This window comes from Enterobacter cloacae complex sp. I3 (genome assembly GCF_014896175.1).
GTDB lineage: Bacteria > Pseudomonadota > Gammaproteobacteria > Enterobacterales > Enterobacteriaceae > Enterobacter > Enterobacter bugandensis.
In genome coordinates this window covers 1-57,148 of record NZ_JADBQZ010000021.1, presented here as the reverse complement: position 1 = coordinate 57,148, position 57,148 = coordinate 1, and the positions used below count along the sequence as shown (strand labels likewise).

Sequence of the window (57,148 nt, the reverse complement as noted above, 5' to 3'; positions counted from 1 at the left end):
CCATGAATACCTGTATCAGCACGACGTCGGCCTCTCGCGCCTGCGCCGCATGATGCAAAAGGCCGCCAAAGAGCAACTGGCGATGCGCGAAGAACAGCAGGGAGCCGCCTGATGAACGGGCTGCTGAGCGGCAAACGCATCGTCATAACCGGCGCCGCGCGCGGGCTGGGCCTTCACTTTGCCAAAGCCTGCGCGGAGCAGGGCGCGGCGGTGGTGATGTGCGACATCCTCAAGGGCGAGCTGGCCGAAAGCGCCCACGCCCTGAGCGAGCGGGGCTATGCGATCGAATCGCACGTTATCGATCTGGCCGATCCGCAGTCCATTGAGCAGGTGTTCAGCGCGATTGGCGAGCAGGGTCAGATCGATGGCCTGGTGAACAACGCGGCGATGGCGACGGGCGTCGGCGGCAAAAATATGCTCGATTACGATCCGGATCTCTGGGATCGGGTGATGAGCGTCAACGTCAAAGGCACCTGGCTGGTGACGCGCGCCGCGGTGCCGCTGCTGTGCGAGGGGGCGGGCATCGTGAACGTCGCGTCCGACACCGCGCTGTGGGGCGCGCCGCGCCTGATGGCCTACGTCGCCAGTAAGGGCGCCGTGATTGCCATGACCCGCTCAATGGCACGCGAACTGGGTGAAAAGCGTATACGCATTAATGCCATCGCGCCGGGGTTAACCCGCGTCGAGGCGACCGAATATGTTCCGGCCGAGCGCCATCAGCTCTACGAGAATGGCCGCGCGTTAACCGGCGCGCAGCAGCCGGAAGACGTCACCGGCAGCGTGGTCTGGCTGTTAAGCGATCTGTCGCGGTTTATCACCGGGCAGCTGATCCCGGTCAACGGCGGTTTTGTCTTTAACTAAGGTGTAGCGATTATGGCAAACGATCAGGAAGTGAAGTATCTGGTGCCGGGGCTGGAGCGCGGTTTACAGCTGCTGTTGGCCTTTGGCGAGCAGCATCGCGATCTGACCTTTGCCGAGCTGCACCGGCTGGTGGATATGCCGAAGGCGACCGCCTATCGCGTGGTGCAGACGCTGGAGTACATGGGCTTTCTGGAGCGCAACGCGCGTACCAATACCTTTTCGCTGGGCATGAACGTGCTGCGTCTCGGCTTTGAGTACATCGCCTCGCTGGACGTGGCGCAGGTCGGCCAGCCGGTGATTGAGCAGCTGCGCGACGTCAGCCAGTGCAGCAGCCATCTGGCGATCCGCGACGGGCGCGACATTATCTACATCGCCCGCGTCAGCGCCGCCGGGTCGCGCATCAATCAGGTCAGCATTGGCACCCGCCTGCCGGTGCACTGCACCTCGCTGGGCCGCATGTTGCTGACCGATATTTCCCGCGCCGATTTCGAACAGTTGTTCCCGCACGAGCGCCTGCCGGGCAACACGCCGGGGCAGCTTCACGACCGCGAGGCCCTGTGGCAGATGGTGCAACAGGACAAAGCCCGCGGGTTTGTCATCGGCGAATCCTTCTTCCGCCACGGCATCTCCTCCATCGTCTACCCGGTGTATGACCGAAGCGGACGCGTGGCAGCGGTGGTCAGCATTCTGGTGCCGTCGGAGGAGATCCCGCAGACCGACCGCGAGCGGCTGCAAAACGAGGTTCGCCTCGCGGCGGATAAAATTTCTGGCTTCTTAGGGTATTTGTCACAGGCTAGCTAAATCAGTGAGTTAACGTCAGGCGCTTGACTGCGTCGGGCATGTTTTACGCCCAATTTGGGCCAGATGAGGCAACGAAAGATGAGTGTAACCGGAATTGAAAAGCTGGAATTTGGCGTGGAAGACCTGACGCACTGCGCCAAATTTATGCGTGATTTTGGCCTGACGGGCGATGCCAGCGGCCAGCGTTTTACCACCCTGAGCGGCGCGCGCGTGGAGCTGAACCCCATCGACAGCCCCGACCTGCCGCCGGCGTTTGAAGCGGGCAACACCCTGCGCCGCATGACCTGGGCGGTTGCCGCACAGTCCGATCTCGACGCGCTGCGCCCCAAGCTGGCGCAGCAGCCCGGCTTTCGCGAAGTGGGCGACGCGCTGGAATGTCTCGATCCGAACGGCATGACCCTGCGTGTGCAGGTCAGCCAGCAGACCGACGTTGAGCTGAACGTTGAGCCGATCAACCAGTGGGGCGACGCCCGCCGTATCGACACACCCAGCCCGGTTTACGATCGCGCGCAGCCGATCAACGTCGGGCACGTGGTGTTCTTTGTAGAAGAGCTGGCGGCGGTGGAAAAATTCTACCGCGAGGTGCTCGGCTTCCAGGTTTCGGACCGCTACATCAACCACGCCGTGTTCCTGCGCTGCGGGGCGCGCGGCGGACATCACAACCTGTTCCTGCTGCAACTGCCGAACCGCAAGCGCGGCCTCAACCACGTGGCCTTCACCGTGCGCGACATCCACGAGGTGATCGGCGGCGGTATCGCGATGAATAAAAATGAATGGAGCACCTTTATCGGGCCGGGCCGCCATCCGGTGTCGTCGGCGTACTTCTGGTACGTCAATAGCCCGACCGGCGGCGCGTTTGAGTATTACACCAACGACGACTATCTGACGGAAAACTGGCAGCCGCGCGAGCTGGAGCACTCCCTGGTCTCCTTTACCGAATGGGCGGTAGAAGGCGGGATTGACCACGACACGCGCCGCCAGCAGAAAAAGCCGGAGGCGGTATGACGTCGCGCATTGTCATTATCGGCGGCGGTCAGGCGGGCGGCTGGGCGGCGAAAACCCTGCGCGACGAGGGCTTCGACGGCGAGATCTGCGTAGTGGCGGAAGAGGAGTGGGATTTCTACGAACGTCCGCCGCTGTCGAAAGCGTCTCTGCTGGAGCCGGACGCGGCGCTCCCGCGGCTGTTTAGCGAAGAAGCACAGCAGGCGCTGAACCTGACCTGGTACCGCCCGCTGCGTGCTGAATCAGTCGATCGCGAAGCGAAAACCCTGCGTTTGAGCAACGGCGAACATCTTAGTTACAACATTCTTTTAATGGCCACCGGCGGGCGGGCGCGCCTGCCTTCGCAGGCGTGGGCGGCGCATCCGCAGGTCTACACTCTGCGCCACTGGCAGGACGCGCAGCGCCTGAAGGCGCGTCTGGCGGAAAGTAAAAAACTGGCGATTGTCGGCGGCGGCTGGATCGGCCTTGAGATTGCCGCTTCCGCGCGCAAAAGCGGCGTGATGGTCACGCTGTTCGAGCAGCAGCCCGCGCTGTGCATGCGCTCGGTGAGCGGCGAGGTGTCGCAGCGCTTAGAGGCTATCCATCGCGAGCAGGGGGTGGATATCCGTACCGGCTGCGGCGCGCTGGAGCTGGAGGACGATAACGGCCTGCCGGTCATCCACTGCGATGGCCAGCGTGAAACCTTTGACGCGGTGGTGGTGGGGATCGGCGTCGATCTCAATCTTGAGCTGGCGCGCGATGCGGGACTTCGCACCGAGCGGGGGATCGTGGTGGACGCCCAGGGGCGCACGTCCGATCCGTTCATCTTTGCCGCCGGCGACGTGGCGCAACACCATCACTACGGCCTGTGCATTCAGTCCTGGGCCTTCGCCCAGAATCAGGCGGTGGCGACGGCGAAAGCCATGCTTAACCCCGATGCGCCAGGCTACGACGACGCGCCGTGGCTGTGGTCGGATCAATATCAGCACAACATCCAGATCCTCGGCATTCCGCAGCCGGGCAGCCGAACGATAGTGCGTGAAGAGGCGCTGTACTTCTCGCTGGACGACAACGGTCGGCTAACGCAGCTGGTGGCGTTCAACGATGCGCGCACCGTCAAGCTGGCGAAACGCTGGATGGCGGCGGGGCGGGACCTGTCGGACGTACCGCTCGCCGACCCGACTTTTTCACTGATGTCATTGCGATAGCTAACCCGCACCCGTAGGGGGAGACATGACTACATTAGAGACCAACACCGCGCCCGTCGAGGCGAGCGGTGAGGGAACCCGCACGCCTGAAAAAGCGGTGCGCTGGGCCATCCCGCTGTCGCTGCTGGCCTGCGTGCTGCTGGCCTTTTTCGACAAAATCAGCATCGCGGCGCTCTTTTCCGACACCCATTTCCAGCAGGCGATGGGCATCGATTTTGACACCACGCGCCTCGGCATTCTGATGAGCGCCTTCCTGCTGAGCTACGGCTTTTCGTCGGTATTTTTGAGCGGTTTAGGCGACAAAATCGCGCCGCTGCGCCTGCTCACCGGGATGATGGTGGTGTGGTGCGCGCTGATGGTGGCGATGGGCTTTACCCATAACTACACGCTGATGATCGTCCTGCGCATCCTGCTGGGCGTGGCGGAAGGACCGCTGTTCCCGCTGGCTTTCGCCATCGTGCGCCACAACTTCCCGCAGCATTTACAGGCGCGCGCCACCATGCTGTGGCTGCTGGGCACGCCGGTCGGGGCGGCGATTGGCTTCCCGCTCTCCCTCTGGCTCCTGAACACCTTCGGCTGGCAGAGCACCTTCTTTGTGATGGCAATGCTGACCGTGCCGGTGCTTATCTTTGTGCGCATCGGCCTGCGCGGGATCCGTCTGGAAGCAAAACCCGGCACCTCGCAGGCGTCTCAGGACGAGCGGCGCGCGGCGCGGCGCGAGCTGTTTGTTAGCCCGCACTTCTGGATCATCTGCATCTTTAACATCGCCTTTCTGACCTACCTGTGGGGCATCAACGGCTGGCTGCCGGGCTATCTCATTAAGGGCAAAGGCATTCATCTGGAGCACGCGGGCTGGCTGTCGTCGATGCCGTTCATCGCCATGCTGGCGGGCGAGGTGATTGGCGCGTGGCTCTCTGACCGGGTCGATAAGCGCGCGGCGGCCTGCTTTATCTCGATGGCGGGGGCGGCGGTAGGCCTGGCGGCGGTGATGCACCTCGACACCCCGCTTGCCATCATCGCGGCGATGAGCTTCAGCACCTTTATGTGGGGCACCGGCGCCCCCAACATTTTCGCCCTGCTGGCGAAAGCCACCCATCCCCGGGTGAGCGCCACGGCGGGCGGCATCTTCAACGGGCTGGGAAACTTTGCGGGCGCGCTGTCGCCGGCGGTGATGGGCGCGCTGATCGCTTTCACCCACAGCATGGATTCCGGGCTGATTTTTCTGGCGGTGATGGCGGCGGTGGGCTGCGTCCTGTTACTGCCGCTGCTGAGACGTTACTGAGGAGAGTGTCATGACTGATTCAACCGTAACCAACAAAACAGGCATCAAACCCGACCACCTGACAATGGAAGAGTGGGTCGAGTCGCGCATCGCGCGCTTCGAAGGCCGTAAATACGACTGGAACGCGCTGAAGTTCCAGGCCGATTTTGACCCGAAATACCGCCGGGCGCAGATGCGCTACATCGGCACCGGGGCAACCGGCGTGGCGAACGACACCAATACCGTGCAGGCGGACCATTTTACCTTCTCTACCATGGTGCTGCCGTCGAAGTGCGAAGGGCCGCTGCACCTGCACGACGACGTGGAGGAGGTGTTCTTCATGCTCAAAGGGCAGATCACGCTGATGATCCAGGACGGCGACAACTACACCGAAACCGTGCTGCGCGAGCGTGACCTGATCTCCGTCCCGCCGGGCATCTATCGCGGCCTGTTTAACCACGGGGAAGAAGAGGCGCTGATGTGCGTCATGCTGGGAACCAACAAGCCGGAAATCCCGACCTATCCCTCCGATCATCCGCTCTCAAAAGTGAAGCGGAACTAAGGGGGCGACATGACGGCTTTTCGTGAACAGGGAAGCGGCATCCCGCTGATGCTGCTGCACGGGATCAGCTCTGGCGCTGCGTCCTGGCATAAGCAGATGGCGCTGGAGGGCTTTCGCGTGCTGGCGTGGGACATGCCCGGTTACGGCGAAAGCCCGATGCTGGCGGTTGAGCGGGCGAACGCGGGAGATTACGCCGACGCGCTGGCGGCGATGCTTGAACGCGCAGGCGTCTGGCAGGCGGTACTGGTGGGCCATTCCCTGGGGGCGCTGGTGGCCAGCGCGTTTGCGGCGAAGTTCCCTGAACGCGTCATTCATCTGGTGCTGGCGGACGCCGCGCAGGGCTACGGTAATGCCGCGCCGGAGCAGCGAGAGCAGGTCTGGCGTAATCGCGAGCAGCAGATGGCGCTCGGTGGCGACATTCTCGCGCAGACCCGCGCCGCGAAGCTGCTGCGCCCCGGCGCGCGCGCAGAAGATATCGCCACCGTCGCGGCGGGCATGCGCAGGCTGCGCCCGGAAGGCTACCTCGCTGCCGCGTGGATGCTGGCGCATGACGACATTCACGGCTGGCTTAAGCGTTACGCTGGTCAATTTGAAGTCTGGTGCGGCGAGCAGGACGCGATCACGCAGCCCGAGCTGGTACAGGGGCTGGCGCTGCGCTACGGCATGCCGTTTACCGCGATTCCGCAGGCCGGACACGCGAGCTATCTCGATAACGACGCGTTTTTTAATCAACAGCTTTTACGCATTAACGAAGAGGTGCGCGATGAATGCACACATTGACGGCCGCGTAGCGGTCGTTACCGGCGGTTCGTCCGGCATTGGCTTTGAAACGCTGCGCCTGCTGCTGGGCGAAGGGGCGAAAGTCGCCTTCTGCGGTCGCGACCCGGACCGGCTCGCCAGCGCCCATGCGACGCTGCAAAACGACTATCCCGACGGGGAGATTTTCTCTTACCGCTGCGACGTGCTGAATGCCGACGAGGTGCAGGCCTTCGCGGATGCGGTGCAGGCGCGCTTTGGCGCGGCGGATATGCTGATCAACAACGCCGGTCAGGGCTACGTGGCGCACTTCAGCGACACCCCGCGCGAGGCGTGGCTGCACGAAGCCGAACTTAAACTGTTTGGCGTCATTAATCCGGTACAGGCGTTTCAGCCGCTGCTGGAACGGTCCGACATCGCCTCCATCACCTGCGTGAACTCCCTGCTGGCGCTTCAGCCGGAAGAGCACATGATCGCCACGTCGGCAGCCCGCGCCGCGCTGTTGAACATGACGCTGACGCTCTCGAAAGAGCTGGTAGGCAAAGGCATTCGCGTCAATTCCATACTGCTCGGTATGGTCGAGTCCGGCCAGTGGCAGCGCCGCTTTGAAAGCCGGGCGGATAAAAGCCAGAGCTGGCCGGAGTGGACGGCGGAAATCGCGCGTAAGCGCGGCATTCCGATGGCGCGCCTCGGTAAGCCGCAGGAGCCCGCGCAGGCGCTGCTGTTCCTCGCCTCACCGCTGGCCTCGTTTACCACCGGCGCGGCGCTGGACGTTTCCGGCGGCTTTTGCCGCCATCTGTAAGGACGCATCATGAAAAAGGTAATGTTAATTGGTTATGGCGCCATGGCGCAGGCGGTGATTGAGCGTCTGCCCGCCGGCGTGGCTATCGGCTGGATCGTGGCGCGCGCGTCTCACCATGCCGCCATTCGCGACCAGTTTGGCGATGCGGTCGAGGCGCTGACCTCGCCGATGGCGTGCGCACAAACGCCCGATCTGGTGCTGGAGTGCGCCAGCCAGCAGGCGGTTGCGCAGTACGGCGAAGCGATTCTGCGCCGCGGCTGGCATCTGGCGGTCATTTCCACCGGCGCGCTGGCGGACAGCGCGCTGGAGCAGCGCCTGCTCGCGGCGGGCGGGAAACTGACCCTGCTTTCCGGGGCGGTGGCCGGCATCGACGGGCTGGCGGCGGCGAAGGAGGGCGGGCTTGAGCGCGTCACCTATCAGTCGCGTAAAAGTCCGGCCAGCTGGCGCGGCAGCTATGCCGAGCAGCTTATCGATCTTAACGCGGTCTCAGAGGCGCAGGTCTTTTTTGAAGGGAGCGCCCGCGAGGCGGCGCGCCTGTTCCCGGCGAACGCCAACGTGGCGGCGACCGTGGCGCTCGGCGGCGTCGGGATGGATGAAACCCGCGTGCAGCTGATGGTTGACCCGGCAACGAAACGTAACACCCACACGCTGCACGTAGAAGGGCTGTTTGGCGAATTCCATCTGGAGCTGAGCGGGCTGCCGCTGGCGTCTAACCCTAAAACCTCCACCCTGGCGGCACTCAGCGCGGTGCGCGCCTGCCGCGAGCTGGCCCTGAGCTGAGGAGTGACGATGGACGATCTGAAGATTTTTATCGGCGGCCAGTGGCGACGCGGCGGTGGCAACCCGATGCAGAGCCACTTCCCGGCTGACGGGTCGCTCAATGCGACGCTGAACGCGGCAAACCTTGACGATCTGCACGACGCGATCGAGGCCGGCGAGCGCGCGTGGCGCGATCCCGTCTGGCGCAACAGCCTGCCGCACGTGCGGGCGAAGATCCTGCACAAGGTGGCGGATCTGATTGAGTCCCGCGTTGACGAGCTGGCGCAGATGCAGAGCCGGGATAACGGCAAGCCGCTGGCGGAGGCGCGCGGGCTGGTGATGAGCGCGGCGGGAACGGCCCGCTACTTCGCCGCCGCCTGCGAGCTGCTGGAAGGGGAACTGCCCACGCCGCGCCAGCCGGATCTGCTGACGCTAAGCCGCTATGAGCCGCTCGGCGTGGTGGCGGCCATCACGCCGTGGAACTCTCCCATTGCCAGCGAGATGCAGAAGGTCGCCCCGGCCATCGCCGCCGGGAACGCGGTGATCCTCAAGCCTGCCGAAGCCACGCCGCTGATGGCGCTTGAGCTGGCGCGCATTTTTGAACAGGCCGGGCTGCCCGCCGGGCTGCTGAGCGTGCTGCCGGGCAAAGGCTCGGTGATTGGCGACGCGCTGGCGCGCCATCCCCGCGTGCGAAAAATTTCCTTTACCGGCGGCACCAATACGGGCCGCCATCTGGCGCACGTGGCCGCGGAAAAGCTGATCCCGGCGTCGCTGGAGTTGGGCGGTAAATCCCCGACCATCGTGCTGGAGGATGCCGACGTTGAGCAGGCCGCGCGCGGGATCTGCTACGGCATTTTCAGCTCAGCAGGGCAGGCGTGCATCGCCGGGTCCCGGCTGTTTATCCACGAAAGCCTGTACGCGCCGCTGATGGCGCGGCTGCTGGAATTAACTCGCGGGCTGCGCGTAGGGCACCCCTTCACCGACGGCGTTCACGTTGGGCCGCTGATCAATGAGAAACATCGCCAGAGCGTGCAGGAATACGTCGAGCTGGCGAAGCGCGAGGGGGGCCGGGTGCTGTGCGGCGGGGAGATCCCGGCGGATCCTGACCTCGCAAACGGCAGCTTCTTCCAGCCGACCATTATCGAAGGGCTGACGAACGGCGCCCGCGCCTGCCAGGAGGAGATCTTCGGCCCGGTGCTGGTGGCGATGCCGTTTCGCGATGAAGCGGCGTTGATCCGCGAGGCGAACGACTCGGTTTACGGCCTGGCGGCAGGGATCTGGACCCGCGACACCGGGCGGGCGCTGCGCCTGAGCGAGCAGCTGGAGGCCGGTACGGTGTGGATCAACACCTACAAAGTTTTTGCGATTTCGACCCCGTTCGGGGGCTTTAAAGAGAGCGGTCTGGGCCGCGAAAAGGGCATTCAGGGGCTGAAAGCCTGGATGCAGCAAAAGAGCATTTATCTGGCGACGGGTAACAGCGTCAACCACTGGTGCGACTGAGAAAGGGTGAGCAATGAGCGAAATGATAACCGTCGGCGACGCCATCGCCAGAACGCTGGAGCAGTATCAGGTTGAGGCCATCTACGGCGTCATCTCCATTCACAACCTGCCGATCGCGGACGCGATAGGGCAGCGGGGCAAAATCCGCTTCGTGCCCGCGCGCGGCGAGGCGGGTTCCGTCACCATGGCCGACGCCCACGGGCGGTTTTCCGGCCTCGGCGTGGCGCTGACCAGCACCGGCGCGGGGGCGGGGAACGCGGTAGGCGCGCTGGTGGAGGCGATGAACGCCTGCACGCCGCTGCTGCATTTAACCGGACAGGTTGAGAAGGCCTGGCTGGACGCCGACACCGGGTTTATCCACGAGACCCGCGACCAGCTGACCTTCCTGAAGGCCAGTTCAAAACGGGCGTACCGCATCAGCAATGCCAGCCAGGCGATAGCTATCCTGCATAAAGCCATTCAGGACGCGCAGACCCCACCGTGCGGGCCGGTCTCCGTGGAGATCCCGATTGATATTCAGGGGGCTAAAATTCCGCTGTCTCTGGTGACCGCACCGGTGAAACCGGCTTCGGTTGCAGCCGTGGATCCCGCGATGGTGGATGCTTTATGGGCGCAGCTCAGGCAGGCTAAACAGCCGCTGCTGTGGCTGGGCGGCGGGGCGCTGGGAAGCGCTGACGCGGTGAAAAAACTGGCGGATGCGGGCATGACGGTGATCTCCAGCACCCACGCGCGCGGCGTGCTGCCGGACGGCCATCGTGCCAGCCTGCGGGCGTTCCACAACTCGCCGTCGGTTGAGGCGCTGATTGCGCAGTGTGATTTTACGCTGGTCGCCGGTTCTCGCCTGCGCAGCAACGAAACCCGCTCCTGGACGCTGGAGTTGCCGTCTCCACGGGTGCAGATTGATATCGACCCGGCGGCGGCGAGCCGTAACTACCTGATGGATAACACGCTGATAGCCGACTGTTCAGCGCTGCTTGGCGCGCTGGCTGATAAAGCGCAGGGCCGCGAGTGGGGCAACGCCCAGTGGGACGCGCAGGTGCAGCAGGTGGTCTCGCAGGCTGAACAGGGCCTGCGCGAGCAGTGCGGCGCCTATGCGAAGCTCAACGACGCCATTGAAAAAGCCCTGCCGCAGGACGGCCTGCTGGTGCGCGATATCACCGTTTCCGGCAGCCTGTGGGGCAGTCGTCTGTTCCGCGCTAACGGTCCGCTGATGAACATTCACTCTCTTGCCGGGGCGATTGGCATGGGGCTGCCAATGGCGATTGGTACCGCGATTGCCAACCCACAGCGTAAGGTGGTGGGGCTGGTGGGCGACGGTGGCCTGAGCCTGAATTTAGGCGAGCTGGCGACGCTGGCGCAGGAGAAAGCTAACGTGACGCTGCTGATCATGAACGACGGGGGCTACGGCGTGATGCGCGGCATTCAGGATAAGTACTTCGGCGGGCGTCAGTATTATAACGAACTGCATACGCCGGACTTTACCCTGCTGGCACAGGCAATTGGCCTGCAGGCGTGGAGCGTTGAGCGGGCAGAGGATTTTGAAGCCGTGATGACGGAAGCGCTGGCGATGCCGGGACCGTCGGTAGTGGAAGTGCGGATGGGTCAGATTGGCGCGCTGAAGTTTGCAGGGCCGCCGCAGAAAACGCTTTACTAGCTGTTTCCCCTCTCCCACGGGGAGAGGGAGAAAACAGTAGTCCGGGTAAGGCGAAGCCGCCACCCGGCTTGTTTTATCAGAACACGTTAAACGGGTATTCCACGTAGGCGCGGATCTCGTCCCCGCCCACGTTATAGTCGCTGGCGTTGCTGGAGACGCGCAGCACGGAGTAGCGCAGTTTCAGCTTCAGATCTTTTGCCGGGCCATTCTGCACCTGGTACTGGATCTGGTTAAACCACTCGTGCTCTTTGCCGTTGCTGGTTTCAGACGTCTTAATGTTGTCGCCGCGTACGTAGGCGGTGGTCCAGCTCAGGCCCGGCAGGCCGAGACCCGCGAAGTCCAGACCGTAGGATGCCTGCCAGGAACGTTCATCTTCGCCGTTAAAGTCAGACCAGTAGGAGTTCGCGAGCCAGATGGTGTTACCGCCGTCGCCCACGCCACCCTTGTCGCGATAGCCGCCGTAGTTATAGCCGGTGCTGCCGCTGCTCTGCTGGTACGCCACTTTGAACGTGTGAACATCCCAGATGTAGCTCGCCGCCAGGCTCCAGATGGTGTTGCTGCGGCCCGTGTCGAGGCTGTCAGCGTAGCCCTGATCCAGACGCGAGTTATAGCCGTTAAAGTCGAGCACCAGCTGCTGCCCGGTGCTGAACGGCTGTTTGTAATTCAGCCCCAGGTACTGTTTGTTCATCACCTCTTCGTTATGAGAGGCGTATAGCGCGCCGCTGAACTGGTCGTTGAACTGGTAGCTTGCGCCACCGAAAGTCAGGCTTTTCAGGCCGCTGTCGTGGCGGTCGTCGCTTTTACGCTGCTCGTCGGTGAAATAACCGGCGTTCACTTCCAGGCCGTCGAGCTCTTTCGAGGTCAGCATGGCACCGGTGTAGCTTTCAAACAGCAGGCGGGAGCTGTCGGCGTTAACGATAGGCAGTTCAGGACGCTGGTTACCGTAGCTCAGCACGGTATTCGAGATCCGCATTTTGGCGGTAGCGCCAAATTTCGCTAAATCGGATTTGGCCCGGCCATCATCTTCCTGTTTAAAGAAGTCGATACCTCCCGCACCGCTCTTGCCGCGACCGCCGTCCAGGCGCACGCCGTACTGCGCGATGCCGTCCACGCCAAAGCCCACCAGCCCTTCGGTATAGCCGGATTCAAAGGTGGCGATGATGCCCTGACCCCATTCGGCTTTATCCTGCTGGCCCTGATGGTAGTCACGGCTGATATACGCATTGCGTAATAACAGGTCTAAATGGCTGTCGTCGATAAAACCCTTGCTGTCAGATTGCTGGCTTGCAGCGGCGGGTAATGCGGCGAATAAACTTAAAGCAATTAACGATAATTCTTTTTTCACGGAGGGAACGTCTCTGTCTTAATATATTAAATTGAATTACTGCGCGTTTGATAATTACCGGAAAGATTAACGATTGCAATGAATATATGACCAGACGTTTCAGCCGGAAAGGGTAGATTTGACGGGGCTTTCAGAGGTGTTACCGATACGTGCGATTTAGTTAGCAATTCATGCGAAATAAAAAGGAGGCAAAATTGCCTCCTTCCAAAATTATTTAATTCCGTCAGCGGCCATTCGGTCGCGAATATGCTGCGCGCGCGCTTCTGAGGCCGGGTGATCGTCAAACATGGAGCTCTGGCGACCCGCTTCCAGTTTTGCCAGCTTTTCGAAGCTGGTGGCTAAACCGGATGGATTAATACCGCGTTTGCGCAACAGATCGTAGGAGTAGTCGTCCGCTTCGGACTCCTGACGCTGCGAGAACTGGGAGTTAACCAGTTTTTCACCTACGTCACCAAGCTGCGACTGGGACAGGCTGCCAACGATGCCGCCCGCAGAGGCCGCCGCCACGCGAATGGCGTTGGTGCCTAAGGCAACCTGCATCCCTTTCTTCACGTGGCCGAGCGCAACGTGACCCATTTCATGGCCGATAACCGCTTCCACTTCGTTGTCGGTCATCATATCCATCAGCCCGCTGTAGACGCGGATACAGCCGTTGGCCATCGCGAAGGCGTTGACGTCTTTCGCCATGTAAACCTTGTAGTTCACCGGCTGGCCGTTGATGTTATCGCCGAGCGCGGAAGCAATCTTATTCAGACGCTGTGTGTAGGTACTGTCAGCCGGCGCAAGCGTGGCTTTTCCGTCCATATCTTTACAGGCCTGATCGCTCAGCGCTTTAACCTGCGCGTCGCTCAGGGAGTAGGCCTGAAAGGCTTCTGCACCTGAGGTCATCAGGCCGTTAGAGTCCATATTCTGACAGCCGCTCAGCACGAGCGTTGTACCCAGGGCCAGCACTATTGCATGCATTTTCATGAGGTTGCTTCCGTACTCGTTAAACTGAATAAAATCCGAAAAGTGCCCCCGCAACGAAGCCGGGGCGGGATAAGTATAAGGAATATCTACAGGCGCGGGCGAGCAGATTGCGCAACATGCGAGCATGATCCAGAGATTTCTTAAGCTGCAAAAGAATGGTCCATGTACATGCCCTGCGGCTTGGGTTACATTGTTGGCACTTTTTTCCGGCGTAGCCCAAAACGCGCTGTCGTCAAGGGCATGGCCTTTAACAGTCCGATCTGGAGTTAAAATGTCCTCACGTAAAGAGCTTGCTAATGCTATTCGTGCGCTGAGCATGGACGCAGTACAGAAAGCCAAATCCGGCCACCCGGGTGCCCCTATGGGTATGGCTGATATCGCCGAAGTCCTGTGGCGTGATTTCCTTAACCACAACCCGCAGAACCCGGCATGGGCTGACCGCGACCGTTTCGTGCTGTCTAACGGCCACGGCTCTATGCTGATCTACAGCCTGCTGCACCTCACCGGCTACGATCTGCCAATCGAAGAGCTGAAAAACTTCCGTCAGCTGCACTCCAAAACTCCAGGTCACCCGGAAGTGGGCTACACCGCTGGCGTAGAAACCACCACCGGCCCGCTGGGTCAGGGCATTGCTAACGCTGTGGGTATGGCGATTGCCGAGAAGACCCTGGCGGCGCAGTTCAACCGTCCTGGCCATGACATCGTTGACCACTTCACCTACGCTTTCCTGGGCGACGGCTGCATGATGGAAGGCATTTCTCACGAAGTGTGCTCCCTGGCTGGTACCTTGAAGCTGGGCAAACTGGTGGCGTTCTACGACGACAACGGTATCTCCATCGACGGTCACGTTGAAGGCTGGTTCACTGACGACACCGCCGCACGTTTCGAAGCCTACGGCTGGCACGTTGTGCGTGGTGTTGACGGCCACGATGCTGACTCGATTAAACGTGCAGTAGAAGAAGCTCGCGCAGTCACCGACAAACCGTCCCTGCTGATGTGCAAAACCATCATCGGCTTCGGTTCTCCGAACAAAGCGGGCACCCATGACTCCCACGGCGCACCGCTGGGCGACGCGGAAATCGCACTGACCCGTGAAGCACTGGGCTGGAAACACCCTGCCTTCGAAATCCCGTCTGAGATCTATGCTCAGTGGGATGCTAAAGAAGTGGGCCAGGCGAAAGAAGCGGCCTGGAACGAGAAATTCGCTGCCTATGCGAAGGCGTTCCCACAGGAAGCGGCTGAATTCACCCGTCGTATGAAAGGCGATATGCCGTCTGACTTCGACGCGAAAGCCAACGAATTCATCGCGAAGCTGCAGGCGAACCCGTCTAAAATCGCCAGCCGTAAAGCATCTCAGAATGCGATTGAAGCGTTCGGTCCGCTGCTTCCAGAATTCCTGGGCGGCTCCGCTGACCTGGCGCCTTCTAACCTGACCCTGTGGTCTGGTTCTAAGCCAATCAATGAAGACACTGCCGGTAACTACATCCATTACGGTGTACGTGAATTCGGTATGACCGCTATCGCGAACGGTATCGCTCTGCACGGTGGTTTCCTGCCATACACCTCTACCTTCCTGATGTTCGTGGAATATGCACGTAACGCCGTGCGTATGGCTGCGCTGATGAAACAGCGTCAGGTGATGGTCTACACCCATGACTCCATCGGTCTGGGCGAAGATGGTCCAACTCACCAGCCGGTAGAGCAGGTAGCTTCCCTGCGCGTAACCCCGAACATGAGCACATGGCGTCCATGTGACCAGGTTGAATCTGCGGTGGCGTGGAAATACGGCGTTGAGCGTCAGGACGGCCCGACCGCGCTGATCCTCTCCCGTCAGAACCTGGCGCAGCAGGAGCGTACCCCTGAGCAGCTGGCAAACATCGCCCGCGGTGGCTACGTGCTGAAAGATTGCGCGGGCCAGCCTGAGCTGATCTTCATCGCGACCGGTTCTGAAGTTGAACTGGCTGTAGCTGCATGGGAAAAACTGACTGCCGAAGGCGTGAAGGCGCGCGTGGTCTCCATGCCGTCTACCGATGCGTTCGACAAGCAGGATGCTGCTTACCGTGAATCCGTACTGCCTAAAGCGGTTTCCGCTCGCGTGGCGGTGGAAGCGGGTATTGCTGACTACTGGTTCAAATACGTGGGTCTGAACGGCGCTATCGTCGGTATGACCACCTTCGGTGAGTCTGCTCCGGCAGAACAGCTGTTCGAAGAGTTCGGCTTCACCGTTGAGAACGTGGTCGCTAAGGCGAAAGAACTGCTGTAATCGCCGTTTTGCCCGGTGGCGCTTACGCTGACCGGGCCTACAAATGGCTCAAAAGTAGGCCGGGTAAGCGCTAGCGCTTACCCGGCTTTTTTTGCGTCATTATTCCAACGAAAATGTGACGCAAGTCATATAGCTCGCTTATTCATCTGGACAGACATTCCTTTTATTCCCCGATTCGCTTATTCTTGCTGAAGCGTTTCAGTCGATTAAATGTTCGACAATTGACCAATCAATCGCAGTTTGTGATAGCAAAGATTCCCCTTCGGGCGTCGCTGGATTACTCTTTCAGCCACCTCAAACTCAGGGATTGCTTTGCAGGAGATCTATGACCGTACGCGTAGCGATTAATGGCTTCGGTCGCATCGGGCGTAATGTGGTTCGTGCTTTGTATGAATCCGGACGTCGGGCGGAAATCACCGTGGTGGCAATCAATGAACTGGCGGATGCTGCTGGCATGGCGCATTTATTGAAGTATGACACCAGCCACGGACGCTTCGCCTGGGATGTGCGCCAGGAAAGAGATCAGCTTTTTGTGGGTGATGACGCTATTCGTGTGCTGCATGAGAACAGCATTTCCGGGCTACCCTGGCGTGAACTGGGTGTGGATGTCGTGCTTGACTGTACCGGTGTGTATGGCAACCGCGAACACGGCGAAGCGCATCTGGCAGCAGGCGCGAAAAAAGTCCTGTTTTCTCATCCCGGAAGTAACGACCTCGACGCGACCGTCGTGTTTGGCGTCAACCAGCATGAGCTGCAAGCCGAGCACCGCATTGTTTCCAACGCCTCCTGCACCACCAACTGCATTATTCCGGTCATCAAACTGTTAGACGATGCGTATGGCATTGAATCCGGCACCGTAACCACGATTCACTCCGCCATGCACGATCAGCAGGTTATCGACGCCTATCACCCGGATTTACGACGCACTCGCGCGGCGAGCCAGTCAATCATCCCGGTGGACACGAAATTGGCTGCAGGGATCACCCGAATTTTCCCGCAGTTTAATGACCGTTTCGAAGCGATTGCCGTGCGTGTTCCGACGATAAACGTCACCGCAATCGATCTTAGCGTGACGGTGAAAAAACCGGTAAAAGCCTGTGAAGTCAACCTGTTGCTGCAAAAAGCGGCACAGGGAGCATTTCATGGTATAGTTGACTATACGGAATTACCGTTGGTCTCAGTAGATTTTAACCACGACCCGCACAGCGCCATCGTGGATGGCACGCAGACGCGAGTCAGTGGTGCGCACCTTATCAAGACGCTGGTCTGGTGTGATAACGAATGGGGCTTTGCTAACCGAATGCTCGACACCACGTTAGCCATGGCCGCAAAAGGTTTCAGGTAGAGCGCACCTTGCGCTTGCAAAACTTTAAGAATCAACGAGAGGATTCACCATGTCTGTAATTAAGATGACCGATCTGGATCTGGCAGGTAAACGCGTTTTCATCCGTGCCGATCTGAACGTACCGGTTAAAGATGGCAAAGTGACCAGCGACGCGCGTATCCGTGCATCTCTGCCAACCATTGAACTGGCTCTGAAGCAGGGCGCTAAAGTGATGGTCACCTCCCACCTGGGCCGTCCAACTGAAGGCGAGTACAACGAAGAGTTCTCTCTGCTGCCGGTTGTTAATTACCTGAAAGACAAACTGTCCAACCCGGTTCGCCTGGTGAAAGATTACCTGGACGGCGTAGACGTTGCCGAAGGTGAGCTGGTTGTTCTGGAAAACGTTCGCTTCAACAAAGGCGAAAAGAAAGACGACGAAACCCTGTCCAAAAAATACGCTGCACTGTGCGACGTATTCGTGATGGATGCATTCGGTACTGCGCACCGTGCGCAGGCATCTACCCACGGTATCGGTAAATTCGCAGACGTCGCGTGTGCGGGTCCTCTGCTGGCTGACGAACTGGAAGCACTGGGTAAAGCACTGAAAGAACCTGCTCGCCCAATGGTTGCTATCGTTGGTGGTTCTAAAGTGTCTACCAAACTGACCGTTCTGGATTCCCTGTCTAAAATCGCTGACCAGCTGATCGTTGGCGGTGGTATCGCGAACACCTTCGTTGCCGCTCAGGGCCACAATGTCGGTAAATCCCTGTACGAAGCAGACCTGGTTGACGAAGCCAAACGCCTGCTGGGTACCTGTGATATCCCGGTTCCAACTGACGTTCGCGTGGCGACCGAGTTCTCCGAAACCGCAACCGCGACCCTGAAATCTGTAAACGACATCAAAGACGAAGAGCAGATTCTGGACCTGGGCGACGTTTCTGCACAGAAACTGGCTGAAATCCTGAAAAACGCAAAAACTATCCTGTGGAACGGTCCTGTTGGCGTGTTCGAATTCCCGAACTTCCGCAAAGGGACTGAAATCGTGGCTAACGCAATCGCAGACAGCGAAGCGTTCTCTATCGCAGGCGGTGGTGACACCCTGGCAGCAATCGACCTGTTCGGTATCGCTGACAAGATCTCCTACATCTCCACTGGTGGCGGCGCATTCCTCGAATTCGTGGAAGGCAAAGTACTGCCAGCAGTAGCAATGCTCGAAGAGCGCGCTAAGAAGTAAGCCATTCAAGGGCAGGGAAACCTGCCCAATTTTCAGCGCGCTTTTAAGAGCTCGCACCTTTTCTAACGGCCGAAGATACAGGACTAAGCAACATGTCTAAAATTTTTGATTTCGTAAAACCTGGCGTTATCACTGGTGATGACGTACAGAAAGTGTTCCAGGTAGCTAAAGAAAACAACTTCGCTCTGCCAGCAGTTAACTGCGTAGGTACCGACTCCATCAACGCCGTACTGGAAACCGCTGCAAAAGTTAAAGCACCGGTTATCGTTCAGTTCTCTAACGGCGGCGCTGCGTTCATCGCAGGTAAAGGCGTGAAAACTGACATTCCTCAGGGTGCTGCTATCCTGGGTGCTATCTCTGGTGCGCACCACGTTCACCAGATGGCTGAACACTACGGTGTTCCAGTTATCCTGCACACTGACCACTGCGCGAAGAAACTGCTGCCGTGGATCGACGGTCTGCTGGACGCGGGTGAAAAACACTTCGCGGCAACCGGTAAGCCACTGTTCTCTTCTCACATGATCGACCTGTCTGAAGAGTCACTGCACGAAAACATCGAGATCTGCTCTAAGTACCTGGCGCGCATGGCCAAAATGGACATGACCCTGGAAATCGAACTGGGTTGCACCGGTGGTGAAGAAGACGGCGTGGACAACAGCCACATGGACGCTTCTGCCCTGTACACCCAGCCAGAAGACGTTGATTACGCTTACACCGAGCTGAGCAAAATCAGCCCGCGCTTCACCATTGCAGCGTCCTTCGGTAACGTGCACGGCGTTTATAAGCCAGGTAACGTGGTTCTGACCCCGACCATCCTGCGCGATTCTCAGGAATACGTTTCCAAGAAACACAACCTGCCGCACAACAGCCTGAACTTCGTCTTCCACGGCGGTTCCGGTTCTTCTGCTCAGGAAATCAAAGACTCCGTAAGCTACGGCGTAGTGAAAATGAACATCGATACCGACACCCAGTGGGCAACCTGGGACGGTATCCTGCAGTACTACAAAGCGAACGAAGCTTACCTGCAGGGCCAGCTGGGCAACCCGAAAGGCGAAGACCAGCCGAACAAGAAATACTACGATCCACGCGTATGGCTGCGCGCTGCTCAGACGTCCATGGTGACCCGTCTGGAGCAGGCTTTCAAAGAACTGAACGCAATCGACGTTCTGTAATTTGAGCTGCTAACAGCATCAGAAGGCCCGCAAATGCGGGCCTTTTTTTATGCTTTTTCAATATCCTGCAATACCTGTTTTTGTGATCTGTTTGGCAAAGCCGGTGCTTTTTGTTTACCCTTTACTGACCTGCCTGTCTCCATGGGGGATGGATTTTGTGTTTTGGTTTAACAAAAGGAAGAATAAATGGAACAACTCGATGTTGTAGACAGCATCAATAACGCCGGCAACTGGCTGGTGCGCAACCAGGCCCTGCTGCTGAGCTATGCCGTGAACATTGTCGCGGCGATTGCCATCATCATCGTCGGGATGATCGTGGCGCGTATCGTGTCGAACGCCGTCAACCGTGTGATGGTCGCGCGACACATTGACGCCACGGTGGCTGACTTCCTCTCCGCACTGGTGCGCTACGGCATTATCGCCTTCACGCTGATTGCCGCGCTGGGCCGTGTTGGGGTGCAAACCGCCTCCGTGATTGCCGTTCTCGGTGCCGCCGGTCTGGCCATTGGTCTGGCACTGCAGGGCTCGCTTTCAAACCTGGCGGCGGGCGTACTGCTTGTGACTTTCCGTCCGTTCCGCTCCGGTGAATATGTTGACCTTGGCGGCATCGCCGGTACCGTGTTGCAGGTACAGATTTTCTCTACCACCCTGCGTACCGTCGATGGTCGTATTGTGGTGGTACCGAACGGGAAAATCATTGCGGGCAATATCATTAACTTCTCCCGCGAGCCGGTGCGTCGTAACGAGCTCATCATCAGCGTGGCGTATGATTCCGATATCGATCAGGTGAAGTCGCTGATCGCAAATATCATCGCCTCTGACGACCGCATTCTGAAGGACCGCGAGCAGACGGTTCGCCTGAATGAACTGGGTGCTTCCTCTATTAACTTCGTGGTGCGTATCTGGAGCAAAAGCAGCGATCTGCAAAACGTTTACTGGGATGTGCTGGAGCGCATCAAGCGCGATTTCGACGCCAACGGCATCAGCTTCCCTTACCCGCAGATGGACGTAAACGTCAAAAAAGTCAAAGAAGCAGAATAACGTCACCCGTAGCCCGGTAAGCGCTTGCGCCACCGGGCTTTACTTTCATAAGCTCCGCTAATACCCAATTAATATTATCCATTTCCTCTAATGTGATTCGCGCAGTATAGTCAGCCTCCAGAACAACACTGCGAGAAAATCGTCATGCTATCTTATTATTTTCAAGGGCTTGCCTTAGGTGCGGCCATGATTTTACCCCTCGGCCCGCAAAACGCCTTCGTGATGAATCAGGGCATTCGTCGCCAGTATCATCTGATGATTGCCCTGCTGTGCGCGGTGAGCGATCTGCTGCTGATTTGCGCCGGCATTTTTGGCGGCAGCGCGCTGCTGATGCAGTCCCCCTGGCTGCTAGCGCTGGTGACCTGGGGCGGCGTGGCGTTTCTGCTGTGGTACGGATTCGGTGCGTTGAAAACGGCGATGAGCAGCAACATTGAGCTGGCAAGCGCCGAAGTGATGAAGCAGGGCCGCTGGAAGATTATCGTCACCATGCTGGCGGTCACCTGGCTAAATCCGCACGTCTACCTCGACACCTTCGTAGTGCTGGGCAGCCTGGGCGGACAGCTGGACGTTGAGCCGAAACGCTGGTTTGCGCTCGGCACGGTCAGCGCCTCTTTCCTCTGGTTCTTCGGTCTCGCCATTCTGGCGGCATGGCTGGCGCCTCGTCTGCGGACTGCCAAAGCCCAGCGCATTATTAATACCCTGGTGGGGCTGGTGATGTGGTTTATTGCTTTTCAGCTGGCAAAAGAGGGCATTCACCACGTCCAGGAATTGTTCAACTAATCCTTGTCTTATGGACAACTGAGCAAGACCCGCTAAGCTTGCTGGCATGAGCCCTGTTGTTGGGGCACTCTTCGCAACATGGAGGAATGACAGTGAAGTTTAAAGTGATGGCCCTCGCGGCATTAGTAAGTTTAGGTGCGGTGTCGGCGCAGACAAGTGAACTGCCGGATGGCCCGCACATCGTCACGTCAGGCACCGCAAGCGTGGACGCGGTACCGGATGTTGCAACCCTGGCAATTGAAGTGAATGTGGCTGCAAAAGATGCCGCTTCCGCCAAAAAACAGGCAGACGATCGTGTTGCGCAATATCTCTCTTTCCTGGAACAGAACGGTGTTGCTAAAAAAGACATCAGCTCTGCGAACCTGCGTACCCAGCCCGATTACGACTACCAGAACGGCAAAAGTATCCTGAAAGGCTATCGCGCCGTGCGCACTGTGGAAGTGACCGTGCGTCAGCTGGACAAGCTGAACTCTCTGCTGGACGGCGCGCTGAAGGCCGGCCTGAACGAAATCCGTTCCGTGTCGCTGGGCGTTGCGCAACCGGAGAAATACAAAGACGAAGCGCGTAAAGCGGCAATTGATGATGCCATTCATCAGGCGGAACAGCTGGCGTCTGGCTTCAAGAGCAAGCTTGGCCCGGTATACAGCGTGCGTTACCACGTCTCTAACTACCAGCCAAGCCCGATGGTTCGGATGATGAAGGCGGACGCCGCGCCGGTTTCTGCTCAGGAAACCTACGAGCAGCCAACGATTCAGTTCGACGATCAGGTTGATGTGGTGTTCCAGCTGGAACCCGTCGCAGCACAGCCGAAACCTGCACAATAATCAATAGGCCGGGTAAGGCGTAGCCGCCACCCGGCTTTTCATTTTAATCCTGTCTCAACACCTTATGTCCAAACGCCAGCAGCGCATCAGTCACGTTGCGCATCATGCGGCTTTCCGGCGCAAAACGGTGCCAGTAGAGCATCCGGCGCTGATACAGCCCCGGCGTCAGGTCAATCAGCTCACCGCTTTTCAACTCTTTCTCAATCTGTAAATGCGGGATCATGCAGCAGGTGGTGCCCTGACGCGCCAGCTGCACGAAAGCTTCGGACGAGTTAACGATATGACACGGCACGCTGCCCGGCGGCAGATCGAAGTTTTGCTGCAAAAACGCCTGGTGCATATCGTCCAGATGGTCGAACGCCACGGCAGGCGCCTTCAGCAGCGCGGCGCGGGTGACGCCATTCGGGAAGTAGCGCTCCGCAAAGGCTTTTGAACCGACAAACAGGTAGTCGAGCGCGCCCAGCTGATCGACAAGACAGCTTGGCAAGGCCTGAGGCTGGATACTGACCGCCCCAACCACTTCGCCGCGACGCAGGCGTTCCTGGGTGCGGGTTTCATCTTCGACCTGAAGATTCAGGCGGATAGGGGAGTCGGCCAGCACCGGCGCAAGGGCCGGCAGCAGCCAGGTCGCCAGACTGTCGGCGTTCACCGCCAGCGAGAGCAGCAGCGGCGTGGAACCCGTTTGTTCGTCACCCAGCCACTCGTCTTCCAGCAGTTCAACCTGACGCAGCAGGGCGAGAAGCTTTTGACCTTGCTCCGTTGGGCGCGGCGGTACGGTACGCACCAGCAGCGGCTGCCCGAACATGTTTTCAAGCTGTTTGATACGTTGTGATACGGCGGACTGGGTGATGCACAGCTTTTGCGCTGCGCGCTCAAAGCCGCGTTCACGAATAACTGCATCAAGTGCCTGTAGTGTTCTGTAGTCCGGACGTTTCATTGCTCTGGCTGGCTCCTAAATTTTGCTTAATCTGCACTATGACACAATTTTCCCTTCCTGACAGACGAAATCCATTCGACGTGTTCTATAATGCGCCCTGAGTTTTCACACCACAGGCAAAACGATCATGACGCAGGATGAACTGAAAAAAGCAGTAGGATGGGCCGCTCTCCAGTACGTACAGCCAGGGACCATTGTCGGTGTTGGTACGGGGTCAACGGCGGCGCACTTTATCGATGCACTGGGCACGATGAAGGGGCAGATCGAGGGCGCGGTTTCCAGCTCCGATGCGTCCACGGAAAAGCTGAAAAGCCTCGGCATTACCGTTTTCGATCTCAACGAAGTGGATCGTCTGGGCATTTACGTTGATGGCGCGGATGAAATCAACGGCCATATGCAGATGATCAAAGGCGGCGGCGCGGCGCTGACCCGTGAAAAGATCATCGCCTCCGTGGCGGACAAGTTCATCTGCATCGCGGATGCCTCCAAGCAGGTCGACATTCTGGGTAATTTCCCGCTGCCGGTTGAAGTGATCCCGATGGCGCGCAGTGCGGTTGCCCGTCAGCTGGTGAAGCTGGGCGGCCGTCCGGAATACCGTCAGGGCGTGGTCACCGACAACGGTAACGTCATCCTCGATGTTCACGGTCTGGAGATTCTCGACGCGATTGCGCTGGAAAACGCCATCAACGGCATTCCAGGCGTCGTCACCGTAGGGTTATTTGCCAACCGCGGCGCGGATGTGGCGCTGATCGGTACGGCTGACGGTGTGAAAACCATCGTAAAATGATCTGATGGGGGGAGTGCTCCCCCCGCTAAAAAATTTTTGAAAAGCTAAATTTGGTGACTTGTGTCACGCTTTTCCGCCTCTTTTGCCGATCCTGCCACGTTTGTAAATTTCCTCAGCATTTTACTCTGTCATTTTGCCCTGTATGACTTTTCTTCAGAGTGCCGACGCAAACGTTCATATTGCTGCAATAGTTTTTTTTGATATGTTGGCTACAGCGGATTTCAATCCAGCACAACATCAGTTCAGATAAAAACAGGGTCGGGGAAATGGCAAAGGTATCACTGGAGAAAGACAAGATTAAATTCCTGCTGGTCGAGGGCGTGCATCAGAAAGCGCTTGATAGCCTTCGTGCGGCGGGTTACACCAACATCGAATTTCACAAAGGCGCGCTGGACACGGAAGAGCTGAAAGCCGCCATCCGTGATGCCCACTTCATTGGCCTGCGATCCCGTACCCATCTGACTGAAGACGTGATTGCCGCGGCAGAAAAGCTGGTTGCTATTGGCTGTTTCTGCATCGGCACCAACCAGGTCGACCTGAACGCTGCCGCAAAACGCGGTATCCCGGTCTTTAACGCCCCGTTCTCTAACACCCGTTCCGTGGCGGAGCTGGTAATTGGCGAGCTGCTGCTGCTGCTGCGCGGTATCCCGGAAGCTAACGCCAAAGCGCACCGCGGCGTGTGGAACAAACTGGCCGCGGGCTCATACGAAGCCCGTGGTAAAAAGCTGGGTATCATCGGCTACGGCCACATCGGTACCCAACTGGGGATCCTGGCGGAATCGCTGGGGATGCACGTCTACTTCTACGATATCGAAAGCAAGCTGCCGCTGGGTAACGCGACGCAGGTACAGCATCTGTCTGACCTGCTGAACATGAGCGACGTGGTCAGCCTGCACGTGCCGGAAAACGCCTCCACCAAAAACATGATGGGCGCGGAAGAGCTGGCGCTGATGAAGCCGGGATCTCTGCTGATCAACGCCGCGCGTGGTACGGTGGTCGATATCCCTGCGCTGTGCGATGCGCTGAAGCGTAAGCATCTGGCGGGGGCGGCCATCGACGTGTTCCCTACGGAACCTGCCACCAACAGCGATCCGTTTAACTCTCCGCTGTGCGAATTCGACAACGTGATCCTGACGCCGCACATCGGCGGTTCTACTCAGGAAGCGCAGGAGAATATTGGTCTGGAAGTGGCGGGTAAGCTGAGCAAATATTCCGACAACGGTTCAACGCTTTCTGCGGTGAACTTCCCGGAAGTGTCTCTGCCGCTGCACGGCGGTCGTCGTCTGCTGCACATCCATGAAAACCGTCCTGGCGTGCTGACCGCAATTAACCAGATTTTTGCCGAGCAGAGCGTCAACATTGCCGCCCAGTATCTGCAGACCAACTCGCAGATGGGCTATGTGGTCATTGATATCGAAGCGGATGAAGACGTGGCTGAAAAAGCGTTGCAGAGCATGAAGGCCATTCCGGGAACGATTCGCGCGCGCCTGCTGTACTGATGGTGCGGTCTGTGGTGTCGGGTGGCGGCTACGCCTTACCCGACCTACGTTGAGCTTTTGTAGGCCGGGTAAGCGTAAGCGCCACCCGGCTTTATGCTACCAAAGCCACGTTTTACCTGGCGTTACCACCGCAGGCAGCGGAATATCCCATTTCTCCACCGGCAAGGCTTCTACAGCCTGGCAATCATGCGCATAGCCCACCGGCTGCAACCCATACTGCCGCCAGTTTTGCAGCGTTCGGTCGTAAAAACCGCCGCCCATACCTAAGCGCTGTCCCTGCTCATCAAACGCCACCAGCGGCGTAATCAGCACGTCCAGCTGTGACAGCGGGAGTACGTCGCGCACGTCGAGTTTCGGTTCGGTGATTTTCAGACGATTCACCACCAGTTCGCTGTGCGGATGGTAATGCAGAAACAGCAGATTGCCCCGGCTGAACGGATGCAGTACCGGCAGGTAAACTTTTTTCCCGGCGCGCCAGAGTTGGTCGATAAGCGGCTGGGTGTCCAGTTCGCCGTCAAACGAGAGAAACAGCGCGACGGTGTTTGCCATCACCACGGGCGGATAGGCCATCATGCGGGCAGCGGCCTGCTGCGCAAAGTGTGCTTGTTGTTCGGACGTAAGGGCGCGACGACGCTGGCGAATGAGCTGACGGATGTCCTGGCGTGAAGCAGAAACTTCAGGGAATTGAGTCATGGTAGTCGGTAGAAGAAGAGAGAGGGAATCTCCGAGATGCCGCCGCAGGCTGTAACCCTTGAACCCTTGGTTCAAGGTGAATGTGTCGTCATAGTTTTAAGGCTTCTCGGACGAACCGAGCATGCTCACCAACCATGGAGCGCCACATTCTTGTGGTATGAAATATCGGCTCAGGGGACTGGCCCGCTTGCAAACATCTCAGAGAAATTTTGTCTTCACAGTTACTCTACCATAGTCAACTGCGAAGTGTTATTCAAACTTTGGTCCCGGTCTTTCGGGATTGCGACCTTGATCAAGCAACGCCTGTTCAATGGTCTGCTGGAGCATTTTAATGCGCTGCTCCATGCTAGCCGCGTAATCGCGGGTCTTCGCTTTTTCCTGAGTCAGTTCATAGCTGATGTTCAACGCGGCGATGAAAACCAGCTGCTCAGTATTTGTGACTCTAGTGCGTTCTTTTAGATCTTGCAACCGCTGATTCAAATCGTCCGCAGCCTGATTCAAAGCATCCCTTTGTTCAGGCGGACAATTCACTCGCAGTGAACGGCCAAAAATCTGGAGATCGACGGGTTGTGCAGACATGCCACCTTCCTGCTGATTGACTGCGCTGCCTTCGCTTACTGCCCCGGGGGCTGCGAAGGGGCGACACTATAGCTACCCTGATGTGAAGATACAAGCCCTTTTCTGGTATCACCAGGGTCCAAAGTGGTAGCATATCATGAATATCCTCCCTTTGATGACGAATGCGTATGTCTATACAGAACGAAATGCCTGGTTACAAGGATTTAAACCAGTTACTGAACCAGCAGGGAGTCGGTCTTACCCCTGCCGAAATGCACGGTCTGATCAGCGGCATACTGTGCGGCGGAAACAGCGACAGCTCATGGCAGCCGCTGATCCACGACCTCACCAACGAAGGGCTGGCGTTTGGCCACGAACTGGCGGAAGCGCTGCGAAAAATGCACGCGGCAACCAGCGATTCGCTGGAAGACGATGGCTTCCTTTTTCAGCTTTATCTGCCTGAAGGCGACGATGTCAGCGTCTTCGATCGCGCCGATGCGCTCGCGGGGTGGGTAAACCACTATCTGCTTGGCCTGGGCGTCACCCAGCCTAAGCTTGATAAAGTCACCGGCGAAGCGGGTGAAGCGATTGACGATCTGCGCAACATCGCCCAGCTTGGCTACGATGAAGAGGAAGATCAGGAAGAGCTGGAAATGTCTCTCGAAGAGATCATCGAGTACGTGCGCGTGGCGGCGCTGCTGTGCCACGACAACTTTACGCGCTCGCAGCCGACCGCGCCGGAAGTTCGCAAGCCAACCTTACATTAAGAAAAATAACGCACAGGAGGGTGTCATGGTTATCTCGCAACAAGAGTATTTGCGCCGTCGTCAGGCGCTGCTGGCAAACATGCAGCCGGGAAGCGCGGCGCTGATTTTTGCCGCGCCGGAAGTGACGCGCAGCGCCGACAGCGAATACCCCTATCGCCAGAGCAGCGATTTCTGGTACTTCACCGGCTTCAACGAGCCGGAAGCGGTGCTGGTGCTGATTAAGAGCAATGACACCCACAACCACAGCGTGATTTTCAACCGCGTACGAGACTTAACCGCTGAGATCTGGTTTGGCCGCCGCTTAGGGCAAGAGGCCGCCCCGGAAAAGCTGGGCGTTGACCGCGCGCTGGCGTTTAGCGAAATCAACCAGCAGCTCTATCAGCTGCTTAATGGCCTCGACGTGCTCTATCACGCGCAGGGCGAATACGCCTACGCCGATGAGATTGTTTTCAACGCGCTGGAAAAACTGCGTAAAGGCTCGCGGCAGAACCTGTCCGCGCCCGCCACCCTCACGGACTGGCGTCCGGTGGTGCACGAGATGCGTCTGTTCAAATCTGAAGAAGAGCTGAACGTGCTGCGCCGTGCGGGCGAAATCAGCGCCCTGGCGCACACCCGCGCGATGGAAAAATGTCGTCCCGGAATGTTTGAATACCAGCTGGAAGGCGAAATTCACCACGAATTTAACCGCCACGGCGCGCGTTATCCCTCCTACAACACCATCGTTGGCGGCGGGGAAAACGGCTGCATTCTGCACTACACAGAAAACGAAAGCGCGCTGCGCGACGGCGATCTGGTGCTGATTGACGCCGGTTGCGAATATCAGGGCTACGCCGGCGACATCACGCGTACCTTCCCGGTGAACGGCAAGTTTTCGCCAGCGCAGCGGGCGATTTATGACATCGTTCTCGAATCTCTCGAGACGGCGCTGACGCTGTATCGCCCGGGCACCTCCATTCAGGAGGTGACCGGTGAGGTGGTGCGCATCATGATTACCGGGCTGGTTAAGCTTGGGATCCTCAAAGGGGATGTCGATACCCTGATTACCGAGAATGCTCACCGCCCGTACTTTATGCACGGCCTGAGCCACTGGCTGGGGCTGGACGTGCACGACGTGGGCGCGTACGGCCCTGAACGTTCGCGCGTGCTTGAACCGGGCATGGTGCTGACCGTCGAGCCGGGCCTGTACATCGCGCCGGATGCCGACGTGCCAGAGGAATACCGCGGAATTGGCATTCGTATTGAAGACGACATCGTCATCACCGAAACCGGCAACGAAAACCTGACCGCGAGCGTGGTGAAAAAAGCGGACGATATCGAGGCGCTGATGGCAGCGGCGCGCGTATGAGCGTGATTATCGTTGGCGGCGGCATGACCGGCGCCACGCTGGCGTTAGCCATCTCGCATTTGACGAAGGGGCAGCTTCCGGTGCATCTGGTTGAAGCCGTCGCGCCGCAGGCGAAGAATCACCCTGGGTTTGATTCCCGCGCCATTGCCCTGGCGCAGGGCACCTGCCAGCAGCTATCCCGCATTGGCATCTGGCAGGCCATCGCCGACTGCGCTACCGCCATTAATACCGTGCACGTAAGCGATCGCGGTCATGCCGGGTTTGTGACGCTGGATGCCCATGATTACCGTATTGACGCGCTGGGTCAGGTCGTTGAACTGCACGATATTGGCCTGCGCCTGTTCCGCCTGTTACAGGACGCGCCGGGCGTCACGTTGCACTGCCCGGCACGCGTTGCCAGCTTCACCCGCAGTGAAGACGCGGTCAGCGTAACGCTGGACAATGGCACCGTGCTTGACGGACAGCTTCTGGTGGCGGCTGACGGGTCGCGCTCGGCGCTCGGCACCCAGTGCGGCGTAGAGTGGCGGCAGCAGCCTTACGGGCAGGTCGCGGTTATCGCGAACGTCTCGACCGCAGCAGAACACAACGGCCGGGCGTTTGAGCGCTTCACCCAGCACGGCCCGCTGGCGATGCTGCCGATGACGGGCGGGCGCTGCTCGCTGGTCTGGTGCCACCCGCAGGAAAAGGCCGAAGAGGTTAAATCCTGGTCCGACGAACGTTTTTGTACCGAGCTGCAGAAAGCCTTTGGCTGGCGGCTGGGGCGTATTACCCATGCCGGGAAACGTGCGGTCTATCCGCTGTCGTTAACCACGGCATCACAGTCTGTTTCTCACCGCGTGGCGCTGGTCGGCAATGCGGCGCAAACCCTCCACCCCATCGCCGGGCAGGGCTTTAACCTTGGCCTGCGGGATGTGATGAGCCTGGCCGAAACGCTTTCGCAGGCGTGGAGCGAACAAAAAGACTGTGGCGCTTACCCGGTGCTAAGCCATTACCAGACGCGACGTCAGGCCGATAAAGAGGCGACAATTGGCGTCACCGACGGCTTAGTCCATCTCTTTGCTAATCGCTGGGCGCCGCTGGTTGTTGGTCGCAACCTCGGGCTGATGGCGATGGAACTGTTCATTCCGGCACGTGACGTGCTGGCGCAGCGGACCCTGGGTTGGGTCGCGCGTTAAGGAGTTATCACTGTGCAAAATGTTGATGTTGCCATCGTTGGCGGCGGAATGGTTGGACTGGCGCTGGCCTGTGGATTACAGGGCAGCGGCCTGCGCGTGGCCGTGCTGGAGCAAAAGCAGCCCCAGCCTGTCGCATCAGATGCCCCGCCGGAACTCCGCGTGTCGGCGATTAACGCGGCCAGCGAAAAGCTTTTGACGCGTCTCGGCGTCTGGTCAGATATCGTCGCCCAGCGCGCCAGCTGCTATCACGGCATGGAAGTGTGGGACAAAGACAGCTTTGGCCATATTGCCTTTGATGATGAAAGCATGGGCTATAGCCATCTGGGGCATATCATAGAGAATGCGGTGATCCACCACGCGCTGTGGCAGAAAGCAGAGCAGTGCAGCGACGTGACGCTAATTGCGCCTGCGCAGATCCAGCAGGTGGCATGGGGCGAAAACGAGGCGTTTATCACCCTGCAAAGCGGCGACATGCTGACCGCGCGTCTGGTGGTCGGTGCCGACGGCGCTAACTCCTGGCTGCGCAACAAGGCTGATATCCCGCTAACGTACTGGGATTACCGCCATCATGCGATGGTGGCAACGATCCGCACCGAAGAGCCGCACGGCGGCGTTGCGCGGCAGATTTTCCACAACGACGGCATACTGGCGTTCCTGCCGCTTGCCGATCCTCACCTGTGCTCAATTGTCTGGTCCCTGGTGCCGGAGAAAGCGCAGCAGATGCAGGATGCGACGCCGGAGGCCTTTAACCAGGCGCTGTGCGTGGCGTTTGATAACCGCCTTGGCCTGTGCACGCTTGAAAGCGAGCGGCTGGTTTTCCCGTTAACCGGCCGCTACGCGCGTCAGTTTGCCGCGCACCGCCTGGCGCTGGTGGGGGATGCGGCCCATACCATTCATCCGCTGGCCGGACAGGGCGTTAACCTCGGCTTTATGGACGCGGCGGAACTGGTGGAAGAACTGCGTCGCCTGCACCGTGAAGGTAAAGATATCGGCCAGCATCTGTATCTGCGTCGCTACGAGCGCAGCCGCAAGCACAGTGCGGCGATGATGCTGGCAGGAATGCAGGGCTTCCGCGAGCTGTTTGCCGGGGCAAATCCGGCGAAAAAACTGCTGCGCGATATCGGCCTCAAGCTGGCCGACACCCTTCCCGGCGTCAAACCTCAACTTCTTCGTCAGGCAATGGGTCTTAACGATCTTCCCGACTGGTTACGCTAATCTCGATCCCCGTCACACTTTATTTTCCCGGCCTCTGCGCCGGGGAAATCCCCTCGTTTGAAATATTCTAATTCCACGCCATTTTTCGCATTAGTTATTCTCATGTCGTGATTTTTATGTGACGGAAATTCGGCCCATTTTTCCGCATGAAATATCACCATGTGCTAAATACTGTTAGATTATTGTTAATTTTGTGCGGGGTTAATCGCATTTTTCCAGTGAATAACTCTGTAGGCTTTTCAGCGATTTTTGGTCATAAGCTAATGTGATGACCCGTTTTACCTTATGGTTAACCGCCGGTTTCGGTGGTAAGTTCAGGTAAAAGAGAACGTTTGCGTCGGCATTCGGGAACGAGGCCGACACCGGGTTTCACGGTGAATTTTTCAACGAGGACAAGATGGCTCAACAGACTCCTTTGTACGAACAGCACGTGTTATGCGGCGCCCGCATGGTGGACTTCCATGGCTGGATGATGCCGCTGCACTACGGCTCGCAGATTGATGAGCACCACGCGGTGCGCACCGATGCCGGTATGTTCGACGTGTCCCATATGACGATTGTCGATCTGCGCGGTAGCCGCACCCGGGAGTTTTTGCGTTATCTGCTGGCAAACGACGTCGCCAAACTGAAGACGCCGGGCAAAGCGCTCTATACCGGCATGCTGAATGCCTCGGGCGGCGTGATTGATGACCTTATAGTTTATTACTTCACCGAAGATTTCTTCCGCCTCGTTGTAAACTCCGCCACCCGCGAAAAAGACCTCTCCTGGATCACCCAACACGCCGAACCCTACGCCGTCGACATCACCGTGCGTGACGATCTGTCGCTGATCGCCGTGCAGGGACCGAGCGCGCAGGCGAAAGCCGCGTCTCTTTTTAACGACGAGCAGCGCAACGCCACCGCTGGCATGAAGCCGTTCTTCGGCGTGCAGGCGGGGGATCTGTTTATCGCCACCACCGGCTACACCGGTGAAGCGGGCTACGAAATTGCCATGCCAAACGAGAAGGCCGCCGATTTCTGGCGTGCCCTTGTAGAAGCGGGCGTGAAGCCTGCGGGCCTGGGCGCGCGCGATACGCTGCGTCTGGAAGCGGGCATGAACCTCTACGGTCAGGAAATGGATGAAGGCGTCTCACCGCTGGCGGCCAACATGGGCTGGACCATCGCGTGGGAACCGGCTGACCGTGATTTTATTGGCCGTGAAGCGCTGGAGATGCAGCGCGAGAAGGGTACCGAACAGCTGGTTGGCCTGGTGATGAAGGAAAAAGGCGTGCTGCGCGGCGAACTGCCGGTGCGCTTTACCGATGCTGACGGCAATCATCGCGAAGGCGTGATCACCAGCGGAACCTTCTCCCCGACGCTGGGCTACAGTATTGCACTGGCTCGCGTGCCGGCAGGCATTGGCGAAACGGCGGTAGTGCAAATCCGCAACCGCGAAATGCCGGTCCACGTGACCAAACCGATTTTTGTTCGCGCCGGTAAGCCGGTCGCCTAACTATTTTTATCAGGAGAACTTCAATGAGCAATGTGCCAGCAGAACTGAAATACAGCAAAGAACACGAGTGGCTGCGCAAAGAGGCGGACGGCACTTACACCGTCGGGATCACCGAGCACGCGCAGGAGCTGCTGGGCGACATGGTGTTTGTTGACCTGCCTGACGTGGGCACGACCGTTAGCGCGGGCGACGACTGCGCCGTAGCGGAGTCCGTAAAAGCGGCGTCTGACATCTATGCACCTGTCAGCGGCGAGATTGTTGCGGTCAACGACGCGCTGAGCGATTCGCCAGAGCTGGTCAACAGCGAGCCTTATGAAGGCGGCTGGATCTTCAAGATCAAAGCCAGCGACGAATCCCAGATTGCCGCGCTGCTGGATGCGACCGCGTACGAAGCACTGTTAGAAGACGAGTAAGCCATTATCCCTCTCCCCTTTGGGGAGAGGGTAGGGTGAGGGGAACAGACGACACCCTCATCCCAGCCCTTTCCCTAAGGGTGAGGGAGAAAACACATTCACTGCACGTTTCAGGAACCATCGCTCATGACACAGACTTTAAGCCAGCTTGAAAACCGTGGCGCCTTCATTGAACGTCACATTGGGCCGGATGCTCAGCAACAGCAGGAGATGCTGAAGACGGTTGGCGCGGATTCATTAGACGCACTGATCGGCCAGATTGTGCCAAAAGACATCCAGCTTGCCACGCCGCCTCAGGTGGGCGAAGCCACCACGGAATTCGCCGCGCTGGCGGAGCTGAAGGCCATCGCCAGCCTGAACAAGCGCTATAAGTCTTATATTGGCATGGGCTACACCAACGTGCAGTTGCCGCCGGTGATCCTGCGCAACATGCTGGAAAACCCGGGCTGGTACACCGCTTACACCCCTTATCAGCCAGAAGTCTCCCAGGGGCGTCTGGAAGCGCTGCTGAACTTCCAGCAGGTGACGCTTGACCTGACCGGCATGGATATCGCCTCCGCTTCTCTGCTGGATGAGGCGACCGCCGCCGCCGAAGCGATGGCGATGGCTAAGCGCGTGAGCAAGCTGAAAAACGCTAACCGCTTCTTCGTGGCGGCGGACGTACATCCGCAGACGCTGGACGTGGTGCGCACCCGTGCGGAAACCTTCGGCTTTGAGGTGATCGTCGACGACGCCGACAAAGTGCTGGATCACCAGGACGTCTTCGGCGTGCTGCTGCAGCAGGTGGGTACCACCGGCGAAGTTCACGACTACGGCGCGCTGATTGCCGAGCTGAAATCCCGCAAAGTGGTTGTCAGCGTTGCCGCCGATTTTATGGCGCTGGTGCTGCTGACGGCACCGGGCAAACAGGGCGCGGATATCGTATTCGGCTCAGCGCAGCGCTTCGGCGTGCCGATGGGCTACGGCGGCCCGCACGCGGCGTTCTTCGGCGCGAAAGATGAATTTAAACGCTCCATGCCAGGCCGTATTATTGGCGTGTCAAAAGATGCTGCCGGTAATACCGCGTTGCGCATGGCGATGCAGACCCGCGAGCAGCATATCCGCCGCGAGAAAGCGAACTCCAACATCTGTACTTCCCAGGTACTGCTGGCAAACATCGCCAGCCTGTATGCGGTATTCCACGGTCCGGCTGGCCTGAAGCGCATTGCCAGCCGCATTCACCGCCTGGCCGATATTCTGGCCTGCGGCCTGCAGCAGAAGGGCCTCAAGCTGCGCCACGCGCATTACTTCGACACCCTGTGCGTGGAAGTGGCAGACAAAGCCGCCGTGCTGGCGCGCGCGAATGCAGCAGAAATCAACCTGCGCAGCGACATCCACAACGCGGTCGGCATTACGCTGGATGAAAGCACCACTCGCGACGATATCCTGAACCTGTTCAGCGTGTTGCTGGGCGACGCACACGGTCTGGACGTTGATACGCTCGACAAAGAGGTCGCGCTCGACAGCCGCTCCCTTCAGGAAAGCATGCTGCGCAATGACGCGATCCTGACTCACCCGGTGTTCAATCGCTATCACAGCGAAACCGAGATGATGCGCTATATGCACTCTCTGGAGCGCAAGGATCTGGCGCTGAACCAGGCGATGATCCCGCTGGGCTCCTGCACCATGAAGCTGAACGCCGCGGCAGAGATGATCCCGATTACCTGGCCTGAATTCTCCGAGCTGCACCCGTTCTGCCCGCCAGAACAGGCGGAAGGCTATCACATGATGATTAACCAGCTTTCAGACTGGCTGGTGAAGCTGACCGGCTACGACGCGCTCTGCATGCAGCCGAACTCCGGCGCGCAGGGTGAATACGCGGGCCTGCTGGCGATCCGTCACTATCACGAAAGCCGTAACGAAGGCCACCGTGATATCTGCCTGATCCCAAGCTCCGCCCACGGCACCAACCCGGCCTCAGCCCAGATGGCGGGCATGGAAGTGGTGGTGGTAGCGTGCGATAAGAACGGCAACATCGATTTGGCCGACCTGCGTGCGAAAGCCGAGCAGGCAGGCGACAAGCTCTCCTGCATCATGGTGACCTACCCGTCCACCCACGGCGTGTACGAAGAGACCATCCGTGAAGTGTGCGAAGTGGTGCACCAGTTTGGCGGTCAGGTATACCTCGACGGCGCGAACATGAACGCTCAGGTGGGCATTACCTCTCCGGGCTTTATCGGCGCGGACGTGTCGCACCTGAACCTGCATAAAACCTTCTGCATTCCGCACGGCGGTGGCGGCCCGGGCATGGGACCAATCGGCGTGAAAGCGCACCTGGCGCCGTTTGTGCCGGGGCACAGCGTGGTGCAGATTGAAGGCATGCTGACCCGTCAGGGCGCGGTCTCTGCGGCACCGTTCGGTAGCGCATCAATCCTGCCAATCAGCTGGATGTACATCCGCATGATGGGCGCGGAAGGGCTGAAGCAGGCGAGCCAGGTGGCTATTCTGAACGCCAACTACATTGCGACGCGCCTGAAGTCTGCCTTCCCGGTGCTCTACACCGGCCGCGACGGTCGCGTGGCGCACGAATGCATTCTCGATATTCGTCCGTTGAAAGAGCAGACCGGCATCAGCGAGCTGGACATCGCCAAGCGTCTGATCGACTACGGCTTCCACGCGCCAACCATGTCGTTCCCGGTTGCGGGTACGCTGATGGTGGAGCCAACGGAATCTGAAAGCAAAGCCGAGCTGGACCGCTTTATCGACGCGATGCTGGCCATCCGCATGGAGATCGACCGCGTGCAGGACGGCGAATGGACGCTGGAAGATAACCCGCTGGTCAACGCCCCGCACACCCAGCACGAGATGGTGGCTGAGTGGAGCCACGGTTATTCCCGCGAGCTGGCGGTCTTCCCGGCAGGCGTGGCGAACAAATACTGGCCGACCGTGAAGCGTCTCGATGACGTCTACGGCGACCGTAATCTGTTCTGCTCCTGCGTGCCGATGAGCGAATACCAGTAATTATTTGCCATACTGTAGGCCGGGTAAGCGTAAGCGCCACCCGGCTTTTTTTTATCTGGAGGTTGTGAATGGCAATTGTACTGGTCACCGGCGCGAGCCGGGGCATTGGGAAAGCCACCGCGCTGCAGCTGGCACGTGAAGGCTACACCGTGGCGGTGAACTATCACCACAACATTAAAGCCGCGACGGACGTTATCAATCAGATCGTTGAGGCCGGCGGTAAAGCGTTTGCCGTGCGTGCGGACATCAGCGATGAAGCTCAGGTGCTGGCGATGTTTGACAGCATCGATCGTGAAGGTGAGCCGCTTCGCGCGCTGGTCAATAATGCAGGCATTCTGTTTGAACAATCCACCATTGAGAATCTGTCCGCAGAGCGCATTAACCGCGTGCTGGCGACCAACGTCACGGGTTACTTTCTCTGCTGTCGTGAAGCGGTGAAACGCATGTCCACCAAGCATGGCGGCAAGGGCGGGGCGATTGTGAATGTCTCTTCCGCCGCGTCTCGTCTGGGCGCGCCGGGTGAGTATGTCGATTACGCTGCTTCCAAAGGCGCGGTAGATTCGCTGACAACCGGGCTATCGCTGGAGGTGGCGGCGCAGGGTATCCGCGTGAACTGCGTGCGGCCTGGGCTGATTTATACCGATATCCATGCTTCCGGCGGAGAGCCTGGGCGAGTGGATCGCGTGAAATCGTTACTGCCGATGCAGCGCGGCGGCCAGCCGGAAGAGGTGGCGCAGGCGATTGTCTGGCTGCTGAGCGAGAAGGCGTCTTACGTGACGGGCAGTTTTATCGAGCTGGCTGGCGGGAAGTAACCCCCTCACCCTAACCCTCTCCCCAAAGGGAGAGGGTTAGGCGCCCGGCGTTAAAGTTTCTCGCCGTTGCTGGCAATCACGCCTTTATACCACTCGAAGCTTTTCTTACGGGAGCGCGACATGTCGCCCGTGCCGTCGTCGTGCTTGTTGACGTAGATAAAGCCGTAGCGCTTGCTGTACTGACCGGTGGTGAACGACACGCAGTCGATGCAGCCCCACGGCGTATAGCCCATCAGATCCACGCCATCGTGAGTGACGGCTTTGATCATCTCTTCCACGTGGGCACGCAGGTAGTCGATGCGATAGTCATCGTTGATGCTGCCGTCTTCTTCCACCTTGTCGTAGGCACCGAACCCGTTCTCAACGATAAACAGGGGTTTCTGATAACGCTCGTACAGTTCGCACAGGGAATAGCGCAGGCCCACCGGGTCAATCTGCCAGCCCCAGTCGGACGCCTTCACGTGCGGGTTCGGCACGCTGCCTTCAAAGCCGGAAATGGCGTCACCTGTGCCGCCTTCCGCCTTCACCGCGTTGGTCATGTAGTAGCTGAAGCCTAAGTAGTCGCAGGTACCTTCACGCAGGATCTGCTCGTCGCCCGCCTCCATTTTGATGGAAAAGCCGCGGCGCTCCCACTCGTTCAGCACGTAGGACGGGTAGTAACCACGCAGCTGGACGTCGGTAAAGACATAGCGCTCGCGCATGGATTCCTGGGCGAACATCACGTCTTCCGGCTTGCAGGAGAACGGATAGAGCGCCACCATCGCCAGCATGCAGCCGACTTTCATCTCCGGGTTGATGCGGCGCGCGGCTTTCACCGCCAGGGCGCTGGCCACAAACTGGTGGTGCAGCACCTGGTACATAGTCTCTTCCGGGTTGTCATGTTCGGTGTAGACCACGCCCGAGCAGCAGTAGCCGAACAGCGGGGCGCGCCAGTTGCGCTGGTTGTTGATTTCGTTGAAGGTCATCCAGTATTTGACCTTGTGCTTGTAGCGCTCAAACACCACTTCCGCGAAGCGCACGAAGAAATCGACCACTTTGCGGTTGGTCCAGCTACCATACTCCTGCACCAGGTGCAGCGGCATTTCGAAGTGGGAGAGGGTGATCACCGGTTCGATGTTGTACTTCAGCAGCTCATCGAACATGTCGTCGTAAAACTTCAGCCCTTCTTCGTTTGGCTGCGTTTCGTCACCTTTCGGGAAGATGCGCGTCCAGGCGATAGAGGTACGGAAACACTTGAAGCCCATCTCGGCAAATAGCTTGATGTCTTCTTTATAGTGGCCGTGGAAGTCGATGGCTTCGTGGTTTGGGTAGTATTTACCCGGCACCACCTCCTGCGTGATTTCGCGGGGCACGCCGTGTGCGCCGCCGGTCAGCACGTCGCAAATGCTTGGCCCTTTGCCGCCTTTGTTCCAGCCGCCTTCAACCTGATGAGCGGCAACAGCGCCGCCCCATAAAAAATCTTTCGGTAAGGTTATTTTTTTCATCGCTGCTATTCTCATTAAATGGCTTATTGGCATTGAGTCTAGCAAAGCGAAATTGAATGTCACGATATAACAATTTGCGAAAATTGTGATTTGTCACATCGAAAAAACAGGATGTTTTATTCCGTCAGTTTTTTCGCCAGCTTGCGTCCGAGAGATTCCAGAATATAAATGACGGGAATTTGCGTGGTGATATCGTAGACGCCGCCAATTCGCGTCTGGGGAACGTGCCAGGAGAGATTAAAGTCCGCCAGTTTTGCCAGGCGCGAGTGCTCGTGGCTGGTGATAGAGAGCACCTTGCAGTGATGCAGGCTGAACTGGCTGGCGAAGCGCAGGATCTCCTCGGTTTCGCCCGAGACGGAGAGCACAATCGCCAGCGCATTTTTCGCCATATCATTGGTGACCGGGAAATAAGGGTCATCAATATGATTACTGAATTTACCAATATTTGAAAAGAAGCGTGCGCCATATTTGGCCAAAGAGCCTGACGTGCCCGCCCCGACAAATATAATTCGCTCGGAAGACAAAATGATATTTACCGCGTCATTTAATAGCGCGTCGAACTCTTCATTATTCACGCTTTTAAAGAAGCTGATAATTTCGCTGGCGCCGAAATTCGCCTGCTGGGGCTCGTTCTGCTCAAGATAGAGCTTAAAGCGCACGCGAAATTCAGAATACCCTTCACAGTTGAGCTTGCGGCAAAAGCGCAGGATAGTGGTGGTTGAGACGCCGGCCGCATCCGCCAGCTCGCGGATGGTCATGTACATCACTTTGTCCCGGTTTTTGATGACATAGTTGTAGACCATCATTTCCAGGTTATTGAGACTGGCAATGGCGGAGTGGGTGAACATACTCACAGTGGCAAAACTCTCATTCAGACCTCATTTATCCATCATATCATGCAGCCAGACGGCAGGAGCCAATTTTATGCCATTGATTAGTAACGCTTAAATTTTTATGTGAACAAATGTCAGGTGAATTTTTCGTTTATGCTTTTGATTTTTATTATAAAAATTTACTTTAAAATTATTTTAGCTAACAGGTGTTCACTGGAATCATTCTCAGTTAGCATAGTCATGCGATGAATAATCATCTTTAGTTTTCCCGGAGTTTAGTATGGCGAGCAGACCATTAATCGCACAGGGATATTCGCTGGCTGAGGAAGTAGCCAACAGCATCAGCCACGGCATTGGCCTGGTGTTTGGGATTGTCGGTTTAGTGTTATTGCTGGTACAGGCGGCGGATACCAATGCCAGCGCGATGGCTATTACCAGCTATAGCCTGTATGGCGGAAGTATGATCCTGCTGTTCCTGGCCTCGACGCTCTATCACGCGATTCCGCATCAGCGGGCCAAAATATGGCTTAAGAAATTTGACCACTGCGCTATCTATCTGCTGATTGCGGGTACCTATACGCCTTTCCTGCTGGTGGGGCTAAACTCACCGCTGTCGCGCGGCCTGATGATTGTTATCTGGAGCCTGGCGCTGCTGGGGATCCTGTTTAAGCTGACCATTGCGCACCGGTTTAAAGTGTTGTCGCTGGTCACCTATCTGACGATGGGCTGGCTGTCGCTGATTGTGGTGTATCAGCTGGCGATTAAGCTGGCGGTCGGCGGGGTAACGCTGCTGGCGGTGGGCGGTGTGGTCTACTCGCTGGGCGTTATTTTCTACGTCTGCAAGCGCATCCCATACAACCATGCCATCTGGCACGGCTTTGTGCTGGGCGGCAGCGTGTGCCACTTTTTGGCGATTTATTTGTACGTGGGGCAGGTTTAGTTTGTTGTCGGGTGGCGGCTTCGCCTTACCCGACCTGGATTTGCACCCGTAGGCCCGGTAAGCGCAGCGCCACCGGGCGATAAAGCATCACTCTTCCAGTGAATACGGTAGCGGCTCAATACTCAACGTATTCGCGTCGTCGCGCACGCGGAACACGCTGTCCGCTTCCATGTCGTTGTTCATTACAGCCTGTACCAAAAGACGGCCATCTTCCAGCTGGACTGCGGCTAACACGGTACCGGTGCGGCGCCAGTTGTCGCCCATCTTCAGTTCTAAGTCTTCTCCTGCTTCCGGTACGCGGCTGGCATGGCCTGCCAGTGTCCACAACGCGCGTTTGTTTGCCCCACGGAATTTTGCACGCGCGACCATTTCCTGACCGGTGTAGCAGCCTTTTTTAAAGCTGATTCCCCCCAGCGCCTGCAGGTTAGTTGCCTGAGGAATAAACTGCGCGCTATTGGCTGCGTCAATTACCGGCAGACCCGCTTCGATGTTCAGCGCCAGCCACTGCTGGCTGTTGTTGAGCTGCGCTTCGCCGCGCAGCGCCTCGGTCACGCGTTCGGCTGTTGCGGCATCCGTGACTAACAGGAAGCGCTCTGCCGGGTGTTCAAACCACAGGATGGAAGTCGCGCCCTCGCTGACCACCTGTTTTTCTGCATCCGGCAGTTCAGCAAACAGATTTTTCAGCGCCGCACGCGCCTGGAAGCCCGCCACGCCCAGCAGAACATGTTCATCGTCCGGGGCGATGGTGACTTTGGAAAAGACCGCGTATTTTTTCAGTTCTTTGAGCTGCGCATCGCGCAGGCTACGGCGCTCAATAAAGGCAAAACCGTCCTGACGGCGGAAGAGACGCAGGTTGCTCCACATTTTGCCCTTAGGATCGCAGTGCGCGGCCAGCAGATGCTGGTGTTCAGTCAACTGCGCAACATCCGCAGTCACCTGACCCTGCAAGTATTTTTCGGCGTCGGCGCCGGAGAGGGTTGCCAGCGCCCAGTCATCAAGAGAAATAAGCGTCAGCGGCAGACGCGCAGAGGCGGCGGGCTGGCGCGGAGAAAATGGTGTAAAGGCCATAACGGTATCCTGAATTGCTTAACGCTTTGATAATGCCTAATGGTAAAAGAGCCTGCAGGCATTGCAAGCGCTTTCAGCAGACCATTTGTGCCATAAACGGGTTATGCGTAACGCTACGCAAAATAGTGTAATCCGCTGTCTATGTAGGGATAATTCTGGAAGCCTGCTCGTCAAACGCAATATTCCAGTAATGAAACGGTCAAAAACACGTTACACTAGCTGGTGTCCCCGTAGAGAAATTAAGAACAGAAAACGGGGTACCGACTGTGCCAAACGTAATGCAGGAAACTGAACATGGATATTAACAACAAGGCCCGTATTCACTGGGCATGCCGACGCGGAATGCGTGAACTTGATATTTCCATCATGCCTTTCTTCGAATATGAGTACGACAGCTTAAGCGATGATGATAAGCGTCTGTTTGTTCGCCTGCTTGAGTCTGACGATCCGGATTTATTCAACTGGCTGATGAACCACGGCAAACCCGCCGACACCGAGTTGCAACGGATGGTGCAATTAATTCAAACACGGAATCGGGAACGTGGTCCTGTGGCAATCTGATCTTCGCGTCTCGTGGCGCTCGCAGTGGATGTCTTTATTGCTCCACGGGCTGGTTGCGGCCATCGTTTTACTCATGCCGTGGCCGCTCAGCTATACGCCGCTGTGGCTGCTATTACTTTCGTTTGTTGTTTTTGACAGCGTACGCAGCCAGCGTCGCATTAACGCGCGTCAGGGCGAGATTAAGCTGCTGATGGATTCCCGCCTGCGCTGGCAGGGAAAAGAGTGGGATATTCTCGGTGTACCCTGGATGCTTAACGCCGGGATGATGTTACGGTTACGCAAAGTGGGGGGCGGACGTTGCCAGCACCTGTGGCTGGCGGCGGACAGTATGGACGCATCAGAATGGCGGGATCTGCGCCGGATGTTGCTGCAACAGCCGACGCAGGAGTAACGCGCGTTAGCTGAATTTTTCTGCCATTTCGCCGAGGATCTGCTCGCACCAGGCCTGCAGGCGCTCGTCGCTGAGATCGTACTGATTGGTTTCATCCAGCGCGAGCCCGACAAACAGCTCGCCGTCGGCAATAATCGGCTTTTTACTGGTGAATTCATACCCTTCGGTTGGCCAGTAGCCGATAAATGCCGCCCCTTTTGGTGCCAGCTTATCGTGCAGCATGCCGAGTGCGTCCAGGAACCATTCGCCGTAGCCTAACTGGTCACCCATGCCGTACATCGCAATAATTTTACCGTCGAAATTGACTGAATCGAGCTCATCCCAGATGGCTTCCCAGTCTTCCTGTATCTCACCAAAATCCCAGGTTGGGATGCCCAGAATCAGCACATCGTACTGCTCCATCAAGGCGACCGCGTCATCTTTCAGGTTATGCAACGTCACCAGTTCCGGGCCAATGATGTCGCGAATTTTCTCCGCCGCCATTTCGGTGTAGCAGGTGCTGGAACCATAGAACAGACCAATATTCATCGCGTAACTATCTCAATTCTTGCTATGACTTTGCGCGTAGTGTACCAGAAATCGGTCGCAATCAGGCATAATGGCCTGACTGCAAAATCAAAGGGGCTGATGTGGAAAAGGATCTCGCACTCGTTGAACAGTTTCTCGACGCGCTGTGGCTGGAGAAAAATCTGGCCGAGAATACCCTCAGTGCCTACCGGCGCGATCTCACCATGCTGGTCGAGTGGCTGGCGCGTCGGGAGCTATCGCTTGCGAGCGCGCAAAGCGACGACCTGCAGGCGCTGCTCGCTGAACGCGTAGAAGGAGGGTACAAAGCCACCAGCTCTGCACGCTTGCTCAGCGCAATGCGTCGGCTTTTCCAGCATCTTTACCGGGAGAAGATTCGCGAAGACGATCCCAGCGCGCTGCTGGCGTCCCCGAAACTCCCGCAGCGGCTGCCGAAAGATCTCAGCGAAGCACAAGTTGAGAGATTATTACAGTCACCGGCTGTTGACCTGCCGCTGGAGTTACGCGATAAAGCCATGCTTGAGCTATTGTATGCTACCGGCTTGCGCGTTTCGGAACTGGTTGGCCTGACGATGAGCGACATTAGCCTGCGTCAGGGCGTGGTGCGCGTCATCGGTAAAGGAAACAAGGAAAGGCTGGTTCCGCTGGGAGAAGAGGCGGTTTACTGGCTGGAGACGTATCTTGAGCATGGCCGCCCCTGGCTGCTCAATGGCGCGTCTATCGACGTCCTGTTTCCGAGCCAGCGCGCGCAGCAGATGACGCGACAAACGTTCTGGCATCGCATCAAGCATTACGCCACACTGGCGGGTATCGACAGTGAAAAGCTTTCGCCGCACGTATTGCGTCACGCCTTCGCGACGCATCTGTTAAACCACGGCGCAGATTTACGCGTGGTGCAGATGCTGCTGGGACACAGCGATCTTTCAACGACGCAAATTTACACCCATGTCGCGACGGAACGCCTGCGGCAGCTACACCAACAGCACCACCCTCGTGCGTGAGTGCCGACAAATTGTAACAGGATCAATTATGAAAAAGTCTTTTGTGCTGTTCACCCTGCTGGCAGCCTCATTTACCGGCTTCGCCCATGCGGATGACGCCGCCATCAAACAGTCTCTGGCTAAGCTTGGCGTCACCAGCAGCGACATCCAGCCTGCGCCGGTTGCCGGTATGAAAACCGTACTGACCAACAGCGGCGTGCTGTACGTCACCGAAGATGGCAAACACTTTATTCAGGGACCGCTGTACGACGTGAGCGGCGCGCAGCCGGTGAACGTCACCAACCAGCTGCTGATGAAAAACCTGAACGCGCTCGAAAAAGAGATGATCGTCTATAAAGCGGCGCAGGAAAAACATGTGATTACCGTCTTCACCGACATCACCTGTGGCTACTGCCACAAGCTGCATGAACAGATGAAAGACTATAACGCGCTGGGCATTACCGTGCGTTACCTGGCCTTCCCGCGCGCAGGCGTACAGAGCAAGCCAGAGCAGGACATGAAAGCGATCTGGTGTGCCAAAGACCGCAACAAAGCGTTTGATGACGCGATGAACGGTAAAGACGTTAAGCCTGCCTCCTGCGACATCGACATTGCTAACCACTACGCGCTGGGCGTGCAGTTTGGCGTGAGCGGTACGCCAGCGATTGTCCTGAGTAACGGCTATGTTGTTCCGGGCTATCAGGGACCGAAAGAGATGAAAGAGTTTCTCGACGCGCACCAGAAACAGTTTGGTGGTAAATAATTCGCGTGAAAGCTCCCATCAAATTGCGCCGCCGCGAGGCGGTTGAACACGTTGATTTACCGGACGATCTCGCGCCGCTGCTAAAGCGCCTCTACGCCAGCCGCGGCGTGCGTCGCGCAGAGGATCTTGAGCGCAGCGTGAAAGGGATGCTGCCCTGGCAGCAGCTGAACGGTATCGAGAAAGCTACCGAAATGCTCTACAACGCGCTGCGTGAGGGAACGCGCATTGTGGTTGTAGGGGATTTCGACGCCGACGGCGCAACCAGCACTGCCCTGAGCGTGCTCAGCCTGCGCGCGCTGGGCTGCGATAATGTCACCTATCTGGTGCCGAACCGCTTTGAAGACGGCTATGGCCTCAGCCCGGAGGTGGTCGATCAGGCCCATGCCCGCGGTGCGCAGATGATCATGACCGTCGACAACGGGATCTCCTCCCATGCGGGCGTCGATCATGCTCACGCTTTGGGGATCCCGGTGCTGGTCACCGATCATCACCTGCCCGGCGATACGCTCCCCGCAGCAGAAGCGATTATTAACCCCAACCTGCGCGACTGCGATTTCCCGTCGAAATCCCTCGCCGGCGTGGGCGTGGCGTTTTATCTGATGCTGGCGTTGCGTACTCTCTTACGCGATAAGGGCTGGTTCGAATCCCGCGGCATTGCCGTTCCAAACCTGGCCGAATACCTCGACCTGGTGGCGCTGGGCACCGTGGCGGACGTGGTACCTCTTGATGCCAATAACCGCATTTTGACCTGGCAGGGCTTAAGCCGTATTCGCGCGGGCAAGTGCCGTCCCGGAATTAAGGCGCTGCTGGAGATTGCCAACCGCGATCCGCTTAAGCTGGCGGCAAGCGACCTGGGCTTTGCCCTCGGGCCGCGTCTAAACGCTGCCGGAAGGCTGGACGATATGTCCGTCGGCGTGGCGCTGCTGCTGTGCGACAACATCGGCGAAGCGCGCGTGCTGGCCAACGAGCTGGACGCCCTGAACCAGACCCGTAAAGAGATTGAGCAGGGGATGCAGGCCGAAGCGCTGACCCTGTGCGAAAAACTTGAGCGCAGTGGCGATACGCTGCCGGGCGGGCTGGCAATGTACCACCCCGAGTGGCATCAGGGCGTGGTCGGCATTCTGGCGTCGCGCATTAAAGAGCGCTTCCACCGCCCGGTGATCGCGTTTGCGCCTGCGGGTGACGGCACGCTGAAAGGCTCTGGCCGTTCGATTCAGGGGCTGCACATGCGCGATGCGCTGGAGCGTCTGGATACGCTTTATCCCGGTCTGATGATCAAGTTCGGCGGCCACGCGATGGCGGCAGGCTTGTCGCTGGAAGAGGCAAAGTTCGACGAGTTCCAGCGCCTGTTTGGCGAGCTGGTCACCGAGTGGATTGACCCGGCGCTGCTGCAGGGCGAAGTGGTCTCTGACGGTGAGCTGTCCGTCTCCGAAATGACGATGGAGGTCGCGCAGATGCTGCGCGATGCCGGTCCATGGGGACAGATGTTCCCGGAACCGCTGTTCGACGGGCGATTCCGCCTGCTGCAGCAGCGTATCGTTGGCGAACGTCACCTGAAAGTGATGGTTGAGCCGGTGGGCGGCGGACCGCTGCTGGACGGCATCGCCTTCAACGTTGACACCTCCATCTGGCCGGACAACGGCGTGCGCGAGGTCGAGCTGGCGTACAAACTGGATATCAACGAGTTTCGCGGTAACCGCACCCTTCAGATCATCATCGACAATATCTGGCCAATTTAGCGGCAGTAATCTCTATAAAAAAGGGCGTGGATTCGGTACAATCCCGCTCTTATCACCGCATTTTGACAAGTCCATAAAAGAAAACAGACCATGTTTGAAATTAATCCGGTAAAAAACCGTATTCAGGACCTCACGGAGCGCTCTGACGTTCTTAGGGGGTATCTTTGACTACGATGCCAAGAAAGAGCGTCTTGAAGAAGTAAACGCCGAGCTGGAACAGCCGGACGTCTGGAACGAACCTGAACGCGCACAGGCGCTGGGTAAAGAGCGTTCCTCTCTCGAAGCTATCGTAGATACGTTGGATCAAATGGCCCAGGGGCTGGAAGACGTTTCCGGTTTGCTGGAGCTGGCCGTCGAAGCCGACGACGAAGAAACCTTTAACGAAGCCGTGGCAGAACTCGACGGGCTGGAAGAGAAGCTGGCACAGCTGGAATTCCGTCGCATGTTCTCCGGCGAATACGACAGCGCTGACTGCTATCTCGATATTCAGGCAGGTTCTGGCGGTACCGAAGCGCAGGACTGGGCCAGCATGCTGATGCGTATGTATCTGCGTTGGGCGGAAGCGCGCGGCTTCAAAACCGAAATTATCGAAGAGTCTGAAGGTGAAGTGGCCGGTATTAAATCCGTCACTATCAAGATCATTGGCGACTACGCCTACGGCTGGCTGCGTACCGAAACCGGCGTTCACCGCCTGGTGCGTAAAAGCCCGTTTGACTCCGGTGGCCGTCGTCATACTTCCTTCAGCTCCGCGTTTGTTTACCCGGAAGTTGACGAAGATATCGATATCGAAATTAACCCGGCGGACCTGCGTATTGACGTTTACCGCGCGTCCGGCGCGGGTGGTCAGCACGTTAACCGTACGGAATCTGCGGTGCGTATTACCCACATTCCAACCGGGCTGGTAACACAGTGCCAGAACGACCGTTCCCAGCATAAGAACAAAGACCAGGCCATGAAGCAGATGAAAGCGAAGCTTTATGAGCTGGAGATGCAGAAGAAAAATGCTGAGAAACAGGCGATGGAAGACAACAAGTCTGACATCGGTTGGGGCAGCCAGATCCGTTCTTACGTCCTTGATGACTCCCGCATCAAAGACCTGCGTACCGGGGTTGAAACCCGCAACACGCAGGCGGTGCTGGACGGCAGCCTGGACCAATTTATCGAAGCAAGTTTGAAAGCAGGGTTATGAGGAACCAACATGTCTGAACAACAAGCACAGGGCGCTGACGCGGTAGTCGATCTTAACAACGAACTGAAAACCCGCCGCGAGAAGCTGGCAGCGCTGCGCGAGCAGGGCGTGCCGTTCCCGAACGATTTTCGTCGTGACCACACCTCAGACCAACTGCACGCTGACTTCGACGGTAAAGAGAACGAAGAGCTGGAAGCGCTGAACATCGAAGTGGCCGTTGCAGGCCGTATGATGACCCGCCGTATCATGGGTAAAGCCTCCTTCGTGACCTTGCAGGACGTCGGCGGCCGTATTCAGCTGTACGTTTCCCGTGACGACCTGCCGGAAGGCATCTACAACGAGCAGTTCAAGAAGTGGGACCTGGGCGATATCCTGGGCGCGAAAGGTAAACTGTTTAAAACCAAAACCGGTGAACTGTCTATCCACTGCACCGAGCTGCGTCTGCTGACCAAAGCCCTGCGCCCGCTGCCGGACAAGTTCCACGGTTTGCAGGATCAGGAAGCGCGCTATCGTCAGCGCTACCTGGACCTCATCTCTAACGATGAATCCCGCAAGACCTTCAAAATTCGCTCCCAGATCATGGCCGGTATTCGCCAGTTCATGGTCAACCGCGACTTTATGGAAGTGGAAACCCCGATGATGCAGGTGATCCCTGGCGGCGCGTCTGCGCGTCCGTTCATCACCCATCACAACGCCCTGGACCTGGACATGTACCTGCGTATCGCGCCGGAACTGTACCTGAAGCGTCTGGTGGTCGGTGGTTTCGACCGCGTGTTCGAAATCAACCGTAACTTCCGTAACGAAGGTATCTCCGTTCGCCATAACCCAGAGTTCACCATGATGGAACTCTATATGGCGTACGCGGACTACAAAGATCTGATCGAGCTGACCGAATCCCTGTTCCGTACCCTGGCGCAGGACATTCTGGGCACTACGCAGGTTCCTTACGGTGAAGAAGTCTTCGACTTCGGCAAGCCGTTCGAAAAACTGACCATGCGCGAAGCGATCAAGAAATACCGTCCGGAAACCAACATGGCGGATCTGGATAACTTCGACTCTGCGAAGGCCATCGCTGAAAGCATCGGCATCAAGGTTGAGAAGAGCTGGGGTCTGGGCCGTATCGTGACCGAGATCTTCGAAGAAGTGGCGGAAGCACACCTGATTCAGCCGACCTTCATTACCGAATACCCGGCGGAAGTCTCTCCACTGGCGCGTCGTAATGACGAGAACCCGGAAATCACCGACCGTTTCGAATTCTTCATCGGCGGCCGTGAAATCGGCAACGGCTTTAGCGAGCTGAACGATGCGGAAGACCAGGCGCAGCGTTTCCAGGATCAGGTTGACGCGAAAGCGGCTGGCGACGACGAAGCGATGTTCTTCGATGAAGACTATGTGACCGCGCTGGAGCACGGCCTGCCGCCAACTGCAGGTCTGGGTATTGGTATCGACCGTATGGTGATGCTGTTCACCAACAGCCACACCATTCGTGACGTGATCCTGTTCCCGGCAATGCGCCCGGTGAAATAAGGCGTTACGTTGCTAAAAAAGCCCCGAAAGGGGCTTTTTTATTGCGCCGCGAACGCTCTCAGCGCGTCTCGCGCGACCGTTGCTTCCTGCACCATCCACGGGCTAAAGCTCCATGGGGCGGCGTCCAGCGCGCGGAATAACGACTCCAGCGTCACCCATTCAAATGCCATCACTTCATCATGGTTAATTCGCAGTTCGCTGGTGACGCGGGCAGCGAAGACCGGGCAAATCTCGTTTTCCACGATCCCGGAAGGATCCGTTTCGCGGTAGCGGAATTCTGAGGCGACAGGCGTAATCGCGGTAATTTCTGCGCCAATCTCATCGCGGCAGCGACGGATAATTGCCTCTTCCGTCCGTTCACCAGATTGAGGGTGACCGCAGACGGAGTTCGTCCAGACGCCCGGCCAGGCTTTTTTACTTAGTGCGCGTCGGGTTACCAGACACTCGCCTTCGGCGTTAAACAGCCAGGATGAGAACGCCAGATGCAGCGGGGTTTGGGCAGTATGCGCGGCGTATTTTTCCTGAGTGCCAATTACCATTCCCTGGTCATTAACCAAAATAACGTGTTCTTGAATACTCATTCATGCTCCAGTGCCAACGATGCGGATGGTTCTGCACCATCAACAGGGAGCATTATACGGCAATCTTATACGAACGGTTTGTTTCCAGGAGCGGAAAAGGGCTGACCCATATCTCTCCGGGCTGGTATCATAGTGCGCCATTCACGCTGACCGAGGATCTGTTTTGTTTGCAGGAAGCCTGACGAGAAACCCCATCATCGCCATCTTTTGCCTGACGCTGACGCTATTCCTGGCTGGCTGTTCAGGAAGCAAATCGTCGGATATGGGTAGCTATTCCGGTTCGGTCTATATCGTTAAGCGCGGGGATACGCTGTACCGGATTTCGCGCGCAACGGGGACCAGCGTGAAGGATCTGGCGCGCCTGAATAACATCTCTCCGCCGTACACCATCGAAGTGGGGCAAAAGCTCAAGGTGAACGGCAGTTCATCCTCGGGCAAAAAATCCTCATCGAAAGGCAAAACCGCCAAAGTGACGCCGTCCTATCAGGTACCGCAATCGTCATGGCCGCCGGTTGGACAGCGCTGCTGGATTTGGCCTGCCAGCGGTAAAGTGGTCGCTCCTTACTCACTCTCTGAAGGTGGCAACAAGGGTATTGATATCGCCGCTGCGCGCGGTACGCCGGTTTATGCCTCCGGGGCAGGGAAGGTGGTTTATGTGGGGAACCAGCTGCGCGGCTACGGTAACCTCATCATGATTAAGCATGGCGAAGATTACATCACCGCCTACGCGCATAACGACACGATGCTGGTCAACAACGGGCAGAACGTGAAGGCGGGGCAAAAGATTGCCACCATGGGCAGTACCGGTACCGATTCGGTGAAGCTGCACTTCCAGATCCGCTATAAGGCGACGGCCATCGATCCGCAACGCTATCTTCCTGCGCCCGGCAGCAAACCGAAGTGCTAAGTGATTATTTAATCGCCGGTTAGTTGTGAAGAGGCTTGTATGAAGGTGCGTAAGGTCTATAATGCCTTACGCACCTCAAAGCGGGCGTAGTTCAATGGTAGAACGAGAGCTTCCCAAGCTCTATACGAGGGTTCGATTCCCTTCGCCCGCTCCAGATCTCTCCCCTTGTGGCAAAACTTCGATAAAACTCGTTTTGCTTTCAACAACTTACTTAACATAAGTTGTCGTGTTCGTTCTACCATTGAACGACGATTTACCAACACAAGGTACACTGTTAGTTGTCACGGATAGTTACTATGGAAGTAAGAGTATAACTATTCGGCGGCGGCAGTTGTAGCCCTCACACCGCGATAGCACAACGTGAAGGAAAAGCCTGATCCGGGCATTGTCTCTTGCACCAGACCGATCACACGCATTTTAAGCCCGATGTGCGGCCTTGTGGCTGCGTAAACAGGTGTATAGTGGTAAACGTACCTGCACACGATATGCAGGCTCTGCCAGCGCTTCGCTCACGCTCCTGACGGTACACGAGCACCCTGATAAGGTGTGATCCCTCTGACAATCTGATGAAGTCGCTACGCTCCGCTTGTTGCTTGTACCACTAACGGGGCTTTATGGCTTCTATTGTCCAAAATCTGTTAGTTGCGCGTTGTATGCACCTTGGTTAATCTAAGATTAATCCGATAGGGGTGGTGTAGATGCGTGATGGGCGAAGCTCTGGTAGAGATTTGTATGTTAGATTTCAAGGAAGGGGAACTGCTGATGAAGAATAGTATTCTTGCTGATGCTTTGTTGAATGCTGCGAAAAATAGCGAGCCTGAAAGCGCTATCACCAAACTTGTTGCATCAAGTGCTGGAGAACAGCAAAAACAAACCAAAAGAAAACTTCATGCTCAAGAAATGTCTCTACCTGAATTGATCAGGGTAAAAAATGAATACTCTGAAAAAATAAACGATCCGGTAACATCTAACGAGAAGAAGAAAGAAATTTCAGAAATCATTAAATCATTAAATTATGAGATCAGGAATAGAACTAAGGATACGCCTGCACAAAGTCTAAAGGAACCTCGCTCAATATTTAAGCAGGAGAGGAGAGTTGCACGCGAAAATTATAGAAAATCTATTCAGGTTAGATCTTTCAAGAAAACTATCCCGCCGAATCAGTTTACCATTAGCCATGAAAATCGTAGTTTCCTGCCATTGAATGAGAAGACTTTGGAGCGTGAAAGATTGCGTAAAGAGTTAATAGCCAAAGAAGCTCAGGCTGAGCTGGAGAGAATGGCTTTAATTTCTCGCGTTACGCATACTAAAATTATTCAAGAAGAAAGAACTGATACGAAGAAGACATCACCTGCAAAGGTGATCACAAAATTAGATACCAATTCAACAACCAAAATTGAAGTGCCTGAATTTTATTTTAATAGCGAACTGTATAGCCAGTTGATAAGGACTATCCCTGTCACGCAAGCGTACAAGATCGCAAAAAGTCGTGAACTATCTTCAAAATATTATGACAGTAAAGTTGAACCAGGTAAGTTTTCATATTTTAACTCGCTCGCTTACTTAATTTCGTTAAGAAGTAAGAATGAAACAGATGCGCGTGAAATAGCCAAGAAACAAGGGCAGTCTGAAAGGGTTTTGTATGACCTTATCACAGTAGGTTATAAGATTTCTCTAAGTAAAAAAGATTCTGGCGCGGTAAGAAAGAAACAAGAGAAAATTAGTTCCTATCCTGAATCAGTGGATCTTAAATTAATTTCGAGTAATGTTCAGCGTACATTGCAGTTAAGAAGAATTAGTGACCAACAAAGTTTCCGAAGGAGAGTTGAGACCAACTTCAAAGGTAGGTGTGCAGTAACTGGACAATCAATTCAATCTTTGCTTCAAGCCTGTCATTTAGAGGATTATTGTTCTTCGCACAATATGGATACCAGTAACGGCATCCTACTTACCTCGGATTGTCATCGAATGTTCGATAACGGCCAACTTGGTATAAATCCAGATACCCTAACCATACATTTTAATGTTGAATGTATATATGCCCATATGTTTGAGGGTAAAATAATAGGGGCACATACTGTGAAGTTAGACGAGAATAAACTGCGCAGTAAATGGAAATTATTTTTGAAGATCAGATCCAGTTGATATGTTACTTTCAACCTTTGGTCAATTTTAGAATAAGTACAATCCGTCACCACTCTAAAGAAAACTCCTCTGTTAAATCGTCCTGCACGTCCTGACCATACCCGATGTAATACATCGTTGAGCGCGGATCTGTCTGTCCCAGGAAATGGGCGATTGTTTCAATAGCCACTCCAGCATCGAACATCACGCGCCCACGGCTTTTACGTGGTGTATGGCATCCCACGTTAGAGAATCCTGCTCTACGTCCCATCTTCCCAAATTCCTTGAATACCGTGTTACGGGTTACGGCGTTGCCTTTGCTACGTATATCGCCCTTGCTAAAAATGAAATCCGTCTTCACTGGCATATCGGCTTGCTCTGCCTTACGTTGCGCTACGGCTGACAGCATCGCGGCTGTAACCTTTGGCCTTACTACGTTTCCCGTTTTCTCCTGCTTTACCTTGAGGTGAGATTGCCCTTCTACATCTTCGTACCGGAGTTTGAGCACGTCAGAGATACGTAAGCCCGATTCATACATAAACACCCACAAGCAATAGAACAGGTTGCTTCTGGCGTTGCGTTGTAGCTCTGCCGCCACTGCTTTAACTTCGTCTGCACTCTTTAGCGCCTGGCTAATGCCTTTCATCTTTATCCCTCCTCATGTTCGTTTCGTTGAAATCATCATTGATCATAAATTGATCATTTTCAACAGGTTGCAAGATACGTTTGTTTTTGAAGAGCACGAAATGATCAAAATGTGTGCGCGGTTGCTTTACCGATCGAACACCGCCCGAGGCACTTCCCCAACTCCAGGCGTAGAAATCCCGAAATATCCGTAACTGATTGAAAAATAAATGAAAATGCATTTATCCTCATGGTTCGTGAAACGGTGATTCTGTCAAGAGATTTATTTTCGATGACGGGGAGTTACCCCTGTTTGCACGGTGAAGTGATGGAAAAGTGTTCTGATTAAATAAAATCAATGAGTTGCAGAATACACTTTTCTAATGTGTATCGAAGTAGGGCGTAATTGCACGGTAAATGAGAGTGGTTCTCATTTATGTCTGATTGCATCATGAAATGATTAGAATGCTAATAAATTGGAGGGGTTTGCATGTAAAAATCGAATTGTTACTTTATAACAATAAAATGAGAAAACTCGTTCAGCACATTGCACCTATCATGAAAGTAGTTTGCTACGACAAACAGCGCTGATCACGCACTACACAACGGTTTAGCTAAAATGATCATTCTGACAATGAAAGTGAACAATTTACTTTGGCTTACAGCTACACCGATTCTTTACCTGTCATTTAAGATAGGTTTTGATGTTATTAATGCCATGTTTTGATAGGTATTACCTAACATTTACCTCTGGCTATTCTTAGGATTGTTGCATGTGCGATTGATTCGTAGTGAGCAGGGCGAAGATATACATCAAAATGATGTATGTCGAAACTGAGGATAAGCGGATATACATCAAAATGATGTACGGATGCATGGGATACGCATCAAATTGATGTATGGATCGGCAAACTACACATCAAATTGATGTTCTATACAAAGAGATTCTAAAAGCGATCTCTAAAAGAGAGCTTTTAGAAGATCTTGTGAAAGATTCGCTTTGCTGGCGCGTTTCGCCTGGCAAGTGACCTGATTCGCCTTTGGGGCTACTCGGTCAGCCGCTCACGACGCAGCGATCAGCGCATCTGTCTGTGATTGTGCCAGGGCTTCGCCCTCGTGAAACGAGGCACAGAAGCTATGCGCCGTGTGCGCAATGTCTTTCGGCATAACTTCTGCCTGTCTTCCATGCTCCGCATTCATCCATGCAAAGTTAGCCCACGGCTAAGGATTTACTGGTCGCTGATGGCTCCAGTTCATCCAGCCTCAATCCAACACCACCACCTACTATCCTGATAACTACCGTTATCCCTCAGTAGTTTGTGCTATTGGTTTCGGGAGTAAGTGCCAGAGGGCGGCGGTAACGCAAACGGAACGCCCCAGGCGCGCTGAGAGCGTTTTCGAAAGGATAGGGAGGGCATTGCACCTCTCAGGCTTTCAAACCTGTTAGGAAGCGATAGAACGTGTTTTATGATGATATGAATGAGTTGATCACAACGTGTAAGTGCGCTATGATCTGAGATGGATAGAAATAAGTATTGACATTTAAATCATTTCATGATAAAGTAAATGATGTAGGGTGATGAAAGCATTCGTCCCGTCATCATCTCAGGCATCCAGCCTAACGCAAACAATCCAACTTACACCGCACTATCAGGCAACGTGATTAACGTTCTCCCTGGATGGTGTTTCTGTGTTTCTGTGTTTCTAACGCAAGGAGAACCAAAATTAAGTATTTTAATCCAGAACTTGTCTTCGAGGCTTTAAAGGCCGGAAGCCAGACGCGAAATGCAATAAACAGCCAGCGAGCAGCCGCACAACGGCAAGGATATTTCGAACACGCTGAAAGATTGCGTAAAGGAATCGAACTTTACGATCAATGGAAAGCTGAACAGGCTGAAACCACCGCCAACGAATAAACCAGAAGGAGAAAACAAATGAGCGAAATCCAGAAGAAGAAACCAGCCGGAACATTCGTAAAACTGCCGGATGAAGTGTTTAGCACTTTGTTCAAAGAGGCGCGAGCGAGAGGCGTAACAGTGCAGGAGATGTTAATTGACGCTGCAACCACACTTTCCACATCGATTAAGAACGGAGAACGTTCTACTTAATAAGGATACACCATAATATGACTGACATTATAAACAGTAAGGCTTTTAGTTTCACCAACACCGAAGACGCATTTAACGAATGCACCAGGATCACCAATCTTAAAACAGGCGTTACAGAGTACCTTTCTCCTGCTGATAAGCAGTTTTACGTCAGAATGCGCCATCGTTATTATCGCTTTACGATAGAGTTGGGCGGTACTTATTACGATGACATTGATCAGCTTGGTGCAAGTATTGGTGTTAGTTCGGCAACAGCAACACGCATTGTTGCAAAGTTGAAGAAAATCGGACTGATCGCCAGTAATAAGCCAAAGCGCTCAAACCAATGGACCATAACGCCACTCACGCCGGAAAACTTCACCTTTGAACGTGATCGTAATGCGATGGAACGAGATTCCACGCCGGAATGGGTAGATTGCCTAAAACATCCAGTGTTTGGCAAAGTTAGAGAAGACGTAGCGCCAGAGAGGCAGCGCGAAGAGGCCAAAGCAGATCCGATGTGCGAGCTTGACGAAACACCGGAAGAGGAAGCACCAGCACCGGAAAAAGTGGAGCCAACACCTAAGCCAAAGCCCACGAAGAAACCAGCGGCAAGGAAAGCACCCTCCAAACAGCAAACCGTCTCCCCGTTTGAGTTTAAAACGCCACGAGATGAAAACCGGGATTGGTGGTATTTGGAACGCTACAACGATGCAGATCAGTTTACTGGATTTAATGACTTTGATTTGCCTTATCTGGCAATGTTTGAGAGTCAGGGGAAGTTAATAAATCAACATTCAATCCAGTATCTTAAAACCAAACGCGGAGCATACGAACGATCACAACAAACTTAGGAGTAACATTGAATAAACTATACCTATTGAACGAAGCCACACATCATCAAATAGAATGTAACACTGTCTGCCAACGTCTTTATTATCACCTTGCATCTCTTAAACGTGAAAGCGGAGCAATAAAAGCCACCGTGAAACATATCGCTGATGGGATCGGTATAAGTGAGAGCGGGGCGCGGTATTGGTTATTAATAATGAAAGATGCAGCGGTTATTACAATGGAGCGCCACGGCAAGTATTACGACATTACCGTAAACGAAGCGGTGAGCTTCATTACGACAACCAACTAAGAAACAATACGGGAAACTTTTATGATCATCGCTATCTATTGGCTGTTTGCATTTTACGCAGTATGGACATTAACGAGAAAACACGGAAGTTTCCCTCTACGAGGATAAATGAGTACAAGACAAAGAAACAACTTAGTGCGTATTGAGAAAGCAGCACGAGCCAGCAAACGTAAATACAGCCGTCAGTTGAAAGAACATGCAACTGAATCCATCCCTGGGGAGTGGATCACCGAAATAATAGAATACCCTGCAACGGTGCCAACCGGATCAGAGTTTGAACTATTGCAGGATGTTTTAGCCTCTTCGGATAACGTCTTCTATAAACCACGCCGCCGCCGTGAATACCGTGTTGATTCATCGAACCTTAAGAAGTGGCAGTTATACGCAGAAAACTATATTGACTGGCGGGAATATATCCGCACTAACGGGCTATCCCACCACACACAAGACTTTGACATTCTCTTTGACGATAAGGAAATCACACATGACTAATACATACAGCACCATTGAAACTATGATTCTGAATTTTGAAGATGATTGGCATCTGCCAACATTGTCTTTAGTGAATCAGGCGCATGTATCAGGAACGCCCTCCGCGCTCTTGGAAGCGGTGCAACACACTGAACAGGCAATCACTTCCCTTGAACATTTGCAAACGTCTGTAGCTCGTTTGGTGCAGCGTGATTGTAGTACGATCACACCAGAAGAAGTTTGGCGTGTAGCTAATGACTTTGAGGAGCTGGCTTGCTCTCTGCAATACATCACCGCTGAACTGGGAGAGCTTAGCCTCGACATTGCCAAGGTTTATGGCATGATTCAGAGTGAATAAATATTCACTAATAGCACATAAGTACTTGACATGTGCATAACTTTTATGTTACTATGTAAGTA

Annotated in this window: 55 protein-coding genes, 1 tRNA gene and 1 other RNA gene (1 of these 57 cut by a window edge); 45 read left to right on the top strand and 12 right to left on the bottom strand. The window is 56.2% G+C overall.

Translation table 11 applies throughout. From position 1 onward, the window contains the following. From IM271_RS16930 to IM271_RS16875, 12 genes are all read left to right on the top strand, one after another. On the top strand, nt 1-112 hold the 3' end of the coding sequence (locus tag IM271_RS16930) for an aromatic ring-hydroxylating dioxygenase subunit alpha (protein ID WP_028014352.1). 911 nt of this gene lie to the left of the window's left edge; only the last 112 of its 1,023 coding nucleotides appear in the window; its start codon lies beyond the left edge, outside the window; the stop codon is at nt 110-112. Continuing rightward, entirely contained in the window at nt 112-861 is a 750-nt protein-coding gene (locus IM271_RS16925; protein WP_193052915.1) for an SDR family oxidoreductase, read from the top strand. Before IM271_RS16930 ends, IM271_RS16925 begins: the two co-directional genes overlap by 1 nt. 12 nt (nt 862-873) lie before the next feature. Further along, a complete protein-coding gene (locus IM271_RS16920) occupies nt 874-1,662 on the top strand; it encodes an IclR family transcriptional regulator (RefSeq protein WP_028014350.1) in 789 nt (262 codons plus the stop codon). A 78-nt stretch (nt 1,663-1,740) separates the two neighbouring features. Further along, complete coding sequence (locus tag IM271_RS16915; protein ID WP_193052914.1) at nt 1,741-2,667, top strand: VOC family protein; 927 nt, start codon at nt 1,741-1,743, stop codon at nt 2,665-2,667. Continuing rightward, nucleotides 2,664-3,851, top strand: coding sequence for an NAD(P)/FAD-dependent oxidoreductase (locus IM271_RS16910; RefSeq protein ID WP_193052913.1), 1,188 nt, complete (start codon nt 2,664-2,666; stop codon nt 3,849-3,851). Before IM271_RS16915 ends, IM271_RS16910 begins: the two co-directional genes overlap by 4 nt. A 25-nt stretch (nt 3,852-3,876) precedes the next feature. Next, nucleotides 3,877-5,133: an MFS transporter gene (locus tag IM271_RS16905; protein ID WP_193052912.1), complete on the top strand. Its 1,257-nt coding sequence runs from the start codon at nt 3,877-3,879 to the stop codon at nt 5,131-5,133. A 10-nt stretch (nt 5,134-5,143) separates the two neighbouring features. Then, the gene (locus IM271_RS16900; RefSeq protein ID WP_017382915.1) at nt 5,144-5,674 is read left to right on the top strand and encodes a cupin domain-containing protein; all 531 of its coding nucleotides are present in this window, start codon (nt 5,144-5,146) and stop codon (nt 5,672-5,674) included. 9 nt (nt 5,675-5,683) lie between these two features. Next, a complete protein-coding gene (locus IM271_RS16895; RefSeq protein ID WP_193052911.1) occupies nt 5,684-6,454 on the top strand; it encodes an alpha/beta fold hydrolase in 771 nt (256 codons plus the stop codon). Beyond that, nucleotides 6,438-7,232 carry an SDR family oxidoreductase gene (locus IM271_RS16890; RefSeq protein ID WP_028014345.1) on the top strand — a complete coding sequence of 265 codons (795 nt, stop codon included), beginning with the start codon at nt 6,438-6,440 and terminating at the stop codon, nt 7,230-7,232. Before IM271_RS16895 ends, IM271_RS16890 begins: the two co-directional genes overlap by 17 nt. A 9-nt stretch (nt 7,233-7,241) precedes the next feature. Then, nucleotides 7,242-8,012, top strand: a complete 771-nt coding sequence (locus IM271_RS16885) for an aspartate dehydrogenase (RefSeq protein ID WP_059355441.1) — start codon at nt 7,242-7,244, stop codon at nt 8,010-8,012. A 9-nt stretch (nt 8,013-8,021) separates the two neighbouring features. Further along, a complete protein-coding gene (locus IM271_RS16880) occupies nt 8,022-9,491 on the top strand; it encodes an aldehyde dehydrogenase (protein ID WP_193052910.1) in 1,470 nt (489 codons plus the stop codon). A gap of 13 nt (nt 9,492-9,504) precedes the next feature. After that, a complete protein-coding gene (locus tag IM271_RS16875) occupies nt 9,505-11,145 on the top strand; it encodes a thiamine pyrophosphate-binding protein (RefSeq protein ID WP_193052909.1) in 1,641 nt (546 codons plus the stop codon). Nucleotides 11,146-11,221: 76 nt separating this feature from the next. Here IM271_RS16875 and IM271_RS16870 read toward each other — a convergent pair whose 3' ends face one another. Both IM271_RS16870 and IM271_RS16865 read right to left on the bottom strand, forming a co-directional pair. Continuing rightward, nucleotides 11,222-12,490 carry an OprD family outer membrane porin gene (locus tag IM271_RS16870; protein ID WP_193052908.1) on the bottom strand — a complete coding sequence of 423 codons (1,269 nt, stop codon included), beginning with the start codon at nt 12,488-12,490 and terminating at the stop codon, nt 11,222-11,224. A gap of 210 nt (nt 12,491-12,700) precedes the next feature. Then, nucleotides 12,701-13,459, bottom strand: coding sequence for a M48 family metallopeptidase (locus IM271_RS16865; RefSeq protein ID WP_193052907.1), 759 nt, complete (start codon nt 13,457-13,459; stop codon nt 12,701-12,703). 271 nt (nt 13,460-13,730) lie between these two features. On the opposite strand from IM271_RS16865, the gene tkt reads away from it, so the two are divergent. From tkt to IM271_RS16830, 7 genes are all read left to right on the top strand, one after another. Beyond that, complete coding sequence (gene tkt, locus IM271_RS16860; RefSeq protein WP_041908344.1) at nt 13,731-15,722, top strand: transketolase; 1,992 nt, start codon at nt 13,731-13,733, stop codon at nt 15,720-15,722. A gap of 325 nt (nt 15,723-16,047) precedes the next feature. After that, entirely contained in the window at nt 16,048-17,067 is a 1,020-nt protein-coding gene (epd, locus tag IM271_RS16855) for an erythrose-4-phosphate dehydrogenase (RefSeq protein ID WP_028014338.1), read from the top strand. Between the two features lie 49 nt (nt 17,068-17,116). Beyond that, nucleotides 17,117-18,280, top strand: a complete 1,164-nt coding sequence (pgk, locus tag IM271_RS16850; RefSeq protein WP_028014337.1) for a phosphoglycerate kinase — start codon at nt 17,117-17,119, stop codon at nt 18,278-18,280. A gap of 92 nt (nt 18,281-18,372) precedes the next feature. Continuing rightward, nucleotides 18,373-19,452 carry a class II fructose-bisphosphate aldolase gene (gene fbaA / locus IM271_RS16845; protein ID WP_008499731.1) on the top strand — a complete coding sequence of 360 codons (1,080 nt, stop codon included), beginning with the start codon at nt 18,373-18,375 and terminating at the stop codon, nt 19,450-19,452. A 186-nt stretch (nt 19,453-19,638) separates the two neighbouring features. Continuing rightward, entirely contained in the window at nt 19,639-20,493 is an 855-nt protein-coding gene (gene mscS, locus IM271_RS16840; RefSeq protein WP_003860082.1) for a small-conductance mechanosensitive channel MscS, read from the top strand. 144 nt (nt 20,494-20,637) lie between these two features. Beyond that, on the top strand, nt 20,638-21,273 hold the full coding sequence (argO, locus tag IM271_RS16835; protein WP_047367435.1) for an arginine exporter ArgO: 636 nt from the start codon (nt 20,638-20,640) through the stop codon (nt 21,271-21,273). A 92-nt stretch (nt 21,274-21,365) separates the two neighbouring features. Beyond that, complete coding sequence (locus tag IM271_RS16830; protein ID WP_193052906.1) at nt 21,366-22,097, top strand: oxidative stress defense protein; 732 nt, start codon at nt 21,366-21,368, stop codon at nt 22,095-22,097. Nucleotides 22,098-22,140: 43 nt separating this feature from the next. Here the strand turns inward: IM271_RS16830 and argP are convergent, their stop codons facing one another. Then, nucleotides 22,141-23,034 carry a DNA-binding transcriptional regulator ArgP gene (argP, locus tag IM271_RS16825; RefSeq protein ID WP_003860089.1) on the bottom strand — a complete coding sequence of 298 codons (894 nt, stop codon included), beginning with the start codon at nt 23,032-23,034 and terminating at the stop codon, nt 22,141-22,143. Between the two features lie 127 nt (nt 23,035-23,161). Between argP and rpiA the strand changes: the two genes are divergently transcribed. Together rpiA and serA are read left to right on the top strand one after the other, a co-directional pair. Then, a complete protein-coding gene (rpiA, locus tag IM271_RS16820) occupies nt 23,162-23,821 on the top strand; it encodes a ribose-5-phosphate isomerase RpiA (RefSeq protein WP_003860091.1) in 660 nt (219 codons plus the stop codon). A gap of 266 nt (nt 23,822-24,087) precedes the next feature. Beyond that, nucleotides 24,088-25,320: a phosphoglycerate dehydrogenase gene (serA, locus tag IM271_RS16815; protein ID WP_041908347.1), complete on the top strand. Its 1,233-nt coding sequence runs from the start codon at nt 24,088-24,090 to the stop codon at nt 25,318-25,320. 96 nt (nt 25,321-25,416) lie between these two features. On the opposite strand, the gene IM271_RS16810 is transcribed toward serA, so the two are convergent. The 3 genes from IM271_RS16810 to zapA all read right to left on the bottom strand — a co-directional run bounded on the left by IM271_RS16810 (nt 25,417) and on the right by zapA (nt 26,592). Beyond that, entirely contained in the window at nt 25,417-26,013 is a 597-nt protein-coding gene (locus tag IM271_RS16810) for a 5-formyltetrahydrofolate cyclo-ligase (protein ID WP_048960956.1), read from the bottom strand. A 24-nt stretch (nt 26,014-26,037) separates the two neighbouring features. After that, nucleotides 26,038-26,221, bottom strand: a non-coding RNA gene (gene ssrS, locus IM271_RS16805) — 6S RNA. 41 nt (nt 26,222-26,262) lie between these two features. Further along, nucleotides 26,263-26,592 (bottom strand): cell division protein ZapA, encoded by a 330-nt coding sequence (gene zapA, locus IM271_RS16800; protein WP_006811891.1) that lies wholly within the window; start codon nt 26,590-26,592, stop codon nt 26,263-26,265. Between the two features lie 167 nt (nt 26,593-26,759). On the opposite strand from zapA, the gene IM271_RS16795 reads away from it, so the two are divergent. The 8 genes from IM271_RS16795 (at nt 26,760) to IM271_RS16760 (ending at nt 36,790) form a co-directional block, all read left to right on the top strand. Then, nucleotides 26,760-27,338: a YecA family protein gene (locus IM271_RS16795; RefSeq protein WP_028014333.1), complete on the top strand. Its 579-nt coding sequence runs from the start codon at nt 26,760-26,762 to the stop codon at nt 27,336-27,338. 31 nt (nt 27,339-27,369) lie between these two features. Beyond that, entirely contained in the window at nt 27,370-28,683 is a 1,314-nt protein-coding gene (pepP, locus tag IM271_RS16790) for a Xaa-Pro aminopeptidase (RefSeq protein ID WP_028014332.1), read from the top strand. Continuing rightward, nucleotides 28,680-29,858 carry a 2-octaprenyl-6-methoxyphenyl hydroxylase gene (ubiH, locus tag IM271_RS16785; RefSeq protein WP_041908350.1) on the top strand — a complete coding sequence of 393 codons (1,179 nt, stop codon included), beginning with the start codon at nt 28,680-28,682 and terminating at the stop codon, nt 29,856-29,858. The genes pepP and ubiH overlap by 4 nt, the downstream gene beginning before the upstream one ends. Nucleotides 29,859-29,870: 12 nt before the next feature. After that, nucleotides 29,871-31,073: an FAD-dependent 2-octaprenylphenol hydroxylase gene (gene ubiI / locus IM271_RS16780; protein ID WP_045629982.1), complete on the top strand. Its 1,203-nt coding sequence runs from the start codon at nt 29,871-29,873 to the stop codon at nt 31,071-31,073. Between the two features lie 397 nt (nt 31,074-31,470). Beyond that, a complete protein-coding gene (gcvT, locus tag IM271_RS16775; protein ID WP_193052905.1) occupies nt 31,471-32,565 on the top strand; it encodes a glycine cleavage system aminomethyltransferase GcvT in 1,095 nt (364 codons plus the stop codon). Between the two features lie 23 nt (nt 32,566-32,588). Further along, on the top strand, nt 32,589-32,978 hold the full coding sequence (gene gcvH, locus IM271_RS16770; protein ID WP_193052904.1) for a glycine cleavage system protein GcvH: 390 nt from the start codon (nt 32,589-32,591) through the stop codon (nt 32,976-32,978). 126 nt (nt 32,979-33,104) lie between these two features. Then, a complete protein-coding gene (gcvP, locus tag IM271_RS16765) occupies nt 33,105-35,978 on the top strand; it encodes an aminomethyl-transferring glycine dehydrogenase (protein ID WP_193052903.1) in 2,874 nt (957 codons plus the stop codon). Nucleotides 35,979-36,046: 68 nt separating this feature from the next. After that, the gene (locus tag IM271_RS16760; protein ID WP_193052902.1) at nt 36,047-36,790 is read left to right on the top strand and encodes an SDR family oxidoreductase; all 744 of its coding nucleotides are present in this window, start codon (nt 36,047-36,049) and stop codon (nt 36,788-36,790) included. A gap of 50 nt (nt 36,791-36,840) precedes the next feature. Here the strand turns inward: IM271_RS16760 and bglA are convergent, their stop codons facing one another. Further along, nucleotides 36,841-38,274: a 6-phospho-beta-glucosidase BglA gene (bglA, locus tag IM271_RS16755; protein ID WP_028014326.1), complete on the bottom strand. Its 1,434-nt coding sequence runs from the start codon at nt 38,272-38,274 to the stop codon at nt 36,841-36,843. Between the two features lie 116 nt (nt 38,275-38,390). Next, nucleotides 38,391-39,122, bottom strand: a complete 732-nt coding sequence (locus IM271_RS16750) for a MurR/RpiR family transcriptional regulator (RefSeq protein WP_028014325.1) — start codon at nt 39,120-39,122, stop codon at nt 38,391-38,393. 265 nt (nt 39,123-39,387) lie between these two features. Here IM271_RS16750 and IM271_RS16745 point away from each other — a divergent pair, with 265 nt between their 5' ends. Next, nucleotides 39,388-40,047: a hemolysin III family protein gene (locus IM271_RS16745; RefSeq protein ID WP_193052901.1), complete on the top strand. Its 660-nt coding sequence runs from the start codon at nt 39,388-39,390 to the stop codon at nt 40,045-40,047. 87 nt (nt 40,048-40,134) lie between these two features. Here IM271_RS16745 and ygfZ read toward each other — a convergent pair whose 3' ends face one another. Beyond that, on the bottom strand, nt 40,135-41,115 hold the full coding sequence (gene ygfZ / locus IM271_RS16740; protein WP_193052900.1) for a tRNA-modifying protein YgfZ: 981 nt from the start codon (nt 41,113-41,115) through the stop codon (nt 40,135-40,137). A 294-nt stretch (nt 41,116-41,409) separates the two neighbouring features. Here ygfZ and sdhE point away from each other — a divergent pair, with 294 nt between their 5' ends. Further along, nucleotides 41,410-41,676, top strand: a complete 267-nt coding sequence (sdhE, locus tag IM271_RS16735) for an FAD assembly factor SdhE (protein ID WP_010435322.1) — start codon at nt 41,410-41,412, stop codon at nt 41,674-41,676. Further along, on the top strand, nt 41,657-42,067 hold the full coding sequence (locus tag IM271_RS16730) for a protein YgfX (protein ID WP_028014322.1): 411 nt from the start codon (nt 41,657-41,659) through the stop codon (nt 42,065-42,067). The genes sdhE and IM271_RS16730 overlap by 20 nt, the downstream gene beginning before the upstream one ends. A 6-nt stretch (nt 42,068-42,073) precedes the next feature. Here IM271_RS16730 and fldB read toward each other — a convergent pair whose 3' ends face one another. Beyond that, complete coding sequence (gene fldB, locus IM271_RS16725; protein ID WP_193052899.1) at nt 42,074-42,595, bottom strand: flavodoxin FldB; 522 nt, start codon at nt 42,593-42,595, stop codon at nt 42,074-42,076. 101 nt (nt 42,596-42,696) lie between these two features. Here fldB and xerD point away from each other — a divergent pair, with 101 nt between their 5' ends. The 5 genes from xerD (at nt 42,697) to lysS (ending at nt 48,790) form a co-directional block, all read left to right on the top strand. Beyond that, entirely contained in the window at nt 42,697-43,593 is an 897-nt protein-coding gene (gene xerD / locus IM271_RS16720) for a site-specific tyrosine recombinase XerD (RefSeq protein WP_028014320.1), read from the top strand. A gap of 28 nt (nt 43,594-43,621) precedes the next feature. Further along, complete coding sequence (gene dsbC, locus IM271_RS16715; protein ID WP_028014319.1) at nt 43,622-44,335, top strand: bifunctional protein-disulfide isomerase/oxidoreductase DsbC; 714 nt, start codon at nt 43,622-43,624, stop codon at nt 44,333-44,335. A gap of 5 nt (nt 44,336-44,340) precedes the next feature. Next, nucleotides 44,341-46,074, top strand: coding sequence for a single-stranded-DNA-specific exonuclease RecJ (recJ, locus tag IM271_RS16710; RefSeq protein WP_193052898.1), 1,734 nt, complete (start codon nt 44,341-44,343; stop codon nt 46,072-46,074). Nucleotides 46,075-46,164: 90 nt separating this feature from the next. Beyond that, nucleotides 46,165-47,263 (top strand): peptide chain release factor 2 gene (gene prfB / locus IM271_RS16705; protein ID WP_120266878.1). Its coding sequence is split into 2 segments (ribosomal slippage): nt 46,165-46,239 and nt 46,241-47,263, totalling 1,098 coding nucleotides; the frame shifts between segments, so codons are not numbered across the junction. A 9-nt stretch (nt 47,264-47,272) separates the two neighbouring features. Next, on the top strand, nt 47,273-48,790 hold the full coding sequence (gene lysS, locus IM271_RS16700; protein ID WP_014885130.1) for a lysine--tRNA ligase: 1,518 nt from the start codon (nt 47,273-47,275) through the stop codon (nt 48,788-48,790). A gap of 38 nt (nt 48,791-48,828) precedes the next feature. Here the strand turns inward: lysS and idi are convergent, their stop codons facing one another. After that, nucleotides 48,829-49,371, bottom strand: a complete 543-nt coding sequence (gene idi, locus IM271_RS16695) for an isopentenyl-diphosphate Delta-isomerase (protein ID WP_041908358.1) — start codon at nt 49,369-49,371, stop codon at nt 48,829-48,831. Nucleotides 49,372-49,534: 163 nt separating this feature from the next. Between idi and actS the strand changes: the two genes are divergently transcribed. From actS to IM271_RS16680, 3 genes are all read left to right on the top strand, one after another. Continuing rightward, the gene (gene actS / locus IM271_RS16690; protein ID WP_193052897.1) at nt 49,535-50,278 is read left to right on the top strand and encodes an amidase activator ActS; all 744 of its coding nucleotides are present in this window, start codon (nt 49,535-49,537) and stop codon (nt 50,276-50,278) included. 80 nt (nt 50,279-50,358) lie between these two features. Next, nucleotides 50,359-50,432 (top strand) — tRNA-Gly (locus tag IM271_RS16685). Nucleotides 50,433-50,983: 551 nt separating this feature from the next. Continuing rightward, nucleotides 50,984-52,423 carry an HNH endonuclease signature motif containing protein gene (locus tag IM271_RS16680; protein WP_226859001.1) on the top strand — a complete coding sequence of 480 codons (1,440 nt, stop codon included), beginning with the start codon at nt 50,984-50,986 and terminating at the stop codon, nt 52,421-52,423. 46 nt (nt 52,424-52,469) lie between these two features. On the opposite strand, the gene IM271_RS16675 is transcribed toward IM271_RS16680, so the two are convergent. Beyond that, the gene (locus IM271_RS16675) at nt 52,470-53,048 is read right to left on the bottom strand and encodes a tyrosine-type recombinase/integrase (protein WP_193052895.1); all 579 of its coding nucleotides are present in this window, start codon (nt 53,046-53,048) and stop codon (nt 52,470-52,472) included. A 1,912-nt stretch (nt 53,049-54,960) separates the two neighbouring features. Between IM271_RS16675 and IM271_RS16670 the strand changes: the two genes are divergently transcribed. From IM271_RS16670 to IM271_RS16650, 5 genes are all read left to right on the top strand, one after another. Then, a complete protein-coding gene (locus tag IM271_RS16670) occupies nt 54,961-55,134 on the top strand; it encodes a hypothetical protein (protein WP_193052894.1) in 174 nt (57 codons plus the stop codon). Nucleotides 55,135-55,151: 17 nt separating this feature from the next. After that, a complete protein-coding gene (locus tag IM271_RS16665) occupies nt 55,152-55,967 on the top strand; it encodes an ArsR family transcriptional regulator (protein ID WP_193052893.1) in 816 nt (271 codons plus the stop codon). A gap of 8 nt (nt 55,968-55,975) precedes the next feature. Next, complete coding sequence (locus IM271_RS16660; protein ID WP_032654910.1) at nt 55,976-56,257, top strand: hypothetical protein; 282 nt, start codon at nt 55,976-55,978, stop codon at nt 56,255-56,257. Between the two features lie 108 nt (nt 56,258-56,365). Then, the gene (locus IM271_RS16655) at nt 56,366-56,749 is read left to right on the top strand and encodes a hypothetical protein (RefSeq protein ID WP_072095013.1); all 384 of its coding nucleotides are present in this window, start codon (nt 56,366-56,368) and stop codon (nt 56,747-56,749) included. Next, entirely contained in the window at nt 56,742-57,086 is a 345-nt protein-coding gene (locus tag IM271_RS16650) for a hypothetical protein (RefSeq protein ID WP_193052892.1), read from the top strand. Before IM271_RS16655 ends, IM271_RS16650 begins: the two co-directional genes overlap by 8 nt. Nucleotides 57,087-57,148: the final 62 nt, after the last annotated feature.

Excerpts from the sequence above, each read along its gene's own strand:
- IM271_RS16895 (WP_193052911.1), top strand. The coding sequence starts at position 5,684 with ATGACGGCTTTTCGTGAACAGGGAAGCGGCATCCCGCTGATGCTGCTG.
- IM271_RS16910 (WP_193052913.1), top strand. The coding sequence starts at position 2,664 with ATGACGTCGCGCATTGTCATTATCGGCGGCGGTCAGGCGGGCGGCTGG.
- IM271_RS16905 (WP_193052912.1), top strand. The coding sequence starts at position 3,877 with ATGACTACATTAGAGACCAACACCGCGCCCGTCGAGGCGAGCGGTGAG.
- fbaA (WP_008499731.1), top strand. The coding sequence starts at position 18,373 with ATGTCTAAAATTTTTGATTTCGTAAAACCTGGCGTTATCACTGGTGAT.
- sdhE (WP_010435322.1), top strand. The coding sequence starts at position 41,410 with ATGGATATTAACAACAAGGCCCGTATTCACTGGGCATGCCGACGCGGA.
- gcvH (WP_193052904.1), top strand. The coding sequence starts at position 32,589 with ATGAGCAATGTGCCAGCAGAACTGAAATACAGCAAAGAACACGAGTGG.
- dsbC (WP_028014319.1), top strand. The coding sequence starts at position 43,622 with ATGAAAAAGTCTTTTGTGCTGTTCACCCTGCTGGCAGCCTCATTTACC.
- IM271_RS16880 (WP_193052910.1), top strand. The coding sequence starts at position 8,022 with ATGGACGATCTGAAGATTTTTATCGGCGGCCAGTGGCGACGCGGCGGT.
- IM271_RS16875 (WP_193052909.1), top strand. The coding sequence starts at position 9,505 with ATGAGCGAAATGATAACCGTCGGCGACGCCATCGCCAGAACGCTGGAG.
- IM271_RS16925 (WP_193052915.1), top strand. The coding sequence starts at position 112 with ATGAACGGGCTGCTGAGCGGCAAACGCATCGTCATAACCGGCGCCGCG.
- argO (WP_047367435.1), top strand. The coding sequence starts at position 20,638 with ATGCTATCTTATTATTTTCAAGGGCTTGCCTTAGGTGCGGCCATGATT.
- IM271_RS16915 (WP_193052914.1), top strand. The coding sequence starts at position 1,741 with ATGAGTGTAACCGGAATTGAAAAGCTGGAATTTGGCGTGGAAGACCTG.
- IM271_RS16650 (WP_193052892.1), top strand. The coding sequence starts at position 56,742 with ATGACTAATACATACAGCACCATTGAAACTATGATTCTGAATTTTGAA.
- bglA (WP_028014326.1), bottom strand. The coding sequence starts at position 38,274 with ATGAAAAAAATAACCTTACCGAAAGATTTTTTATGGGGCGGCGCTGTT.
- serA (WP_041908347.1), top strand. The coding sequence starts at position 24,088 with ATGGCAAAGGTATCACTGGAGAAAGACAAGATTAAATTCCTGCTGGTC.
- mscS (WP_003860082.1), top strand. The coding sequence starts at position 19,639 with ATGGAACAACTCGATGTTGTAGACAGCATCAATAACGCCGGCAACTGG.
- IM271_RS16750 (WP_028014325.1), bottom strand. The coding sequence starts at position 39,122 with ATGTTCACCCACTCCGCCATTGCCAGTCTCAATAACCTGGAAATGATG.
- tkt (WP_041908344.1), top strand. The coding sequence starts at position 13,731 with ATGTCCTCACGTAAAGAGCTTGCTAATGCTATTCGTGCGCTGAGCATG.
- gcvT (WP_193052905.1), top strand. The coding sequence starts at position 31,471 with ATGGCTCAACAGACTCCTTTGTACGAACAGCACGTGTTATGCGGCGCC.
- IM271_RS16890 (WP_028014345.1), top strand. The coding sequence starts at position 6,438 with ATGAATGCACACATTGACGGCCGCGTAGCGGTCGTTACCGGCGGTTCG.
- IM271_RS16795 (WP_028014333.1), top strand. The coding sequence starts at position 26,760 with ATGTCTATACAGAACGAAATGCCTGGTTACAAGGATTTAAACCAGTTA.
- IM271_RS16655 (WP_072095013.1), top strand. The coding sequence starts at position 56,366 with ATGAGTACAAGACAAAGAAACAACTTAGTGCGTATTGAGAAAGCAGCA.
- idi (WP_041908358.1), bottom strand. The coding sequence starts at position 49,371 with ATGAGTATTCAAGAACACGTTATTTTGGTTAATGACCAGGGAATGGTA.
- ygfZ (WP_193052900.1), bottom strand. The coding sequence starts at position 41,115 with ATGGCCTTTACACCATTTTCTCCGCGCCAGCCCGCCGCCTCTGCGCGT.
- IM271_RS16900 (WP_017382915.1), top strand. The coding sequence starts at position 5,144 with ATGACTGATTCAACCGTAACCAACAAAACAGGCATCAAACCCGACCAC.
- fldB (WP_193052899.1), bottom strand. The coding sequence starts at position 42,595 with ATGAATATTGGTCTGTTCTATGGTTCCAGCACCTGCTACACCGAAATG.
- argP (WP_003860089.1), bottom strand. The coding sequence starts at position 23,034 with ATGAAACGTCCGGACTACAGAACACTACAGGCACTTGATGCAGTTATT.
- rpiA (WP_003860091.1), top strand. The coding sequence starts at position 23,162 with ATGACGCAGGATGAACTGAAAAAAGCAGTAGGATGGGCCGCTCTCCAG.
- IM271_RS16745 (WP_193052901.1), top strand. The coding sequence starts at position 39,388 with ATGGCGAGCAGACCATTAATCGCACAGGGATATTCGCTGGCTGAGGAA.
- IM271_RS16665 (WP_193052893.1), top strand. The coding sequence starts at position 55,152 with ATGACTGACATTATAAACAGTAAGGCTTTTAGTTTCACCAACACCGAA.
- lysS (WP_014885130.1), top strand. The coding sequence starts at position 47,273 with ATGTCTGAACAACAAGCACAGGGCGCTGACGCGGTAGTCGATCTTAAC.
- zapA (WP_006811891.1), bottom strand. The coding sequence starts at position 26,592 with ATGTCTGCACAACCCGTCGATCTCCAGATTTTTGGCCGTTCACTGCGA.
- IM271_RS16670 (WP_193052894.1), top strand. The coding sequence starts at position 54,961 with ATGAGCGAAATCCAGAAGAAGAAACCAGCCGGAACATTCGTAAAACTG.
- IM271_RS16760 (WP_193052902.1), top strand. The coding sequence starts at position 36,047 with ATGGCAATTGTACTGGTCACCGGCGCGAGCCGGGGCATTGGGAAAGCC.
- IM271_RS16920 (WP_028014350.1), top strand. The coding sequence starts at position 874 with ATGGCAAACGATCAGGAAGTGAAGTATCTGGTGCCGGGGCTGGAGCGC.
- IM271_RS16885 (WP_059355441.1), top strand. The coding sequence starts at position 7,242 with ATGAAAAAGGTAATGTTAATTGGTTATGGCGCCATGGCGCAGGCGGTG.
- ubiH (WP_041908350.1), top strand. The coding sequence starts at position 28,680 with ATGAGCGTGATTATCGTTGGCGGCGGCATGACCGGCGCCACGCTGGCG.
- pgk (WP_028014337.1), top strand. The coding sequence starts at position 17,117 with ATGTCTGTAATTAAGATGACCGATCTGGATCTGGCAGGTAAACGCGTT.
- gcvP (WP_193052903.1), top strand. The coding sequence starts at position 33,105 with ATGACACAGACTTTAAGCCAGCTTGAAAACCGTGGCGCCTTCATTGAA.
- epd (WP_028014338.1), top strand. The coding sequence starts at position 16,048 with ATGACCGTACGCGTAGCGATTAATGGCTTCGGTCGCATCGGGCGTAAT.
- IM271_RS16680 (WP_226859001.1), top strand. The coding sequence starts at position 50,984 with ATGGGCGAAGCTCTGGTAGAGATTTGTATGTTAGATTTCAAGGAAGGG.
- IM271_RS16675 (WP_193052895.1), bottom strand. The coding sequence starts at position 53,048 with ATGAAAGGCATTAGCCAGGCGCTAAAGAGTGCAGACGAAGTTAAAGCA.
- IM271_RS16810 (WP_048960956.1), bottom strand. The coding sequence starts at position 26,013 with ATGACTCAATTCCCTGAAGTTTCTGCTTCACGCCAGGACATCCGTCAG.
- IM271_RS16865 (WP_193052907.1), bottom strand. The coding sequence starts at position 13,459 with ATGAAAATGCATGCAATAGTGCTGGCCCTGGGTACAACGCTCGTGCTG.